Annotated in this window: 41 protein-coding genes and 1 tRNA gene (1 of these 42 cut by a window edge); 8 read left to right on the forward strand and 34 right to left on the reverse strand. The window is 69.1% G+C overall.

Annotated features, from left to right (window positions below):
- The 3 genes from ACGFU6_RS16845 to ACGFU6_RS16855 all read left to right on the forward strand — a co-directional run.
- Positions 1-36, forward strand: the final stretch of a protein-coding gene (locus tag ACGFU6_RS16845) for a sensor histidine kinase (RefSeq protein ID WP_393611514.1). The gene continues 1,161 nt to the left of window position 1, outside the view; the window shows 36 of its 1,197 coding nt (coding positions 1,162-1,197); its start codon lies off the left edge, out of view; it ends in the stop codon at positions 34-36.
- Positions 33-680, forward strand: a complete 648-nt coding sequence (locus ACGFU6_RS16850) for a response regulator (protein WP_393611516.1) — start codon at positions 33-35, stop codon at positions 678-680. Before ACGFU6_RS16845 ends, ACGFU6_RS16850 begins: the two co-directional genes overlap by 4 nt.
- 179 nt (positions 681-859) lie before the next feature.
- Positions 860-2,737 (forward strand): glycosyl hydrolase family 18 protein, encoded by a 1,878-nt coding sequence (locus tag ACGFU6_RS16855; RefSeq protein ID WP_393611518.1) that lies wholly within the window; start codon positions 860-862, stop codon positions 2,735-2,737.
- 164 nt (positions 2,738-2,901) lie between these two features.
- Here ACGFU6_RS16855 and ACGFU6_RS16860 read toward each other — a convergent pair whose 3' ends face one another.
- The 24 genes from ACGFU6_RS16860 to ACGFU6_RS16975 all read right to left on the reverse strand — a co-directional run bounded on the left by ACGFU6_RS16860 (position 2,902) and on the right by ACGFU6_RS16975 (position 27,589).
- Entirely contained in the window at positions 2,902-3,348 is a 447-nt protein-coding gene (locus ACGFU6_RS16860) for a DUF2550 domain-containing protein (RefSeq protein WP_037777657.1), read from the reverse strand.
- 140 nt (positions 3,349-3,488) lie between these two features.
- Positions 3,489-3,863 carry a F0F1 ATP synthase subunit epsilon gene (locus tag ACGFU6_RS16865; protein ID WP_123523508.1) on the reverse strand — a complete coding sequence of 125 codons (375 nt, stop codon included), beginning with the start codon at positions 3,861-3,863 and terminating at the stop codon, positions 3,489-3,491.
- A gap of 109 nt (positions 3,864-3,972) precedes the next feature.
- Positions 3,973-5,415, reverse strand: coding sequence for a F0F1 ATP synthase subunit beta (gene atpD, locus ACGFU6_RS16870; RefSeq protein WP_393611520.1), 1,443 nt, complete (start codon positions 5,413-5,415; stop codon positions 3,973-3,975).
- Entirely contained in the window at positions 5,415-6,329 is a 915-nt protein-coding gene (locus ACGFU6_RS16875) for a F0F1 ATP synthase subunit gamma (protein WP_393611522.1), read from the reverse strand. The genes atpD and ACGFU6_RS16875 overlap by 1 nt, the downstream gene beginning before the upstream one ends.
- Before the next feature lie 3 nt (positions 6,330-6,332).
- The gene (atpA, locus tag ACGFU6_RS16880; RefSeq protein WP_393611524.1) at positions 6,333-7,904 is read right to left on the reverse strand and encodes a F0F1 ATP synthase subunit alpha; all 1,572 of its coding nucleotides are present in this window, start codon (positions 7,902-7,904) and stop codon (positions 6,333-6,335) included.
- A 140-nt stretch (positions 7,905-8,044) separates the two neighbouring features.
- Positions 8,045-8,860, reverse strand: coding sequence for a F0F1 ATP synthase subunit delta (locus tag ACGFU6_RS16885; RefSeq protein WP_393611526.1), 816 nt, complete (start codon positions 8,858-8,860; stop codon positions 8,045-8,047).
- Positions 8,857-9,402 (reverse strand): F0F1 ATP synthase subunit B, encoded by a 546-nt coding sequence (locus ACGFU6_RS16890; RefSeq protein ID WP_393611528.1) that lies wholly within the window; start codon positions 9,400-9,402, stop codon positions 8,857-8,859. The genes ACGFU6_RS16885 and ACGFU6_RS16890 overlap by 4 nt, the downstream gene beginning before the upstream one ends.
- Positions 9,403-9,442: 40 nt before the next feature.
- Complete coding sequence (atpE, locus tag ACGFU6_RS16895) at positions 9,443-9,667, reverse strand: ATP synthase F0 subunit C (RefSeq protein WP_018521144.1); 225 nt, start codon at positions 9,665-9,667, stop codon at positions 9,443-9,445.
- 72 nt (positions 9,668-9,739) lie between these two features.
- Positions 9,740-10,576, reverse strand: a complete 837-nt coding sequence (gene atpB / locus ACGFU6_RS16900) for a F0F1 ATP synthase subunit A (protein WP_393611590.1) — start codon at positions 10,574-10,576, stop codon at positions 9,740-9,742.
- A 210-nt stretch (positions 10,577-10,786) separates the two neighbouring features.
- Positions 10,787-11,224 (reverse strand): hypothetical protein, encoded by a 438-nt coding sequence (locus ACGFU6_RS16905; protein WP_393611530.1) that lies wholly within the window; start codon positions 11,222-11,224, stop codon positions 10,787-10,789.
- Positions 11,225-11,484: 260 nt separating this feature from the next.
- Positions 11,485-12,870, reverse strand: a complete 1,386-nt coding sequence (locus tag ACGFU6_RS16910) for an MraY family glycosyltransferase (RefSeq protein WP_393611531.1) — start codon at positions 12,868-12,870, stop codon at positions 11,485-11,487.
- 220 nt (positions 12,871-13,090) lie between these two features.
- Entirely contained in the window at positions 13,091-13,732 is a 642-nt protein-coding gene (locus ACGFU6_RS16915) for a protein-tyrosine-phosphatase (protein ID WP_123523518.1), read from the reverse strand.
- Positions 13,729-14,376, reverse strand: coding sequence for an L-threonylcarbamoyladenylate synthase (locus tag ACGFU6_RS16920; RefSeq protein ID WP_393611533.1), 648 nt, complete (start codon positions 14,374-14,376; stop codon positions 13,729-13,731). Before ACGFU6_RS16920 ends, ACGFU6_RS16915 begins: the two co-directional genes overlap by 4 nt.
- A 64-nt stretch (positions 14,377-14,440) precedes the next feature.
- A complete protein-coding gene (gene prmC / locus ACGFU6_RS16925; RefSeq protein WP_393611535.1) occupies positions 14,441-15,286 on the reverse strand; it encodes a peptide chain release factor N(5)-glutamine methyltransferase in 846 nt (281 codons plus the stop codon).
- Positions 15,287-15,331: 45 nt separating this feature from the next.
- Complete coding sequence (gene prfA, locus ACGFU6_RS16930; RefSeq protein ID WP_123523519.1) at positions 15,332-16,408, reverse strand: peptide chain release factor 1; 1,077 nt, start codon at positions 16,406-16,408, stop codon at positions 15,332-15,334.
- A gap of 141 nt (positions 16,409-16,549) precedes the next feature.
- Positions 16,550-16,774, reverse strand: a complete 225-nt coding sequence (gene rpmE / locus ACGFU6_RS16935; RefSeq protein ID WP_073736889.1) for a 50S ribosomal protein L31 — start codon at positions 16,772-16,774, stop codon at positions 16,550-16,552.
- A 143-nt stretch (positions 16,775-16,917) separates the two neighbouring features.
- Positions 16,918-18,018 (reverse strand): LCP family protein, encoded by a 1,101-nt coding sequence (locus tag ACGFU6_RS16940; RefSeq protein WP_393611537.1) that lies wholly within the window; start codon positions 18,016-18,018, stop codon positions 16,918-16,920.
- A 343-nt stretch (positions 18,019-18,361) separates the two neighbouring features.
- The gene (gene rho / locus ACGFU6_RS16945; RefSeq protein WP_393611538.1) at positions 18,362-20,419 is read right to left on the reverse strand and encodes a transcription termination factor Rho; all 2,058 of its coding nucleotides are present in this window, start codon (positions 20,417-20,419) and stop codon (positions 18,362-18,364) included.
- A gap of 391 nt (positions 20,420-20,810) precedes the next feature.
- A complete protein-coding gene (gene thrB / locus ACGFU6_RS16950) occupies positions 20,811-21,728 on the reverse strand; it encodes a homoserine kinase (RefSeq protein ID WP_390087373.1) in 918 nt (305 codons plus the stop codon).
- A gap of 311 nt (positions 21,729-22,039) precedes the next feature.
- Positions 22,040-23,110 (reverse strand): threonine synthase, encoded by a 1,071-nt coding sequence (gene thrC, locus ACGFU6_RS16955; RefSeq protein WP_123523523.1) that lies wholly within the window; start codon positions 23,108-23,110, stop codon positions 22,040-22,042.
- A 6-nt stretch (positions 23,111-23,116) separates the two neighbouring features.
- Positions 23,117-24,472 (reverse strand): homoserine dehydrogenase, encoded by a 1,356-nt coding sequence (locus ACGFU6_RS16960; RefSeq protein ID WP_393611540.1) that lies wholly within the window; start codon positions 24,470-24,472, stop codon positions 23,117-23,119.
- Between the two features lie 122 nt (positions 24,473-24,594).
- On the reverse strand, positions 24,595-25,986 hold the full coding sequence (lysA, locus tag ACGFU6_RS16965) for a diaminopimelate decarboxylase (protein ID WP_393611541.1): 1,392 nt from the start codon (positions 25,984-25,986) through the stop codon (positions 24,595-24,597).
- 21 nt (positions 25,987-26,007) lie between these two features.
- Positions 26,008-27,099 (reverse strand): ArgS-related anticodon-binding protein NrtL, encoded by a 1,092-nt coding sequence (gene nrtL / locus ACGFU6_RS16970; protein ID WP_393611543.1) that lies wholly within the window; start codon positions 27,097-27,099, stop codon positions 26,008-26,010.
- 55 nt (positions 27,100-27,154) lie between these two features.
- Positions 27,155-27,589, reverse strand: a complete 435-nt coding sequence (locus tag ACGFU6_RS16975; protein ID WP_393611545.1) for a response regulator — start codon at positions 27,587-27,589, stop codon at positions 27,155-27,157.
- A gap of 218 nt (positions 27,590-27,807) precedes the next feature.
- Here ACGFU6_RS16975 and ACGFU6_RS16980 point away from each other — a divergent pair.
- Positions 27,808-27,879: transfer RNA gene (locus ACGFU6_RS16980), tRNA-Arg, on the forward strand.
- Positions 27,880-28,043: 164 nt separating this feature from the next.
- On the opposite strand, the gene ACGFU6_RS16985 is transcribed toward ACGFU6_RS16980, so the two are convergent.
- Complete coding sequence (locus tag ACGFU6_RS16985; protein WP_393611547.1) at positions 28,044-29,414, reverse strand: cellulase family glycosylhydrolase; 1,371 nt, start codon at positions 29,412-29,414, stop codon at positions 28,044-28,046.
- Positions 29,415-29,697: 283 nt separating this feature from the next.
- On the opposite strand from ACGFU6_RS16985, the gene ACGFU6_RS16990 reads away from it, so the two are divergent.
- Entirely contained in the window at positions 29,698-30,111 is a 414-nt protein-coding gene (locus tag ACGFU6_RS16990) for a hypothetical protein (RefSeq protein ID WP_393611548.1), read from the forward strand.
- Between the two features lie 177 nt (positions 30,112-30,288).
- Here ACGFU6_RS16990 and ACGFU6_RS16995 read toward each other — a convergent pair whose 3' ends face one another.
- From ACGFU6_RS16995 to ACGFU6_RS17005, 3 genes are all read right to left on the reverse strand, one after another.
- The gene (locus ACGFU6_RS16995) at positions 30,289-30,921 is read right to left on the reverse strand and encodes a 4'-phosphopantetheinyl transferase family protein (protein WP_393611549.1); all 633 of its coding nucleotides are present in this window, start codon (positions 30,919-30,921) and stop codon (positions 30,289-30,291) included.
- A gap of 10 nt (positions 30,922-30,931) precedes the next feature.
- On the reverse strand, positions 30,932-31,204 hold the full coding sequence (locus tag ACGFU6_RS17000; RefSeq protein WP_393611550.1) for an acyl carrier protein: 273 nt from the start codon (positions 31,202-31,204) through the stop codon (positions 30,932-30,934).
- 95 nt (positions 31,205-31,299) lie between these two features.
- Positions 31,300-32,157 (reverse strand): aminoacyl--tRNA ligase-related protein, encoded by an 858-nt coding sequence (locus tag ACGFU6_RS17005; protein WP_393611552.1) that lies wholly within the window; start codon positions 32,155-32,157, stop codon positions 31,300-31,302.
- Positions 32,158-32,692: 535 nt separating this feature from the next.
- Between ACGFU6_RS17005 and ACGFU6_RS17010 the strand changes: the two genes are divergently transcribed.
- From ACGFU6_RS17010 to ACGFU6_RS17020, 3 genes are read left to right on the forward strand one after another with little or no spacing between them, the layout of a single operon-like run.
- Positions 32,693-33,817 carry a phytanoyl-CoA dioxygenase family protein gene (locus tag ACGFU6_RS17010; RefSeq protein ID WP_393611554.1) on the forward strand — a complete coding sequence of 375 codons (1,125 nt, stop codon included), beginning with the start codon at positions 32,693-32,695 and terminating at the stop codon, positions 33,815-33,817.
- Positions 33,799-36,918: a DUF6271 family protein gene (locus ACGFU6_RS17015; RefSeq protein WP_393611555.1), complete on the forward strand. Its 3,120-nt coding sequence runs from the start codon at positions 33,799-33,801 to the stop codon at positions 36,916-36,918. Before ACGFU6_RS17010 ends, ACGFU6_RS17015 begins: the two co-directional genes overlap by 19 nt.
- A complete protein-coding gene (locus ACGFU6_RS17020) occupies positions 36,908-38,224 on the forward strand; it encodes an MFS transporter (RefSeq protein ID WP_393611556.1) in 1,317 nt (438 codons plus the stop codon). Before ACGFU6_RS17015 ends, ACGFU6_RS17020 begins: the two co-directional genes overlap by 11 nt.
- 72 nt (positions 38,225-38,296) lie before the next feature.
- On the opposite strand, the gene ACGFU6_RS17025 is transcribed toward ACGFU6_RS17020, so the two are convergent.
- From ACGFU6_RS17025 to ACGFU6_RS17050, 6 genes are all read right to left on the reverse strand, one after another.
- On the reverse strand, positions 38,297-38,767 hold the full coding sequence (locus ACGFU6_RS17025) for a HEAT repeat domain-containing protein (RefSeq protein WP_393611558.1): 471 nt from the start codon (positions 38,765-38,767) through the stop codon (positions 38,297-38,299).
- A gap of 131 nt (positions 38,768-38,898) precedes the next feature.
- On the reverse strand, positions 38,899-39,885 hold the full coding sequence (locus ACGFU6_RS17030; protein WP_393611560.1) for a linear amide C-N hydrolase: 987 nt from the start codon (positions 39,883-39,885) through the stop codon (positions 38,899-38,901).
- A gap of 872 nt (positions 39,886-40,757) precedes the next feature.
- Positions 40,758-41,087, reverse strand: coding sequence for a hypothetical protein (locus tag ACGFU6_RS17035; RefSeq protein ID WP_393611562.1), 330 nt, complete (start codon positions 41,085-41,087; stop codon positions 40,758-40,760).
- 149 nt (positions 41,088-41,236) lie between these two features.
- Complete coding sequence (locus ACGFU6_RS17040) at positions 41,237-41,635, reverse strand: hypothetical protein (RefSeq protein WP_393611563.1); 399 nt, start codon at positions 41,633-41,635, stop codon at positions 41,237-41,239.
- A gap of 360 nt (positions 41,636-41,995) precedes the next feature.
- Positions 41,996-42,595, reverse strand: a complete 600-nt coding sequence (locus ACGFU6_RS17045; RefSeq protein WP_393611565.1) for a hypothetical protein — start codon at positions 42,593-42,595, stop codon at positions 41,996-41,998.
- Positions 42,596-42,756: 161 nt separating this feature from the next.
- Positions 42,757-43,239 carry a hypothetical protein gene (locus tag ACGFU6_RS17050; RefSeq protein ID WP_393611566.1) on the reverse strand — a complete coding sequence of 161 codons (483 nt, stop codon included), beginning with the start codon at positions 43,237-43,239 and terminating at the stop codon, positions 42,757-42,759.
- Positions 43,240-43,735 lie beyond the last annotated feature (496 nt).

Genomic DNA, 43,735 nt, shown 5'->3' on the forward strand with positions numbered 1-43,735 from the left:
GAACTGCCCGTCGGGGAAGGAAGCGTGAGGACATGACGATCCGGGTTCTGGTGGCCGAGGACCAGTCGGCGGTGCGTGCGGGGCTGGTGCTCATCCTGGGCAGCGCACCGGACGTCGAGGTCGTGGGGGAGGCCGGTGACGGGGAGGCGGCGGTGCGGCTGGCCCGTGAACTGCGCCCCGACGTGGTGCTGATGGACATCCAGATGCCCAGGCTGGACGGGGTGTCGGCGACGCGGCAGGTGGTGTCGGAGGGCCTGGCGGATGTGCTGGTGCTGACCACCTTCGATCTGGACAGTTACGTCTTCGGCGCGCTGCGGGCCGGGGCGTCGGGCTTCCTGCTGAAGGACACCGAGGCGCGCGGGCTGCTCGAAGCGGTGCGCACGGTGGCGCGCGGCGAGGGGCTGATCGCCCCGGCGGTGACGCGCCGGCTGATCGCGGAGTTCGCCGGTGCCACCACCGCGCCGCCGGGCGCCGCCGACCGGGCCGTGCTGGACTCCCTCACCCGGCGCGAGCGCGAGGTGCTGGGGTGTCTCGGTGAGGGGTTGTCGAACGCCGAGGTCGCGGTGCGGCTTTCGATGGCGGAGGCGACGGTGAAGACGCACGTCAGCAGGTTGCTGGGGAAGCTGGAGCTGCGCAGCCGGGTCCAGGCGGCGGTGCTGGCCCAGGAGTTGGGCCTCTGACGTTTACTTCGGCCCGATTCCGATCTTTGGTCTGGACCTCTTGACGATTGGTCCAGACCTTCCTAATCTCACCGGACACACTGCGGTGAGTACGCCATGACAAGGCGCGCTCAGGGCGGCGCAGGGTTTGCAGTCCACGGACCATCCCCGTTTGTCTGGACCTCACCCCAGGAGCACCGTTGAGCACTGAGACCCCCCGCCGGACCCGATTCAGACTCGGGGCCGGGAAAGCCACCAGATCACGAGCCGTCGCGGGCCTCACCGCACTGCTCCTCCCGCTCGCCGCGATGGTCGGCATGGCCTCCCCGGCCGAAGCCGCGACCTCGGCGACCGCCACCTATGTGAAGAAGTCCGACTGGGGCAGCGGCTTCGAGGGCCAGTGGACGGTGAAGAACACCGGCACCACCGCCCTCAGCTCCTGGACCATCGAGTGGGACTTCCCCGCCGGCACCGGTGTCGGCTCCGCCTGGGACGCCACCGTCACCAGCTCCGGGAACCACTGGACCGCCAAGAACCTCGGCTGGAACGGCTCGGTCGCTCCGGGCGCCAGCGTCTCCTTCGGCTTCAACGGCACCGGCTCCGGTTCCGGCGCCGCCACCGGCTGCAAGCTGAACGGCGCCTCCTGCGACGGCGGCAGCGTTCCCGGCGACAACGCCCCCTCCGCCCCCGGCACCCCCACCGCGAGCGGCGTCACCAACACCTCCGCGAAGCTGAGCTGGAGCGCGGCCACCGACGACCACGGCATCAAGAACTACGACGTCCTGCGGGACGGCGCGGTCGTCGCCACGGTCACCGGCACCACGTACACCAACACCGGTCTCACCGCCGGTACCGACTACTCGTACACCGTGCAGGCCCGCGACACCGCCGACCAGACCGGTCCGGTCAGCGGCGCGGTCAAGGTGCACACGACCGGCGGCGGCGGCACCGACCCCGGCACCGGCTCCAAGGTCAACCTCGGCTACTTCACCGACTGGGGTGTCTACGGCCGCAACTACCACGTCAAGAACATGGACACGTCCGGTTCGGCGGCGAAGATCACGCACATCAACTACGCCTTCGGCAACGTCCAGGGCGGTAAGTGCACGATCGGTGACTCCTACGCCGACTACGACATGGCGTACACCGCCGACAAGTCCGTCGACGGCGTGGCCGACACCTGGGACCAGCCGCTGCGCGGCAGCTTCAACCAGCTGCGCAAGCTCAAGGCGAAGTACCCCAACATCAAGGTCCTCTGGTCCTTCGGCGGCTGGACCTGGTCCGGCGGCTTCGGCCAGGCCGCCCAGAACCCCGCCGCCTTCGCCCAGTCCTGCTACGACCTGGTGGAGGACCCCCGCTGGGCCGATGTCTTCGACGGCATCGACATCGACTGGGAGTACCCCAACGCCTGCGGTCTGACCTGTGACACCAGCGGCCCCGCCGCACTGAAGAACATCACCTCGGCACTGCGCACCAAGTTCGGCAGCAACAACCTGGTGACCGCCGCCATCACGGCCGACGGCTCCGACGGCGGCAAGATCGACGTCGCCGACTACGCGGGCGCCGCACAGTCGCTGAACTGGTACAACGTGATGACGTACGACTTCTTCGGCGCCTGGGACGCCAAGGGCCCGACGGCTCCGCACTCCCCGCTCACCCCGTACACCGGCATCCCGAAGGCCGGCTTCAGCTCCTCCGAGGCCATCGCCAAGCTGAAGGCCCAGGGGGTCCCCGCCTCCAAGCTGCTGCTCGGCATCGGCTTCTACGGCCGCGGCTGGACCGGTGTCACCCAGGACGCGCCCGGCGGCACCGCCACCGGCGCCGCGCCCGGCACCTACGAGGCGGGCATCGAGGACTACAAGGTCCTCAAGAACAGCTGCCCCACCACCGGCACCGTCGCCGGCACCGCCTACGCGCACTGCGGCACCAACTGGTGGAGCTACGACACCCCGGCCACCATCACGTCCAAGATGACCTGGGCGAAGAACCAGGGCCTGGGAGGCGCGTTCTTCTGGGAGTTCAGCGGGGACACCAGCAACGGTGAACTCGTGAGCGCGATGAACAGCGGTCTGAAGTAGTAATCCCCACCGCCGCACCACTCATCGCGTAACCCCCGAAAAGCACCGGGGAGACAGGTCCGCCCCCTGTCTCCCCGGTTTTCGTATGGGTGGCTCCCAAGCCACGTTCACCCACCCCCGGACTCTTCGTCCGGGAGGTGCCCCCTTCCAGCGGGACCGACTGTCTAAGCCACATTCACCCGCTGGCCGGGCGGCGCCGCCTCCAGCCAGGCGAGGAAACCGGTCAGCGCGTCCTCGCTCATCGCCAGCTCCAGGCGGGTCTCCCGGTGGAGACAGCCGAGCACGATGGCGTCGGAGAGCAGTGCGAGCTCCTCCTCGCCCTCCGGCATCCGGCGGGCGACCACCTCGATGGCGGACCGCTCCAGCACCCGGCGCGGACGCGGGGAGTAGCTGAAGACCCGGAACCAGTTCACCTTGTCGCCGCTGTACCGGGCGACGCCGTACACCCAGCCCTTGCCCGAGAGATCCGGCTCCACCGGCACATTCCAGCGCAGGCTGCAGTCGAAGGTCCCGCCGGAGCGCTGAATCAGCCGCCGGCGCAGACCGAAGACGAAGAGACCAACCGCGACCAGTGCGACGACCAGCCCGCCCACCCACAGCGCGAGGAACATCTCCACCGACCTCCTCGCGTCATCGAGTAAACGGATACCGCCCGAACTTCACCTGCACCTGCATCGCCTCAGCCGCGACACGGTCTGGAGAGGTCTCCAGCTCGGGCCGCGGCTGAGGGTAAAGACATTTCGCGGGGCGACTAGGGCGCCGCCACCGCACGCAGTCGCACATCGGCGCGACGCTCGGCGGCGCCGTCCGTGTCCGACTTCGCACGTTCCAGCGCACGCTCCGCGCGCTCGACATCGATCTCGTCCGCCAGCTCGGCGATCTCCGCCAGCAGCGAGAGCTTGTTGTCCGCGAACGAGATGAAACCGCCGTGCACCGCGGCGATGACAGTGGAGCCATCGCTCGTACGGATCGTCACCGGGCCCGATTCCAGCACACCCAGAAGCGGCTGGTGACCGGGCATGACGCCGATGTCGCCGGACGTGGTGCGCGCGACGACCAGGGTGGCCTCGCCGGACCAGACACTACGGTCCGCCGCGACCAGCTCGACGTGCAGCTCAGCAGCCAAGGGTGGCTCCTCGGGTCACCACCCGGCGGTCATGCCGGGTGTTGGGTCAATTCTACGGGGCGTGGTGAGGGGGACGGGACGCACCCGCCCCCCTCGGTGAGCCGGAGGCTCAGGAGACGCCGAGCTCCTTGGCGTTGGCCTTGAGGTCCTCAATGCCACCGCACATGAAGAACGCCTGCTCGGGGAAGTGGTCGTACTCACCGTCGGCGATCGAGTTGAACGCGGCGATCGACTCGTCGAGCGGAACGTCCGAACCGTCCACGCCGGTGAACTGCTTGGCGACGTGGGTGTTCTGCGACAGGAAGCGCTCGATGCGACGGGCGCGGAAGACGGTGAGCTTGTCCTCCTCGCCGAGCTCGTCCATTCCGAGAATGGCGATGATGTCCTGGAGGTCCTTGTACTTCTGAAGGATTCCCTTGACCCGCATGGCGGTGTCGTAGTGGTCCTTCGCGATGTAGCGCGGGTCCAGGATCCGGGACGTGGAGTCCAGCGGGTCCACGGCCGGGTAGATGCCCTTCTCGGAGATCGGACGGGAGAGAACCGTCGTCGCGTCGAGGTGGGCGAAGGTGGTGGCCGGAGCCGGGTCGGTCAGGTCGTCCGCGGGGACGTAGATCGCCTGCATCGAGGTGATCGAGTGACCACGGGTCGAGGTGATGCGCTCCTGGAGGAGACCCATCTCGTCGGCCAGGTTCGGCTGGTAACCCACCGCGGACGGCATACGGCCGAGCAGGGTGGACACCTCGGAGCCGGCCTGGGTGTACCGGAAGATGTTGTCGATGAAGAAGAGCACGTCCTGCTTCATCACATCGCGGAAGTACTCCGCCATGGTCAGACCGGCAAGGGCGACGCGCAGACGCGTGCCCGGCGGCTCGTCCATCTGTCCGAAGACAAGCGCCGTCTTGTCGATGACGCCGGACTCGGCCATCTCCTCGATGAGGTCGTTGCCCTCACGGGTACGCTCACCGACGCCCGCGAACACCGACACACCGTCGTGGTTGTTGGCGACGCGGTAGATCATTTCCTGGATCAGCACGGTCTTGCCGACACCGGCACCACCGAACAGACCGATCTTTCCACCCTTGACGTACGGGGTGAGAAGGTCGATGACCTTGACGCCGGTCTCGAACATCTCGGTCTTGGACTCGAGCTGGTCGAAGGCCGGGGCCTTGCGGTGGATCGGCCAGCGCTCGGTGACCTCGGCCTCGGCCTCGGGCTTGTTCAGGATCTCACCAAGGGTGTTGAACACCTTGCCCTTGGTCATCTCGCCGACCGGCACCGTGATGCCCTGGCCGGTGTTGGTCACCGGGGCCTGGCGGACCAGACCGTCGGTGGGCTGCATCGAGATGGCGCGGATCACACCGTCGCCGAGGTGCTGGGCGACCTCGAGCGTCAGCGTCTTGATCTTGCCGTCCTCGGCCGGGTCGGCCACCTCGACGGTCAGCGCGTTGTAGATCTCCGGCATCGCGTCGACGGGGAACTCCACGTCGACGACCGGGCCGATGACCCGGGCGACGCGGCCCGTGGCAACGGCCGTCTCAACTGTGGTCGTCATTACTTGTCACTCCCCGCGGTCGCGTCGGCCAGCGCACTGGCACCACCGACGATCTCGCTGATTTCCTGGGTGATTTCGGCCTGGCGGGCCGCGTTGGCAAGCCGGGAGAGGCTCTTGACGAGCTCCCCGGCGTTGTCGGTGGCCGACTTCATCGCGCGGCGGCGGGCAGCGTGCTCGGAAGCAGCGGCCTGCAGCAGCGCGTTGTAGATCCGGCTCTCGACGTACCGCGGGAGCAGGGCGTCCAGGACGTCCTCCGCCGACGGCTCGAAGTCGAACAGCGGCAGGATCTCGCCCTGGCCGTCCGCGTCCTTCGTGAGGTCGAGGCTGAGCGGCAGCATCCGGTTGTCCACCGGGTTCTGCGTCATCATCGAGACGAACTCGGTGAAGACGATGTGCAGCTCGTCCACACCGCCCTCGGCGGTCTCCTTGGTGACCGCCTCGATCATCGGGGCGGCCGCCCGCTTCGCATCCGCGTACGTCGGGCTGTCGGTGAAGCCGGTCCACGACTCCGCGACCTTGCGCTCGCGGAAGTTGTAGTAGGCGACACCCTTGCGGCCGATCACATACGTGTCGACCTCCTTGCCCTCACCGCGCAGCCGCTCGGTCAGCTGCTCCGCGGCCTTGATGGCGTTGGAGGAGTAACCGCCGGCCAGACCGCGGTCGCTCGTGACGAGCAGGATCGCGGCCCGTGCCGGAGTCTCGGCCTCGGTGGTCAGCGGGTGCTTGGTGGTGGATCCGGTCGCCACCGCGGTGACCGCACGGTTCAGCTCGGTGGCATACGGCATCGAGGCCGTCACCTTGCGCTGCGCCTTGACGATGCGCGAGGCGGCGATCATCTCCATCGCCTTGGTGATCTTCTTCGTGGCGGTGACGGAGCGGATGCGGCGCTTGTAAACGCGAAGCTGAGCGCCCATCGATCAGCCCTCGCCCAGAAGCTTGCCGTCCGAGGTCTCGAACTGCTGCTTGAAGGCGGCGATCGCGTCGGCGATCGACTGCAGCGTGTCGTCGGACATCTTGCCGCCCTCGACGATGCTGGTCAGGAGCTCCTTGCGCTCGCGGCGCAGGTACTCCAGCAGCTCGCTCTCGAAGCGGCGGATGTCCTCGACCGGGACGTCGTCCATCCGGCCCGTGGTGCCGGCCCAGACCGAGACGACCTGCTCCTCGACCGGGATCGGTGCGTACTGCGGCTGCTTCAGCAGCTCGACCATGCGCTTACCGCGCTCCAGCGAGGCCTTCGAGGCCGCGTCCAGGTCGGAACCGAAGGCGGCGAACGCCTCCAGCTCGCGGTACTGGGCGAGGTCCACGCGAAGCCGGCCGGAGACCTGCTTCATGGCCTTGTGCTGGGCGGAGCCACCGACTCGCGAGACCGAGATACCGACGTTCAGAGCCGGACGCTGGCCGGCGTTGAACAGGTCGGACTCCAGGAAGCACTGGCCGTCGGTGATGGAGATGACGTTGGTCGGAATGAACGCCGACACGTCGTTCGCCTTGGTCTCGACGATCGGGAGGCCCGTCATCGAACCGGCACCCATGTCGTCGGAGAGCTTGGCGCAGCGCTCCAGCAGACGCGAGTGGAGGTAGAAGACGTCGCCCGGGTAGGCCTCGCGGCCCGGCGGACGGCGCAGCAGAAGCGATACGGCGCGGTACGCGTCGGCCTGCTTCGAAAGGTCGTCGAAGATGATGAGGACGTGCTTGCCCGCGTACATCCAGTGCTGGCCGATGGCCGAACCGGTGTACGGCGCCAGGTACTTGAAGCCGGCCGGGTCGGACGCCGGGGCGGCGACGATGGTCGTGTACTCCAGCGCGCCGGCCTCTTCGAGGGCACCGCGCACGGAGGCGATGGTGGAGCCCTTCTGACCGATGGCGACGTAGATGCAGCGCACCTGCTTGTTCACGTCGCCCGAACGCCAGTTGTCACGCTGGTTGATGATCGTGTCGACGGCCAGCGCGGTCTTACCCGTCTGACGGTCGCCGATGATCAGCTGCCGCTGGCCTCGGCCGATCGGCACCATGGCGTCGACGGCCTTGTAGCCGGTCTGCATCGGCTCGTGCACCGACTTGCGGACCATGACGCCAGGGGCCTGCAGCTCGAGGGCGCGGCGGCCGTCGGTCGCGATCTCGCCGAGACCGTCGATCGGGTTGCCGAGCGGGTCGACGACGCGGCCGAGGTAACCCTCGCCGACGCCGACGGAGAGCACCTCACCGGTGCGCTGCACCGGCTGGCCCTCCTCGATTCCGCTGAACTCGCCGAGGACGATCGCACCGATCTCGCGCTCCTCGAGGTTGAGGGCGAGACCGAGGGTGCCGTCCTCGAACTTCAGCAGCTCGTTCGCCATGGCGGAGGGCAGGCCCTCCACCTTCGCGATGCCGTCGCCGGCAACGCTGACCGTACCGACCTCCTCGCGCGAGGCCGCGTCCGGCTTGTACGACTGGACAAAGTTCTCCAGCGCGTCCCGGATCTCCTCCGGCCGGATCGTGAGCTCCGCCATCTGGGTTCCCTGCTCTCCTTGTTGGGCCCGAAGTTTCTTAAGGGGGTCTGGGGGCCGACCCCCAGGAATCTTCTGCAATTTCTGCACGGCCCAACCGGGCCGCTGGTCTTGCTCTGTCTCTGTTACTGCGCCGGGCTGGGTCAGCCGGCCATCCGCCGGGTCGCCTCGTCGAGACGCTCGGCGATGGTGCCGTTGAGGACCTCGTCACCGACCCGCACCGTGACTCCGCCGAGGACCTCGGGGTCCACGTCGAGGTTGAGGTGCATCGACCGGCCGTAGATCTTCGCCAGGGCGGCGCCGAGGCGCTGCTTCTGCCGATCGCTCAGCGGCACTGCCGAGGTGACGATCGCGACCATGCGGTCACGGCGCTCCGCGGCGAGCTTGGAGAGGGAGTCGAGCCCCTCTTCCAGGCTACGTCCCCGGGGCTGGGTGACAAGCCGCACGATGACGCGCTCGGTCGCGGGCCGCGTCTTTCCGCCGAGCAGGCTGCGCAGCAGCTCGCCCTTGGCGGCGGAGGTCGCGGTCCGGCTGGTGAGCGCGGCGCGCAGTGCGGGGTCGGAGGCGACGATCCGGCCGAACCGGAACAGCTCGTCCTCGACGTCGTCGAGGTCTCCGCCCCGCTGGGCGGCGGCGAGGTCTGCGGTGTTCGCCAGTTCCTCGACCGAGTCGACCAGGTCACGCGACTGCGACCAGCGCGAGCGGACCATGCCGGAGATCAGGTCGACGGCTTCGCCGCCGACCTGGCCGCCCAGCAGGCGCCCGGCCAGCTCGGCCCTGGCCTCGCCGGCCTGGGCCGGGTCGGTCAGTACCCGGCGCAGCGACACCTCGCGGTGCAGCAGCGCCGTGACGCCGGCCAGGTCCTCGGCGAGCTTCGACGCGTCGACCGACGTGCTGTCGGTCAGTGCGTCGAGACGCTCACGTGCGGCAGCCAGTGCCTCGCGGCTCGCGCCGTTCATCGGACGGCCTCGGCCTTCGCCTCGAGCTCGTCGAGGAAACGGTCGACGGTGCCGCTCTGCCGGGCGTGGTCCTCAAGGGACTCCCCGACGAGCTTGCCGGCCAGGTCGGTGGCAAGCTTGCCAACGTCCTGGCGCAGCGCGGACGCCGCGGCCTTGCGGTCGGCCTCGATCTGGGCGTGGCCCGCAGCGACGATCTCCTCGCGCTGCCGCTGGCCTTCCGCCCGCATCTCCTGCAGGATCACGGCGCCCTGCTCCTGCGCCTCCTGGCGCATACGAGCGGCTTCGTGGCGGGCCTCGGCGAGCTGAGCCTTGTACTGCTCAAGCACGCTCTGGGCCTCGGTCTGGGCCGCATCGGCCTTTTCGATACCGCCTTCGATGGCCTCGCGACGCTCTTCCAGAACCTTGTTGATGTTCGGGAGGAGCTTCTTGGCGAGGAAGCCGAAGACGATGACAAAGGCGATGAGGCCAATGACGAGCTCGGGAATCGGCGGGATGAGCGGGTTTTCCGCTTCCTCCGCGGCGAGCTGAACCAACGGGTTCACGTCAGTGCCTTTCGTCGGTATGGACTAGTAGCAGCTCGTCCTAGTAGACGAACGGCATGACCAGACCGATGAGGGCGAGCGCCTCACAGAAGGCGAAGCCGAGGATCTGGTTGGCGCGGATGAGGCCGGCAGCCTCGGGCTGACGGGCAAGAGCCTGGGTTCCGTTACCGAAGATGATGCCGACGCCGACGCCGGGGCCGATCGCGGCGAGGCCATAACCGACGGAGCCGAGGTCACCGGTGACGGCAGCAAGGGTCTGGGACATGCCAGTTCTTCCTTCTCTTTCAAGAACCGATGGGGGTTGGCCACCGGACGAATCAGGGTGAGCGAGGGGGGCTCAGTGGTGCTTGGCGAGCGCACCCTGGATGTAGGTGCAGGTCAGGAGGACGAACACGTACGCCTGGACGGCCTGGATGAAGAGCTCGAAAGCGGTCATCACGATGACCATCACGAACGAGACACCGGCGTACGCGATCCCGATGCCGTTCAGCAGGTACCAGCTGGCAATGGTGAACAGAAGCAGCAGGGTGTGTCCCGCGAACATGTTGGCGAAGAGTCGCACAGCATGCGTGAACGGACGGACCAGCAGGTTCGAGAACAGCTCGATGACGGCGGCGAGGTAAGCCACCCCGCCGAGCGACTTGTCGAAGCCGGTGAAGTTCTTGAAGGCACCGACGAAACCGTGCCGCTTGAAGGTCAGCGACACCCAGGTGATGTAGACGATCGCAGCCAGCACAGCCGGGTACGCGATGATCGAAGTCACCGGGAACTGGGCGACGGGAATGATCGACCAGAGGTTCATCATCCAGATGAAGAAGAACAGCGAAACAACCAGCGGGACGTACTTCTCGCCCTCACGTCGGCCGATCGTCTCGTGAACGACGCCTCGACGGATGAAGTCGTATCCCGTCTCGGCGACCATCTGCAGCTTGCCCGGGACGACCTTCGGCTTACGGAAGGCGGCCCAGAAGAAACCGACGATGATGATCGAGCCGAGCAGGGCCAGCAGCATCGGCTTGTTGAAGTACAAGTTGCTGTCGCCGTCACCCCACAGGGGCTCGAACAGGAATGAATGCAGGCCGGGTGCCGGGAAACCACAACCGTCGAAGATGTGGCAATCGGTCTCGAAGGCGAGCACCTGTGTCGGGTCAGCACTCACCGCGGGCTCCTTCAGCGTGGCGCATAGGTACGGCAACCTCGTTGTGTCGGCGCGGCGCGCAGCCGCGGTTCGGCACTGGACTGGTGTTACGGATGTGTGAGCGGCAGTCAGGCAATGAGCCTCGCGATCGAGCAGGCGTCAGCTCACATGCCCGCGCCCGCGGTGCCGCAGTTGGAACCGGACGATAGCAGGGTCCTGAACTTGCCCTTATCCCGCCCCTACCCTTCACGACCGGGACCCAGTGTTCTTGGGCTTCTCACCCTTGTCGGACTCGGGTTCGACGTAAAGGATCTTGGCCTTCATGTACGCACGCGCCTGTGCGCCGATCCACACGAGAGTCGTCGCGACCAGTGTGATCGCGAAGGCCTTCGGGTTGAACATCGTGGTGTTCTTGAATACAGCGACAAAGATGACCAACAGGAGCAGCTGAGCCGTATACAGCATCAGCCCCATCGCCTGGAACAGATGGGGCAGGGACTTGGCGGTCCGCTGCAGGACCACCAGCCCGATACCCATGAAGAGGATGACCACGACCGTCGCAATGATCGCGCCCAGGGCTCCCTTGCCACCGGCGACGCCAGCGCTGATCGCGGCGGCAACAGCGCCGGCGACAGCGGTGGGTACGGCGGTCTGGAGGAGAGTCCGGACGTCGTTGGACGGCATGGCGGCAGCTCCGCTTGCTGGGGGTCGGCAGTGTGTCGTCAATGGACGAGCGTAGGCCCGGTCCGAGTCGATGCCTCGGGGCCAAGGGACCGCGCTACTCAGGTCCTTCGGCTCTGTCACCGGGTTCGTGAACGGTATCACAAACTATTTGATGAGGTCTTTACCAAGAAAGTGTGGTTGCTGTCACACCTGAGTGTGAACAAGCCCGTGTGAGCACGACAACACAACCACTTGTCTGGTATTGCCCGTTGATGCCCGAATCACCGATGAGTGGAGTCGGCCTTGCGCCGGTCCGAAAATCGCGAACGGGGGCCAATGGCGGTCGCTCCGTTGACGCCGGAGACTCCCGCGGCGATCGGAGCCCGGGGCGCCTGCTCGGCCCCCTCCTGTCCCATCTGATCGTCCAGCGGCCGCTGTTGCCCCTCCGGCCCGTCCGCGGGCTCCTGCGGCCCCTCGGCCCGGCGGCGCCGCCTCCGGTACCGCGGCGGCACGATGCGCTGCGCCCACAGCGGGGCACGCGGGGTGAAGCGGGGCATCAGGAGCAGGATCAGGCCCAGCGCGCTCAGGCCCACGATCACCAGGACGATCCACATCGACGCCGAGTGCACGGAGTAGCCGACCGCGCCGAACGCGATCAGGGCCGACCAGAAGTACATGATCAGCACCGACCGGCTGTGCGAGTGGCCGATCTCCAGCAGCCGGTGGTGCAGGTGCCCCCGGTCGGCGGCGAACGGCGACTGACCGTTCCAGGTGCGCCGCACGATCGCCAGCACCAGGTCGGCCGCCGGGATCGCGATGATGGTCAGCGGCAGCAGCAGCGGGATGAAGACCGGCAGCATCGCGTGGGTCGCCTGCCGCTCACTGCCCTCGAAGATCTTCATGGTGTCCGGGTCGACCTGCCCGGTCACCGAGATCGCGCCGGCGGCCAGCACCAGGCCGATCAGCATCGAGCCGGAGTCCCCCATGAAGATCCGGGCCGGGTGCATGTTGTGCGGCAGGAAGCCGAGGCACATGCCCATCAGGATCGCCGTGAAGAGCGTCGCCGGGGCGGCCGCCTCGATCATGTGTCCGTACCAGAGCCGGTACGTGTAGAGGAAGAACGCGGCCGACGCGATGAGGACCATGCCGGCGGCCAGGCCGTCGAGCCCGTCGACGAAGTTCACCGCGTTGATCGTGATGACGACCAGGGCCACCGTGAGCAGCGTGCCCTGCCACTGAGTGAGGGCGACGGTGCCGACGCCGGGGATCGGCAGCCACAGGATCGTCAGACCCTGGAGGACCATGACCGCGGCCGCGATCATCTGGCCGCCCAGCTTGATCAGCGCGTCGATCTCGAACTTGTCGTCCAGGACGCCGATCAGCCAGATCAGCGCCGCCCCGGAGAGCAGCGCGCGCGGTTCGCTGGAGAGGTCGAAGACGCCGTCGAGGTTGGCCAGGTGATCGGCGACGATCAGCCCGGCACACAGCCCGCCGAACATGGCGATACCGCCGAGCCTCGGTGTCGGTTCACGGTGGACGTCGCGCGCCCGGATCGCGGGCATCGCCCCGACCGCGATGGCGAACTTACGCACCGGGCCGGTGAGCAGGTAGGTCACCGCTGCCGTGACACAGAGCGTCAGCAGGTAATCACGCACGGGCTGCCCCACAACTATCGCCGGCCATCTCAGCCCACACCTTAGCCCGACCGGCACATTCGGGGTGGACGCAGGAGCGGGGCCGGGTGCGCACCCGGCCCCGCGGCTCGCTCCACTCCGCATGCACCGGTCGGGCTCCACCGGGTCGGCCTCACGGTTGAGGACACGTGTGTGCCCGTGCCGGTTGCACGAGCCGTCCCCGTTCGGGGCACAGGGCCCGGGTCACACCCGGTCAGCGCGGAGTCGATACCCCGGTCAGCGCCGTGACGACCGGCTCCAGGGCCTGGTTGATCTCGTCGCCGATGGACCGGAAGAACGTGATCGGTGCACCGTACGGGTCGTACACCTCATCGGCCTCGGCGGTCGGGGCCAGCAGCCAGCCGCGCAGCGCGGCGGCGGCGCGCACCAGCGCGCGGGCGCGCTCGACGACGCCCTCGTCCTCGGCGTCGGGCAGCGTCGCGTGGTCTATCGCCCGGACCAGCCGGGTGAACTCCTTGAGGGTGAAGGTCCGCAGGCCCGCCGAGTGCCCCATCGAGATGACCTGGGCCCGGTGGTCGCGGGTCGCGGTGAGCACCAGGTCGGCACGGATCACGTGCTCGTCCAGCAGCTCACGGCCGACGAAGCCGGTGGCGTCGGCGCCGAAGTCCGCGAGGACCACCTCGGCGTTGGCCTCCATCGGGGCACCTTCGTGCCCCCAGGTGCCGGCACTCTCCACGATCAGGCCGCCCTGGAGCGGGTCGCCCAGGCGGTCCACGAGGGCATGGCGGGTCAGCCGCTCGGTGATCGGTGAGCGGCAGACGTTGCCGGTGCTGACGTGGAGGATGCGGAAAGTGTCGGTCTGCCCCGCTATGCCACGCCCCTCAGGGGCGGTCAATTGGCCACCTCGAGGTCGGGTACCACCTTGCGCAGCTCCTCCGCGGAGAGCGCGCCGGCGCGCAGCAGGACCGGCACCTTGCCGGTGACATCGACGATCGAGGACGGGACGATGCCCGGCGTCGGACCGCCGTCGAGGTAGACGGAGACGGAGTCGCCCAGCATCTCCTGGGCGGCGTCGCAGTCCTCGGGCGAGGGGTGTCCGGTGAGGTTGGCGCTGGAGACGGCCATCGGGCCGGTCTCGGTGAGCAGCTCGATGGCGACCGGGTGCAGCGGCATCCGGATGGCGACGGTGCCCCGGGTGTCCCCGAGGTCCCACTGGAGGGAGGGCTGGTGCTTGGCGACGAGCGTGAGGGCGCCGGGCCAGAACGCGTCGACGAGCTCCCAGGCCTGCTCCGAGAAGTCGGTGACCAGGCCGTGCAGGGTGTTCGGGGAACCGATCAGGACGGGCGTGGGCATGTTGCGGCCGCGGCCCTTGGCGTCCAGCAGGTCCGCGACGGCCTCGGCACCGAAGGCGTCCGCACCGATCCCGTACACCGTATCGGTGGGCAGCACGACCAGTTCGCCGCGGCGGACGGCGGACGCGGCCTCACGCAGACCCGTCGTACGGTCGGTCGCGTCGTTGCAGTCGTATCGCCGTGCCATCAGCCGGCCTCCTCAAGCATGTACGGGTAGGGCTGGTACGGGTCGTGCGGGTGGTGCGCGCCGGTCACGGCATGGCCTTGCGGGCCGTGGCGAAACGGGGGCGGTTGTTCAGGTCGGGGTGATCGGCCGCATCGGCCCAGCCCCGCTCCTCGGTGAAGATCCACGGCACCTGGCCGCCCTGGGTGTCGGCGTGCTCGATGACGACGAGGCCGCCGGGGCGCAGCAGCCGGTGGGCGGTGCGCTCGATGCCCCGGATGGTGTCGAGGCCGTCCTCGCCGGAGAACAGCGCCATCTGCGGGTCGTGGTCGCGGGCCTCGGGGGCCACGTACTCCCACTCGGTGAGCGGGATGTACGGCGGGTTGGAGATGACCAGGTCGACCTGTCCGTCGAGCTCGGGAAGGGCCGTCAGGGCGTCTCCGCGGTGCACGGTGACCCTGGAGTCCTCGGCGTTCTTCCTGGTCCACTTGAGGGCGTCCTCGGACAGCTCCACGGCGTGCACGCGCGAGCGCGGCACCTCCTGGGCCATGGCGAGGGCGATGGCACCCGATCCCGTGCACAGGTCGACGATCAGCGGCTCGACCACGTCCATCGCGCGGACGGCGTCTATCGCCCAGCCGACGACCGATTCGGTCTCCGGCCGAGGCACGAAGACACCCGGCCCCACCTGGAGCTCCAGGTAGCGGAAGAAGGCGCGTCCAGTGATGTGCTGGAGCGGTTCGCGGGCCTCGCGCCGGGCGATGGTCTCCCAGTAGCGGGCGTCGAAGTCGGCGTCCGGCACGTTGTGCAGCTCGCCCCGCTTGACGCCGTGCACGTACGCGGCGAGTTCCTCCGCGTCGAATCTCGGCGAAGGCACACCGGCGTCGGCCAGCCGCTGGGTGGCCTGGGCCACCTCGGCGAGCAGCAGGTTCATCGCGGTTCTCCGTACAGGTTCACGAGCGGTGCGGGCTGGTGGAGCTTACGCGGCGGCGAGCTTGGCGGCGGAGTCGGCGTCGACACATGCCTGGATCACGGCGCTCAGCTCACCGTCGAGCACCTGGTCCAAGTTGTACGCCTTGAAGCCGACGCGGTGGTCCGAGATGCGGTTTTCCGGGAAGTTGTAGGTACGGATCTTCTCGGAACGGTCGACCGTACGGACCTGGCTGCGCCGTACGTCCGAGGCTTCCTGCTCGGCGGCCTCCTGGGCGGCGGCCAGGAGCCGCGAGCGCAGGATGCGCATGGCCTGCTCCTTGTTCTGGAGCTGGCTCTTCTCGTTCTGGCAGGAGGCGACGACACCGGTGGGCAGGTGCGTGATGCGGACGGCGGAGTCCGTGGTGTTGACGGACTGGCCGCCGGGGCCCGAGGAGCGGTAGACGTCGATCCGCAGGTCGTTGGCGTGGATCTCGACGTCGACCTCCTCCGCCTCGGGCGTGACCAGCACACCGGCAGCGGAGGTGTGGATGCGGCCCTGGGACTCGGTGGAGGGCACGCGCTGCACACGGTGCACGCCGCCCTCGTACTTCATCCGGGCCCAGACGCCCTGGCCGGGTTCGGTGGCTCCGTTGCCGCCCTTGGTCTTGACGGCGACCTGGACGTCCTTGTAGCCGCCGAGCTCGGACTCGGTGGAGTCGATGATCTCGGTCTTCCAGCCGACCCGCTCGGCGTAGCGCAGGTACATGCGCAGGAGGTCACCGGCGAACAGGGCGGACTCGTCGCCGCCCGCGCCCGCCTTGATCTCCAGGAGCACGTCCTTGTCGTCACTGGGGTCACGGGGTACGAGCAGGAGGCGGAGCTTCTCGGTGAGCTCCTCGCGCTCCTTCTCCAGGTCCTTGACCTCGGCGGCGAAGTCGGGGTCGTCGGCGGCGAACTCGCGGGCCGTCTCGATGTCCTCGCCGGTCTGCTTCCAGGAGCGGTACGTGGCGACGATCGGGGTCAGCTCGGCGTAGCGCTTGTTGAGCTTGCGCGCGTTGGCCTGGTCGGCGTGGACCGCCGGGTCCGCGAGCTTCTTCTCGAGATCGGACTGTTCGCCGATCAGTTCCTCGACCGCCTCGAACATCTTCGGGCTCCTGGTTTCTTCGCTTTTCTTCGCTGGACGTGCCTGCCTGGCGGGACGTGGGGGTGCCGTGTCCCGGCCGGAAAAAACGCCGGCCCCGACGCCCCCGGGAAGAGGGCGCCGGGAACCGGCGCAGTTGGCTCGCTACTTGCTGGCGGAGCCGGCAGCCTTGCCGAAGCGGGCCTCGAACCGGGCCACACGGCCACCGGTGTCGAGGATCTTCTGCTTGCCCGTGTAGAACGGGTGGCACTCGGAGCAGACGTCGGCACGGATGGCGCCGCTGTCCAGGGTCGAGCGGGTGGTGAACGAGGCGCCACAGGTGCAGCTGACCTGGGTCTCGAAGTACTGGGGGTGGATCTCGCTCTTCAAGGGTGTCTCCTAGTTTCGGGAGGGCGCCGGGTCGTACGCGCGGATTGCGTGTCCGTGAACCGGGGCCGACGTACCAGTCTGCCAGGACCGGCCGTATCTCCCAAAACCGGGGTCTGCCCGGAACTATTCCCAGGTGCTCCGGGTCATCCCACGATGTCGCCCGCGTCGCCCTTGTCGCCCGCCGACTTCTCGGTGGCGGACGCGGGGATCGGCAGGTCGTGCCGGAGCGCCGTCCACACCTGCTTTCCGGCCTTCTCCTGCGGTATGACGCGGTTCGGGTCGGCCGGGTCGTACTCGACCGGCATCGTCACCATGTGGACGTCGCTCGCGCCGAGCCCCTTGAGCCCGTTGGCGAAGCCCGTGAGCTTGGTGACCGAGCCCAGGTCGGAGTCGGTCGTGATGGCCTTGGTCGCCGTGTCGGCGAGACCGTACAGCTTGGTGCCGTTGAGGACGCCGACGCTCTTCGCCTGCACCATCAGCGCCTTGATGAAGGCCTGCTGGAGCTGGATGCGGCCGAGGTCGCTGCCGTCGCCGACGCTGTGGCGGGTACGGACCAGGCCGAGCGACTCCTCGCCGTTCAGGGTGTGGGGGCCCGGCTGGAGGTCCAGATGGCTCTTGGGGTCGTTGATCGCCTTCTTGGTGGTGATCTCGACCCCGCCGAGCTTGTCGATCAGCTTCTTGAAGCCGGTGAAGTCGACCTCGAGGTAGTGGTCCATCCGGATCCCGGACATCGACTCGACGGTCTTGACCGCGCAGGCCGGTCCGCCGACCTCGTACGCCGTGTTGAACATCGCGCGCTGCTCGCCCGCGACGTCCGCGCCGCTCTCGTCGCTCTTGCACTCGGGCCGGGTCACGAGGGTGTCGCGGGGGATGGAGACGACGCTGGCGCTCTTGTGGCCCTTGTTGACGTGCAGGACCATCGCGGTGTCCGAGCGGGCGCCCCCCTGGTCGGCGCCGTACTGCTTGTTCGCGCCGGAGCGGGAGTCGGAGCCCAGGACGAGGATGTCCTCGGAGCCGTTGTCGACGTTCTGCGGGCGGTTCTTGCCGAGCGCGTTGTTGATGTCGACGGCCTTCAGATTGCCGTCGAGCTGGAAGTAGGCGTAGCCGAGTCCTCCACCGCCCACGACGACCAGGCCGGCCAGACTCCACGCGGCTATGACGGTCGTCCTGCGACGGCGGGACGGCTTCCTCCGGCGTTTGCCGGTGGCCCGTATTCGGCTGTTGCTCCCGCTCTGCTCCGTCATCCGTCTCCTCGATCCCTCGGCTGCTCCCGGCTACCCCCTGCTGCGGTGTGCGGGTCCTTGCGCCGCTTCGTCGTCCTTGGATAGGACGCCACGGCGACAAGAAGGGTTGCACAGGGCGCCGGGGCCGCCGGGCGTGCGCAGGACGGCCCTACGGAGGCCGGAAGCAACCTGTGATCCGGCGTTCACCTGCGGTTTCTTGCCCGGTACAGGCAATGCGGGGAGCGTGCGGGAGCCACCGGCCGTGTGGCGAAGGTCTCGGAGCGGTCACGGCGTACGGCACAGGGCCGCCCCCGGCACCGAAGTGGCGGGGGCGGCCCTGTGTACGGCTGCCGGGCGGCTACGACTAGTCGTTGTTGCCCGGGGCCGGCGTCGTCTTCTGGATCTGGAGCAGGAACTCCGCGTTGGACTGGGTCTTCTTCATCCGGTCCAGGAGGAGCTCGATCGCCTGCTGCTGGTCGAGCGCGTGGAGCACCCGGCGGAGCTTCCAGGTAATCGCCAACTCGTCGCTGCCGAGCAGGATTTCTTCCTTACGGGTGCTGGACGCGTCGACGTCCACCGCCGGGAAGATGCGCTTGTCGGAGAGCTTGCGGTCGAGCTTGAGCTCCATGTTGCCGGTGCCCTTGAACTCCTCGAAGATCACCTCGTCCATGCGCGAGCCGGTCTCGACGAGCGCGGTGGCCAGGATGGTCAGCGAGCCGCCGTCCTCGATGTTGCGCGCCGCACCGAAGAAGCGCTTCGGCGGGTACAGCGCGGTCGAGTCGACACCACCGGACAGGATGCGGCCGGAGGCCGGGGCGGCGAGGTTGTACGCGCGTCCCAGACGGGTGATCGAGTCCAGCAGGACGACCACGTCGTGACCCAGCTCGACGAGACGCTTGGCGCGCTCGATGGCCAGCTCGGCGACGGTGGTGTGGTCCTCGGCGGGACGGTCGAAGGTCGAGGAGATGACCTCGCCCTTCACCGACCGCTGCATGTCGGTGACCTCTTCCGGACGCTCGTCGACCAGGACGACCATCAGGTGGCACTCGGGGCTGTTGACCGTGATCGCGTTGGCGATCGCCTGGAGGATCATGGTCTTACCGGTCTTCGGCGGGGCCACGATCAGGCCTCGCTGGCCCTTGCCGATGGGGGCGACCAGGTCGACGATGCGCGTCGTCAGGACGTTGGAGTCGGTCTCCAGACGGAGCCGGTCCTGCGGGTACAGCGGCGTCAGCTTCTGGAACTCCGGGCGGCCCCGGCCGGTTTCGGGCGCCATGCCGTTGACCGTGTCGAGGCGGACCAGCGCGTTGAACTTCTCGCGGCGCTCGCCGTCCTTGGGCTGGCGCACCGCACCGGTGACGTGGTCACCCTTGCGCAGGCCGTTCTTGCGGACCTGGGCGAGCGACACGTACACGTCGTTCGGGCCCGGCAGGTAGCCGGAGGTCCGGATGAACGCGTAGTTGTCGAGGATGTCCAGGATGCCCGCGACGGGGATCAGGACGTCGTCGTCGGTGACCGGCGGTGCGTCACTGGCGAAGTCGTCACGGCCACGACGGCCGCGGCGGTCGCGGTAACGGCCGCGCCGGCCACGACGGCCGCCCTCGTCGTCGAAGTCGTCCTGCGGTCCGCCGCCACCCTGCTGGCCCTGGTTCTGGCCCTGGCCCTGGTTCTGCCCCTGCCCCTGGCCCTGGCGCTGACGCTGGCCGCCCTGGCCACCGCCCTGCTCGTCGCCGCCCTTGCCCCGGCGGTCGCGCTGGCGCTCGCGACGGTCACCTCGGTCACCACGCTCGCCGCGCTGACCGCGCTCACCACGCTCGCCCCGGCGGCCCTCGGCGTTGTCCGCCGCGGCCTCGGCCTTGGAGTCGGAGCGGTCCTCGGCCGGCGTCTCGCGCTTCGGCTCGTCCTGCGTACGGTCCTTGGCCTGCGCCTTGGGCTCCGCCTTGGTCTCCGGGCTGCCCGCGGAAGCGGTCGCGCGGCGCCGGCGGCGCTCACCCGCGGGCTGCTCGTCGCTGGCCGGCTGACCGGGGATGTCGATCTGCTGCTGGGCTGCGGCCTTGTCTGCGGCCGCGGCGGCCGGCGCCTCGTCCTCGGCGCCGGTGCGCGCCTTGGAGGTGGCCCGGCGCTTCGGCTTGGTCCCGGCCTCGTCGGCGGGGGCCGCTGCGGCCTTGGCCTTGGGCGCGGAGGAGGAGCCGGCCTGGGTCTCCTTGATGACCTCGATCAGCTGGCTCTTGCGCATCCGCGCAGTGCCCTTGATACCGAGGCCGGACGCGACCTGCTGCAGCTCGGCCAGGACCATGCCGTCAAGGCCGGTGCCGGAGCGGCGGCGCCGTGCGGTGGTGCCAGTGGCAGCACCTTCGGCAGGCGCGGCGCTGTCGACGCTCTTGTCGGCAGTCACGCCCATCAGATCGGTGGTGTCGCTCACGAAGGGTCCTTCCCTGGAGCGGACGTCGGCCTTCTGGCTCGGCGACCGGTTGTGCTGTCCGACTGCGGTCTTTGGTTGTGCGGACCGTGCCGGGGCGGTGGTCCGCCGGGTAGGTACGGCGGAGAGATGAACGTGTGCATGGGCCCGGCGCGAGCATCCCCCTGCTCGGCCCACTCCTGGACGAGCGAGAGGGTGTCGTGCCGGTTCCGGAGCGTGCTCGAAACTGCTCAGGCAGGCTGCTCAGGCAGTTGGGGAGGCTCCCGGAAGAAATGGTGGTCCCGGAAAGGGACACGAAGCAACGCGCCACATAGACGTCGATTGCAGACTTGAGGTTAACACTACCGGCTCCAACAAACATTCCCCCTCTCACGCACCGGCAATCACTTCTCGGCTACGGGGCGAGCGGCAGCACACTCGCACCCGGGGCGTCGAGAGTCAGCCGGTTGGCCGCCCATCCCTCGCCCGCCAGCCGTGCGACCTTGTCGGCCGCACCGTCCTCGGCCAGTGCCAGCACGGTCGGCCCGGCACCGGAGATGACCGCGGGGACGCCGTCCGCACGCAGTCGGTTGACGAGTTCCACGCTCTGCGGCATCGCCGGGGAGCGGTATTCCTGGTGCAGCCGGTCCTCGGTCGCGGTGAGCAGCAGCTCGGGGCGCCTGGTCAGGGCCTCGACGAGCAGGGCCGCACGGCCCGCGTTGAAGGCGGCGTCGACATGCGGGACGGTGCGCGGCAGAAGTCCGCGGGCGGTCTCGGTGAGCACCGGGTTGCCGGGGACGAAAACCACCGGAACGATGGAATCCGCAGGGTCCATTCTAATGGCACGGGCAGATCCGCCGTCCATCCAGGCGAGCGTGAACCCGCCGAGAAGACAGGCCGCGACATTGTCCGGGTGCCCCTCGATCTCGGTGGCGAGCTCCAGCAGGGCGGCGTCGTCGAGCCGGGCGTCACCGCCGGTCGTGACGGCGCGGGCGGCGACGATGCCGGCGCAGATGGCGGCGGAGGAGGAGCCGAGGCCCCGGCCGTGCGGGATGCGGTTGGCGCAGACGATCTCCAGGCCGCGGGGCTGTCCGCCGAGCAGGTCGAAGGCGGTGCGCAGGGACCGTACGAGCAGGTGGTTCTCGTCGCGGGGCAGCGTGTCCGCGCCCTCACCGGCGATGTCGATGTGCAGCCCGGCGTCGGCGACGCGGACGACGACGTCGTCATAGAGCCCCAGCGACAGGCCGAGGGCGTCGAAGCCCGGACCCAGATTGGCGCTGGTGGCGGGGACGCGCACCCGTACGGCGGCGGCTCGGAAGGCGGGACCGGCCATCGCTCTGACGACTCTCCTTGTGAGGCGGCGGGGAATTCGAGGAGCTGCGGATTATGGGATTCCGGGGATTCTTCATGGGGGAACCGCAGCGGCCCGTACACCCCGGCATATACGGCGGGGCTGATTGGGTACAGCTTATCGAAGGAAGGTTCTGTGGCGACATAGGGCGCACAGGAGGCGCACGATGCGTGTCGCACCCCTCCGGTGCGCTCTCCGTCCCGGGAAGGGCGGTTGAGCTGTCTTTCTGACGATCCGTCGTCACGGTCGCGTCCCGGGGGCCGGGCCCCCGGGACGCGAGCGCGCGGTGCGTACTACGCGAGGCCCAGCTTCTCCGCGGCGGCGGCCGCGTCGACCGGGACCGTGACGGGCTGGGGGGCGCCGGCGACGGCCCAGTCCGGGTCCTTCAGGCCGTTGCCGGTGACCGTGCAGACGATCCGCTGGCCCCGGTCGACCTTGCCCTCTTCGGCGGCCTTGAGCAGACCGGCGACCGACGCGGCCGACGCGGGCTCCACGAAGACGCCCTCCTGGGAGGCCAACAGCCGGTAGGCGGACAGGATCTGCCGGTCCGTCACCTCATCGATGAAGCCGCCCGACTCGTCCCGCGCGTTGAGCGCGAACTGCCAGGAGGCCGGGTTGCCGATCCGGATGGCGGTGGCGATGGTCGACGGGTCCTTGACGATCTCGCCGCGCACGATGGGCGCGGAGCCGGAGGCCTGGAAGCCCCACATCCGCGGCTTGTGCGTGGACAGGCCGTCCCCGGCGTACTCGGTGTAGCCCTTCCAGTACGCGGTGATGTTGCCCGCGTTGCCGACCGGCAGGACGTGGATGTCCGGGGCGTCGCCGAGCGCGTCGACGATCTCGAACGCGGCGGTCTTCTGGCCCTCGATACGGACCGGGTTGACCGAATTGACCAGCGCCACCGGGTAGTTGTCCGAGAGCGAGCGGGCCAGCGTGAGGCAGTCGTCGAAGTTGCCGTCGACCTGGAGGATCTTGGCGCCGTGCACGAGCGCCTGGCCCATCTTGCCGAGCGCGATCTTGCCCTGCGGTACGAGGACGGCGCAGACCATGCCCGCGCGGACCGCGTACGCGGCGGCGGAGGCGGAGGTGTTGCCGGTGGAGGCGCAGATGACGGCCTGCGCGCCCTCCTCCTTGGCCCGGGTGATGGCCATCGTCATACCCCGGTCCTTGAAGGAACCGGTGGGGTTGGCGCCCTCGACCTTGAGGTGCACCTCGCAGCCCGTGCGCTCGGAGAGGACCTGAGCGGGTACGAGCGGCGTACCGCCCTCACGGAGCGTGACGACCGGCGTCGTGCTCGTGACCGGGAGACGGTCCCGGTACTCCTCGATGATGCCGCGCCACTGGTGGGTGCCCTTGGTGGTCATGGGTCCTTACTCCCCTTCAACACGCATGATGCTGGCGACACCGCGCACGGTGTCGAGGTTGCGCAGCGCCTCGACGGTCCCGGAGAGGGCGGCGTCGGGCGCGCGGTGGGTGACGACGACGAGCGAAGCCTCGCCGCTCTTGCCCACCCGTCGCCCGCCGCCACCCTGCTCGATACCGACTTCGTCGCCGCTGCCTGGATTTCGGCCTTTCTGGCGGACCGTATCGATGGATACGCCCTGTTCGGCGAAGACCGTCGCGACCTGGGCGAGCACGCCAGGCTTGTCGGCCACGTCGAGACTGATGTGGTACCGCGTGACGACCTCGCCCATGGCGCTGACCGGCAGACGCGTGTACGCGGACTCACCGGGGCCGGGGGCCTCGTTGAGCTTGTTGCGGCAGACCGCGACGAGGTCGCCGAGGACCGCGGAGGCGGTCGGCGCGCCACCGGCGCCGGGGCCGTAGAACATCAGCTGCCCGGCGGCCTCGGCCTCGACGAACACCGCGTTGTACGCCTCGCGGACGGAGGCCAGCGGGTGGCTGAGGGGGATCATCGCGGGGTGCACGCGGGCCGTGACCGACTGCCCGTCGGCGGCGCGCTCGCAGATCGCGAGGAGCTTGACGGTGCAGCCCATGCGGCGGGCGGAGGCGATGTCGGCGGCGGTGACCTCGGTGATGCCCTCGCGGTGCACGTCACCGATCTTCACCCGGGTGTGGAAGGCGATTCCGGCGAGGATCGCGGCCTTCGCGGCGGCGTCGAAGCCCTCGACGTCGGCCGTCGGGTCGGCCTCGGCGTATCCGAGCGCGGTGGCCTCGTCGAGCGCCTCGGAGTACCCGGCGCCGCTGGTGTCCATCTTGTCGAGGATGAAGTTCGTGGTGCCGTTGACGATGCCGAGGACCCGGTTGACCTTGTCGCCGGCGAGGGACTCGCGCAGCGGCCGCACCAGCGGGATGGCGCCTGCGACGGCGGCCTCGTAGTAGAGGTCCCGGCCGTGCTGCCCGGCGGCGGCGTGCAGGGCGGCGCCGTCCTCGGCGAGCAGCGCCTTGTTGGCCGAGACGACGCTCGCGCCGTGCTCGAAGGCGGTGGTGATGAGCGTGCGGGCGGGCTCGATGCCACCGATGACCTCGATGACGACGTCGATGTCGCCCCGTTTGACCAGGGCCGTCGCGTCGGTGGTGATCAGTGCGGGGTCGATGCCCTCGCGCACCTTGGAGGGCCGGCGCACGGCGACACCGGCGAGCTCCACCGGCGCGCCGATGCGCGCGGCGAGGTCGTCGGCGTGCGTCGTCATGATGCGCGCCACCTCTGAGCCGACCACTCCACAGCCCAGCAGCGCCACCTTCAGCGGACGCGTACGCATCATCCGACCTCGTTTCCTTTACATCTGATGTATGGACCAGTCTCACTCACCGGACGGGCGTTCCCGCCACCCGTCCGGATCCTGAGATGTTTACGTGGGACCGGGGTGCCCCGGGAAATACGGCATCAGCCGACATCCAGACGCAGAAGATCTTCCTCCGTCTCGCGGCGGACGATGACCCGCGCCTGTCCGTCGCGCACGGCGACGACCGGCGGGCGCAGGGCGTGGTTGTAGTTGCTCGCCATGGAACGGCAGTACGCGCCGGTGGCGGGCACCGCGATCAGGTCGCCGGGGGCCAGGTCGGACGGCAGGAAGGCGTCCTTGACCACGATGTCGCCGCTCTCGCAGTGCTTCCCGACGACCCGGACGAGCATCGGCTCGGCGTCCGAGGTGCGCGAGACGAGCGCGACGCTGTACTCGGCGTCGTACAGCGCGGTGCGGATGTTGTCCGACATGCCGCCGTCCACGCTGACGTACGTCCGCAGCCCCTCCAGGGGCTTGATCGTGCCGACCTCGTACAGCGTGAAGGCGGTCGGCCCGACGATGGCGCGGCCCGGCTCGACGGAGATCCGGGGGGTGGCGAGCCCGGCGGCCTCGCACTCGCGGGTCACGATGTCACCGAGCGCCTTGGCGATCTCGTGCGGCTCGCGCGGGTCGTCCTCGGAGGTGTACGCGATGCCGAGGCCGCCGCCGAGGTCGATCTCGGGCAGTTCGACGCCGTGCTCGTCGCGCACCTCGGCGAGCAGCTGCACCACGCGCCGGGCGGAGACCTCGAAGCCGGCCATGTCGAAGATCTGCGAGCCGATGTGCGAGTGGATGCCGATCAGTTCCAGCCCGTCGAGGGTGAGCGCCCGGCGCACGGCCTCGGCGGCCTGTCCCCCGGCCAGCGCGATGCCGAACTTCTGGTCCTCGTGCGCGGTGGCGATGAACTCGTGGGTGTGGGCCTCGACGCCGACGGTCACCCGGATCTGCACGGGCTGGCGACGGCCGAGCCGCTGCGCGATGTGGGAGACGCGGACGATCTCCTGGAAGGAGTCGAGGACGATCCGCCCGACGCCCGCCGTGACGGCCCGCTCGATCTCGTCGACCGTCTTGTTGTTGCCGTGGAAGGCGATGCGCTCGGCGGGCATCCCGGCGTCGAGCGCGGTGGTCAGCTCGCCGCCGGAGCAGACGTCGAGGTTGAGCCCCTCCTCCTTCAGCCAGCGCACGACAGCGCGGGAGAGGAAGGCCTTGCCGGCGTAGAAGACGTCGGCGCCGGGGCCGAAGGCGTCGGACCAGGCGCGGCAGCGGGCCCGGAAGTCCGCCTCGTCGAGGAAGTACGCCGGGGTGCCGAACTCCTCGGCCAGCCGGGCGACTTCGATCCCGCCGACGGTCAGCGCGCCGTTCTCGTCACGGGTGACGGTGCGGGACCAGACCTTGTCGTCGAGGACGTTGAGGTCCTCGGCCGGGGCGGAGTAGTGGCCCTCGGTCATGACGTCGGCGTGACGGGGACCGGCGGGGTGTGCGGATCGGCTCATCGTGTTGCTCTCTCGGGTCTCTCAGAGGTACGGGGGCGCGCTGATGCCGAGCAGGGACAGGCCGCCTGCGAGCACCGTCCCGGCGGCTTCGGCAAGGGCGAGCCGGGTGCGGTGGGCGGCCGAGGGTTTCTCGTCCCCGGCGGGGAGCGGTGACGCGGCGTCGTGGAGGTCGAGGAACGCGTGCGCGACCGTTTCGAGGTGCCGGGCGAGCCGGTCGGGTGCGCGGTGGCGCGCCGCGGCGGCGAGAACGGCGGGGTGGTCGGTGACGACGGCGAGGAGGGCGAGCGCCTCGGGCTCGTCGAACGCGGCTCGGCCGGCGTCGGAGGCCTGGTCGTCCTGACCGGGGTCGCTGGTGAACCCGAGCCGCTGGGCGCCGAGGGTGAGCGCCTGGGCGCGGGAGTGGGCGTAGCGGACCAGGAAGAGGGGGTTGCCCTCGCCCTGGACGAGGAGCTCGCCGCCGAGCCGGGCGCGGTCGTGACCGGCCGGCCGGAGCAGCCCCCAGCGGGTGGCGTCGGGCCCGAGCCGCTCCAGCAGCTCGCCGGCGGTGGCGCCGGCCGGGACCGGCCGGATCTCCGTCAGCGGTACGGGGGGCCGGCCGTGGGCGTCGACGGCGATGCCGAGGCGCGCCCAGTCCGGGTCGGAGGCCTCGTCGCAGCTGATGCGCACGGGCGCGCCCTGCGACCGTACGAGCCTGCGCACCGCGTCCGCGGTGACGGCGGCCCGGACCTCGTGGGCGTGGCTGAATTGCAGCGGCGTCCCGGCGAGCGCGTCACCGTGTCCGTAGCGCAGCCCCTGGTCCAGCACCTGGCGCACGAGTGCGGCGTCGGCGGGGGCGTCGAGCGTGAAGTTCAGGAAGCCGGGTCCGGTGATCTCGACCCGCCCGATCCCCGGTGTGCCGGCCATCCGTTCCCGAAGGATCTCGGCCACCTCGCGCGCGGGCAGTGCGGCGGGCCCGGCCAGCTGGAGGGCGACGGCGCTGGCGTAGTCGCCCCGGCCGCCCGGCCGCGTCCTCTCCACTCGCACGCGCGCGGGCACGGGCGCGTGCAAGGCGTCCTCGTCGACCGCGCGGCGCACGGCGTGCAGCACGGTCGAGGAGAGGTCGGCGGGGGTCACGGGACAAGCGTATGGGAGGGAGGGGGGCCTTTCGCGAACCGGTTTCGCCATCCGGTCAGCCTGCGGCGCGCTCCGCCCGCCCCGCGCCCTGCCTGCTGTCGAGCGCCGACGGCCGGCCGCGCTCCATCAACTCCCGCACCACCCGCACCAGCTCGCTCGGCTCGAAGGGCTTCGCGAGGAACGCGTCGACGCCCGCGGCGACACCGTTGTCCACCTCGTACGGCGTGCAGGCGCTGATGATCGCGACGGGCAGATTCCGCGTCCGTGGATCGGAGCGCAGTCTGGTGGCCGTCTGCAGACCGTCCAGCCGGGGCATGACGACATCGAGCGTGATCACATCGGGACTGACCCGATGCACCAGATCCAGACACTCGACACCATCGGCCGCGGTCACGACCTCGAAGCCCTCAAGCTCGAGATTGACCCTGATCAACTGCCGGATGACCTTGTTGTCGTCGACAACAAGCACGCGGCCGGACGCCCCTGACACCCTTCGAGAGTAGGCGGGCCGGAGTGGCTGCGTCCGGGTTTTGCCCACTTCCGTCCCCGGACGGATGGCGGCGCAGGTTGGCCGGATGTGTGTGCGACGGGGCCGGCGGGGCTCGCGGGACCTCCGCGACACCTCCGCGACGGCTCGGAAATACCTGTTCACGGGCACCGGGCGGAAGCTGGTAGTGTTTCACCCGTCGCAGAGCAACACCGCGATACGCCCCCGTAGCTCAGGGGATAGAGCATCGGCCTCCGGAGCCGGGTGCGCAGGTTCGAATCCTGCCGGGGGCACTTCATTCCGGACAGCGTGATCAACCCGCTGGCCAGGCGAAGTGCCACGTACGAAGGGCCGGACCCAGTCTCACCGGGTCCGGCCCTTCGTCGTTGCGTGTCACCGCTCACGGACGAGCGGCGAGAGGGGCTCGCGGCCTGGTCACCGCCACCCGCCGGAGGGGTCAGCCGGTGGGGAAGTGGTCCGGAGTGCTGATCCGGTCCTTGAGCAGTGCTCCGGACTCGGTCAGTACGCCGCTGGTGCTGTAGTCGGTGCCGTCGCACGTACCCGGCCGTAGCGCGGCACTGCTCTCCTGAGCGTCGGAGTAGGTCCAGTTCGCGTAGCTGATCTTCAGCTGATCGAGCAGGTCCAGCCAGGCCGCGGTGCTCGCCCGGTCCATCGCTCCGCCGCCGGTGGCGCTGACCGTGCCGAACTCGGTCACGAACAGTGGCAGTCGCGCGGCGGCCCGGCTCACTGCCGCGCGGTAGTTGTCCTTGTGGCTCGCGGCGTAGAAGTGGAACGCGTACATGATGTTGGTGGCGTTGACCGGGTTGTTGATGACCTCGCTCTCGCCGGAGCCGTCGGAGACTCCCAGCGAGGACCAGCCACGGGTACCGACCACGATCACGGCGTCCGGGTCGGCGGCCCGGATGACCGGGATGACCTGTTCGGCGTAGCTCTTGATGGCCGCCCAGCTCACGCCGTTGGGCTCGTTGGCGATCTCGTAGATCACGTTCGCCTTGTCGGCGTTGCGGGCGGCGACGGACGCGAAGAACGTCTTGGCCCGGTCGAGGTTGTAGTTCGGATCGCCCGGCGTCAGGGTGTGAAAGTCGATCAGGGCGTACATGTCCCGGGCCTCGGCCATGTCGACGAGGCCGTTCACGCGGTCCGTGAAGCCCGCCGGGTCGGTCTCGTAGCCGTCCTCCTGCACGTACATGGCGATACGCAGGAGGTCCGCCTTCCAGTCATGGGCCAACGCGTCCATCGAGGCGGCGTTGTAGCACTGGCTGAACCACTGGATGCCGTGCGTACTCATGCCCCGCAGCTGTACGGGGCGGTCGTACTGGTTGCACAGGTTCACTCCGCAGACGTGAAGCTGTCCGTTGACCCCCACGGGGGTGCCGTCGTCCACGACCGGGGGCTCTCCGGTGGAGCCCGTGCAGGTGACGCCGTTGAGCGTGAACGCCGAGGGGGCCGGGTTGGCGCCGGCGAAAGAGCCCGTGAAGCCGAGGTCGGCCGCCGCGCCGGTGGCCAGCGCGGCGTTCCAGTCCGGGGCTGTGGCGGTGACGGCGGAGCCGGTCTGCGACCAGGTGGCGTTCCAGCCCTGCGCGACCCGCTGCCCCGTGTCCGGCATGGCGAATCCGAGCTTCCAGCCGGCGACGGGGGCGCCCAGGTTGGTGACCTTCACCGCGGCCTGGAAGCCGCCCTGCCATGTCTGGGTGACGGTGTAGTCGACCTGACAGCCGGTCGCGGCCACCGCCGCCTGAGGGGTGGCCAGTGCCGTGAGGCCCAGGACCGTCGCGCAGGTCGCCAGTAAGGCGAGTAGACGCTTCAAGGTGTTCCTCCTCGTTCGAAGCGGACAACCGATATGGGAGCGCTCCCACTCCCCCGTTGGCCCGAGACCGTACACCGGAACGCCGATGCGCAGAAGGCATTCGACCGCCGCGGATTCCGGCGTTCGGTGACCGGCGGGGCGAATCCGACGGCGGCGGGCCACGGGCCGGTCGCGTCTGGTATCAAGATGATCAACGACAAGGGCAAGGCCCTGCCGGTCGGACCGGAACGCTTCAGGTACTCCGACGGAGAGCCGGGGCGCGATGAGTGAGGTGATGGTGGGCGTGACAGATTTCCGCCGGGAGGGGCGGCTCTTCAGGGTCAGCGGGTTCAATCCCTCGCACCGGCAGCTCTTTCTCACCAGTGAGGCCACTTTGGTGGACCGGACCACGACGAGGGTCGAGGTGTACTTCGGCCATGTCACGCTGATGTTCCTCAAGCCCCTCTACAGGAACGGGCTTTACGTCCGGGCGGCGAACGAGGCCGAGTTCGGCGTGCTGAGCGAGCGGCACGGCATTCCGGAGGAGGACGCCCCCCGCACCTGGGTGCTGGAGCAGGACGGCGGCAGCTTCGTTCGCAGCGGCAGGCCTTCCTGGCGGGAGGCGGAGTACGAGCTGATGGGCGAGCGGCAGTCGTTGTACGACCCACAAGCGCCCTGGCCGCCGGACTTCCCAGCGGCATGGGGGCAGATCGGCTGACCGTCGGCCGGCCGACGCCCCGGTGGCCGGACCGAGCGGGCGGAACGCTCAACGCAAAGGCGGCCCGCACAGCCCCAACAGGGTTCGTGCGGGCCGCCGTAGCGTACGTAGCCGATGGGCCGAGGGCGTCCTGAGCGGTTGAGGCCCACCGGTGGCCGGGCCCAGATCAGGCGCCGCTCACCGACAGCCGGGCGCCGTGATCCCGGGCAGGACGTCGACCGGTGCGGCGCTCGCCACCGCGGCCGTGGCACCGCGGCCGGGGTCCTCCCATTCCAGCAGCGGGAGAACGGCGCCGCCCGCCTTCAGCAGGGCCTCCCGGCGCACCCAGGCCCGGAGCAGCTCGGGTCCCGGGTCCTGCGCGGCGGCCGCCGCCCTCAGCTCGGCCTCGGGCAGCACCCGCCGCAGCACCGCCATCGGGCCGGGCCGGCGGGTGGCGGGCTCCACGTCGATGCCCACGGCGCCGGGGCCGGCCGCCGCCGCGACCAGGCCGTGGGCATGGCTCATGCTGACGCCGGTGCGGGGGCTGTCCCGGAGCGAGGGGCGGCCGTGCTCGTCCTGCCGGCACTCGGGGCAGAACTGGACGAGCTCGTGGGCGTCCGGGGCGCGGCCGGTGAAGCGCGAGGCGCACAGGCGCAGCAGGAGTCGCGCCGCCACCACGTCGTCGCGGCGGGCCGGCACCCGTATCCGGGTCAGGCGCCGTTGCTCCCAGGGGGCGAGCATGTCCGCGTCCAGCTCCGGGTGGGCCAGGACCTCCGCCGTGGTGGCCACCGCGGCCACCACGTGACCGGGGACCGGCTGGGGGCTGCTCAACGGCGGGCGCTCATCCGGACGCCGCGCCTGCGGCTGCCCCGGAGGCCGCCGAGGGGACGGGCGGGGCCAGGAAGGTCCGCTGTATGCGGTCGAGGGTGCGGAAGTCGTCGATGGTGACTTCCTGGAGGTCGATGCTGTTGCCGGACAGCTCCTCCAGCAGGTCGATGAACTCCAGGAAGTCCATGGAGTCGATGAGGCGCGCCTCGATCAGGTCCTCGTCCGGGGCGACGGTGCCGGTGAGGCCGGGGTTCTTCTCGTGGAGCCACGCGGTGATGCTGTCCATGGTGGGGAACCGTTCCTTGTCGTACGGGTGTTGTCGGAGCCGGGGCGGCCCGGAGCCGGGCCGGCCCGAAGCCGAGGGGGCGAAGCGGAAGGCGCTCAGTCGCCGGCGCGGCGGAGCCGGTCGAGGGCCAGCTCGGGGGTTCCGTGGGCGAGGACCATCGCGTGGACCCAGCGCTCGACGCCGAAGGCCACGCAGGAGCTGTAGACGGGTTCCTGGGAGCCCGCGCGGATGCCGAGCCGCTCACCGAAGAAGTTGCGGTGCCGGTTGACCGAGGCGATCGCGGTGCCGTCCGGGGCGCTGAACTCGTGCTTGACCGGGTCCAGCATCATCAGCCGGGCGCGGGATCCGCCCTTGTCGTAGAACGGGTCGTCGGCTGCGGCCCGGGTCAGCTCCAGGCCGAGCAGGGCGGCGGCCTCACGGATGAACTCCGCTCCCCGGTCCAGGTGTTCGGATGCCCCGTCCTGGGTGCCGAGGTAGAGCACCTCGCGCATGTGGAAGCCCCAGAGCCGTCGCAGCCCGTCGTAGTGGGTCTCGTTGCGGTAGCAGCGGCCGGTCGCCGAGAGCCTCAGCCCGTCCGCGCCGATGTCCTGCCCCTCCAGGGAGAGGAGAAGCCCGTAGCAGGTGGCGGAGGGCAGGAGGTGGCCGGTGGGCTCCAGCGGCAGGCCGCCCGGCTGCTGACCGCCGGCCAGCCCGTCGAAGGCGTCCGGGGCGAAGCGGCCTGCGGCGACACCGAGATGGGGGAAGTTGCGGAAGTAGTCCAGCCGGGACAGGCCCTCCGCCGAGAGCAGGGGCGGGCCCACCACCTCCGGTGCCGAGAGCCTGGCCGCCAGGCCTGTCAGCAGGGCGTCCAGTCCGTGCAGCAGGGCGGTGTGGACCGGGTCCAGCGGGACCAGTCCGGGTCCCGGGCTCTTCAGGGTGATACCCGACGGCTTCGTGGTGTCGGTTGTGCTCATGCAGACCGCTCCCTCTGAGCGTGGCGAAGAGAGCCGAGGAGATGGTCCATCGGCGGGGCGGAACGTTCCAAACCGCTGATCGTGGCGGAGTGAAGTTCCTTGTGAAGGTGGCCATTTCGACGGACCGCACGGGATGCGCCGACGGAGGCTCCGTCAGGAGCCATGCCACGTAGGGACCTTAGGGCGGGACGCCGTAATTTGTCTAGACCAAAGATGACGAAACACCTGGCCGACCCGGCACGTTGCCCGTGGCGTCGACAACGACCCGCGCACCCGTACCGGCGCGTCGCTTGACAGGGGTAATGGTCTGGACCACTGTGCTGATCGCGGGATCTCCACCGATCCGCCGGAGTGACCGCCCCCGATCCTGCCGTTCGCACTCTCCGCGGACAGCGGCGCGCTGCCCCCCGGCCGAGAAGGAGTCCGTGTCCGCCATGCCCTTCTCACGCCTCCCGCGCGCCCTTCCTCCGGCGCCTGCCAACCGGACCCCGGGCGACCGCCGGGCCGCCCGAGTCCCCCTGCCCAGAAGGTCAGAGTGATACCCAACACCCCGCAAGGCTCCCGCCGTCCCCGGTTGCACCGGGCGGCTTCCGACCGTCCCTACTTCAGCGCCGACGGCGAGTCCTACCTCGCCCAGACCACCCTTCGGGAACTGAGCAAGTCGCGGCCGCTGCGGGTGCTGTCCGAGGAGGACTTCGCCCACTGGCAGACCTATGGCTACGTCGTCGTCCGCGAGGCGGTCCCCGCTGAGACGGCCCGTCAACTGCTCGACTTCACGTGGGACTTCCAGGGCCTCGACCCGGACCGCCCGGACAGCTGGTACGAGGACCGCCCGTTCCGTTCCCAACTGGACCGCCAGCTGCACGTCTACGGCTTCGTCGAGGCGTACCACCACCAGTTGCTGTGGGACAACCGCCAGGCCCAGCGGGTGTACGACGCCTTCGTCGACGTGTGGGACTGCGAGGAGCTGTGGGTCACCCTGGACCGGCTCAACCTCAACCCGCCCAACGTCGGGAACCGGGACCGCGCTCTCATCGACGCCACCGACCGGGGCTTCGACATCGAGCTGCACTGGGACATCGACACCACGCTGGGCGTCCCGCCGCAGCGGGTGCAGGGCATCATCGCGCTCAACGACACCAGCCCGGAGACGGGCGGCTTCCAGTGCGGCCCCGAGCTGTTCCGGCGGTTCGAGGACTGGAAGATCGGCCAGCCCGCGGACCGGGACCCCATCCGCCCTTCGGTGGACCGCTCCGAGTTCCCGGTCGTGCGGCCCGACCTGCACCCCGGTGACCTGTTGATCTGGAACGGCCTGCTCGCCCACGGCGTGGCCCGCAACACCTCGCGCGACGGCGTCCGGGCGGTCCAGTACCTGTCCATGATGCCCGCGCTGGAGGAGCACGAGAGGCTGCGGCGCTCACGCGTCGAGTCCTGGCGGCACCTGCGCACCCCGCGCTGGAACCGCACCCTGGTCGGCGATCTCACCCAGCACGAGTCCAAGCGCTACCCCACCGCCACGCTCGACGGGCTCGGCAGCCGGCTGCTCGGCCTCACCTCGTGGAACGACGCGGACCAGGAGCAGGGCCACGGCCAGGGCCAGAACCAGGAGCAGCCCGCCGGCGGACGGAGCGAGGAGCCGTCGTGCGCCGCGTCTGCCTGACCCTCCCGACCAACCGGCCCTGCGCCGAGACGATCGCCGCGGTCGCCGCGGAGGCGGCCCACGGCGCCCGGCACTTCGGCGTCGAGGTGCACCTGCTGATCCTGGACTCGTCCGACGCCCCGGCACTCACCGGGCACCGGGCGGCCGTCTCGGCCCTGCCCCGGGAACCCGGCGTGGTCGTCCACCACCTCGACGAGGCCCGGCAGCGGGCCTTCCTGCGGGAGGTGGCCACCGCGTCCGGCGTCGCCGACCCGGACCGGGTGCTCGACCTGATGCTGCCCGACCGCGTGTCGTACGGCGCCTGCACCAACCGGGCCTTCCTGATCGCGGAGGCGCTCGGCTGCGAATCGGTGCACCGCCGGGACTCCGACAGCCGGTACCAGAGCCTGGACGGCGAGCCGGTCTTCCCCCTCCACCAGGAACTGACCTCCCTGGGGCGGCGGGCCGCCGACGTCACGGACCTGGTGTCGCGCAGCCGGCTCGACCCCGCTCACGCGCACCGGCCGGTGGCCATGGTGGGGGGCTCCTTCATCGGCGAGATGTCCGTGGACGTCGAGGAGATCCGCCGGCTCGACCCGGCCGTGCACCACGAGCTGGTCGGGCTGTCGGTGCCGGAGGGATATCCGGAGATCTGGCGGCGGAACCTGATCGAGGAGTCCTTCCGCGGTGCCGGGACGACCCCGTTCGCCGCCGACCTCACCACTCTCACCAGGGTCGCGCCGACCCGCGTCGACATGTGCAACATCGGCTTCGACAGCCGGGTCTACGGGGCGGTTCCGCTGCCGCCCGCCACCGACACCATCGGCAGCGACTACTTCCTCATCCACCTGGTCCACGACGCCCGCCTCCCCGGCGTGCTGCACAACCGGCACATCGTCAACTACCACACCGGTGAACGCCGTTCGGATGCCGGCTTCGTCGCCTACCAGGTGCGGCTGGCGAAGTTCCTGCTGTCGACGCCGTACTTCAACGCCGTGTACGCGGCAGCGGCGGCGGCCGGCGACACACTGCTGGACCAGGCGGGCCGGGTCCGTCCCGACGCCGTCGCCGCGCTGGTCCGGGACAGCACACGGCTCGACCCGGCGGGGAACGCCGAACGGTTCGACGTCATCGAGCGCTCCTACCGTGCGCTGGGCGGCCGGTACACGGCGGTCGCGGAGGCCCTCGCCGCGCGCCGCGAGCCGCTCCTGGACGCGGCCAGGGCGGACATGGAGGACTTCGCCCTGCTGATCGACGCCTGGGAACCCCTGGTACGGGCCGCCGGACGCGCCGGCCTCGGCAGCGGCACCGGCACCGGCACCGGCGCCCGGAGCGGTACGCCTCGGCCGGGGCAGGAACGTACGGTCACCGTCGCCTACGCGGGCGGCGAGAGGCGCCGGGGCCCCGTCACGATGGGGCAGGCGAACATGATCCGCTGCATCCTGCGGGACGAGCCCCTGCACATCAACAACCACGACGTCTGGCCGGTGCCCGTGGGCACCGCACCGGAGCAGGTGCTCGACGCGCTGCGCGAACTGGTGGTACGCCACGAAGCGCTGCGCACCACCTTCCCCGAGCCGGCCGCCGGTACGTCCCGAACGCAAGTCGTCGCCGAGGAAGGCGATTTCACCGTACGCGTCCTGGACCACGAGGAGTTGGGCGCGGACCCCGCGCACTACGCCGAGACGGTCGCCCGGCAGGCCCGTGCCGGGCGGTTCCGGCTGGACCGGGACTTCCCGCTCCGCATCACCCTGCTCAGCCTGCGCGGAGCACCGGCCTTCGTCACCCTGTCCTCCAGCCACGCGGTGACCGACGGCAGCGCCCTCGCCGTACTGCGCGAGGAGTGGCTCGCGCTGCTGGACGGCGCCGGGCTGCCGCCGGTGGAGGCGCTCACCCCGCTCGATCTCGCCGCCGAGGAGGCGACACCGGCCGGACTCCGCAGGTCGGAGGCGTCACTTCGGTACTGGAAGCAGATCATCGGCACCGGGCCGCAGGAGATGTTCGCCGAACCGAGGGCCGTCCGCACCGACGGGCAGCAGCCGCAGCTCACCCTGCGCTCGCTGCGGGGCGCACGGGCACTCGCGCAGGCGGCCAAGCGCACCGGCAGTCCCTCCCCCACCGTGCTGCTGACGGCGTGGTGCACGCTCGTCGCGCACCGCTCCGGCCAGTCCACGTGCGTCGCCGCCGCCCCACTGTCCAACCGGTCGCGCCCGGGGCTCGCCCGCTCGGTGAACACCCTGTCGCAGGACGCGCTGCTCTCCCTCGACGTGCGGGGACCCTCCTTCGACGCGGTGCTGCGCAAGGCGTGGGGAGCGGCGCTCGGGGCCTACCGCCACAGCCAGTTCGACTCGGTCCGCCTGTGGGAGGCGATCGAGGAGACCACCTTCGAACGGGGCAGCCACTTCGCGCGCGACGTGGTCTTCAACGACGTGAGCGTCCTCACCGACACCCGCGCTCCCGCCACCGACCGGGACACCCGTCACGCCCGGGACGCGCGGGACGCCGAACTCGACCTGCACTGGGGCCCGGTGCAGGTGCTCCCGACCCGTCTGCTGTGCTTCGCCTACCGGACGGAACCACTGCTGCACCTCGGGATGTGGGCCGACCCCGCACTGTTCTCCCCGGAGGAGGCGGAGACCTTCCTCACCGGTCTGGTGAAGCTGCTGGAGGTGGTCGCGTACGAGGACGTACCGCTGGCCGCACTGACGGAGGTCACCGGGATACGGCCGGCCGTGCGCGCAGGCGACTGGCTGCGGGTGGACGGCTGCTGGACATCACCGACCGCGGTGGCGGGCGCCCTGAGCGAGGCACTGGGCGGCCTGCCCGTACACGTCACGACGGACGACGTCTCCGGACCCGAGCCGGTCGGCGATTCCCCCGGAGGCGGCCTGACCGCCTTCATCGCGTCCGGCGGCGCGCCACTCACCCCGGACGGGGCCCACACCGCGCTGATGGACGTGATCTCCGCGCCCGGCCCCGGCCATTCGGGACTCCTGGCGCCCGCGCGATACGTCATCGTTCACGATTCGCCGGCCACTCCGGGCGAAAGCACCGCATGGCTCCGGCAACGGATCCTCATGGAAGGGAACGGCCGTCACCGGCCGACGCGAGATGACCACTGACGAAGTGCTGGACCGGCCGGAGTCCCCGGATTCCGCTCCGCTCCCCAGCCCCTGGAAGTCGGGTTCCTTCCGGCTGTTCTTCACCGCCCGCAGCGCCTCGCTGCTCGCCGACGGCATGCTGATGGTCTCGCTGACCACGGCCGTGCTGGGGGCCGGATACGGCGCCGGCGGTGTGGGATACGCGCTGGCCGCGTGGATGGCACCGATCGCCCTGCTCGTGCTGTTCGGCGGCGTGCTCGCGGACCGGTTCACCCCGCAGGTGATGATGGTCGGCGCCGACCTGGTGCGGATGCTGGCCATGCTCACCCTCGCGGCGCTGCTCCTCACGACCGAGGTGCGCCTGTGGCAGATCATGGCCCTGATGGCGCTCAGCGGCGCCGCGACCGCCATGTTCCAGCCCGGTGTGGCCAGCATGGTTCCGCAGGTCGCGCCGGACATCCAGCGGGCCAACGCGCTGCTGCGGATATCCGAGGCGATGAGCGCGCTGGTCGGCCCCGGCCTGGCCGGTCTGCTGGTCGGCTACTGGCAGGTGGCGGGCTCCTACTTCGTGATCGCGGCGGCCTACGGTCTCAGCGCGCTGGTCCTCCTGCCGCTGCGCAGGCTCAGCGTCGTCCGGGAGGAGGGCGACGACCCGGTGCTGCACCGCCTGAAGGCGGGCTGGCAGGAGTTCCGCTCCCGCTCCTGGCTGTGGGGCGTGATCGTCGTCTGGGCGATCTACGGCCTGTTCGTCTTCGGGCCGGCCCTGCCGCTGGGCGCCGCCCTGCTCACCGAGCAGCACGGGGCGGACGGCTACGGCTGGATCGCCTCCGCCGACGGCGCCGGAACGATCGTCGGCGGCCTGCTCGGCATGCGGGTACGGCCCACCCGCCCACTCGTCGCGGGAGCCTGCGCGATGTTCTGCTTCGCCCTCAACCCCCTGGCCCCGGCCCTGGGCTGGTCCTTCACCGCCACCATGCTCACCGGGGTCCTGGCCGGTTGCGGGTTCGCCTTCTGGGGGGTGATGTGGGCGACCAGTGTGCAGTCCCACATCCCGCTCGCCGTGCTGAGCCGGGTGTACGCCTACGACGTCGCCGGGTCCATCATGGCCATCCCGCTGGGCAGGGCCCTGGCCGGCCCCGCGTCCGAGGCCTTCGGCGCGGACCGCGTACTGCTCTTCTCCTCGGCCGTCTCGGTGGTGTGCCTGGCCGCCATGCTGAGCGTGCCCGCCATCCGCCGCCTGGGCCGGGAGCCGGGGAAGGCCGAGGCGCTGGAGTCGCCGATCACGGCGGAGGAGGTGCCGGCGGTCGGGCCTGCCGGGCCTGTGTGAGGGCGGCGGGGCGCTGCGGAGGCCGGGAGCCCTCGACAGCCAATGCAGTTGCCTCACGACCGAGCCCCGGAGCTACTGGGCCGTCCCGGTTGGTTCCTGGCCCTGACCCTGACTCCAGCGCAGTTCGTTCACCGCCTCTCTGCGGACCGCGGGGTGGGGGTGGTGAAGGAACCGCTCGACGATCGGCAGTGCCGCCCGGTCGTGAGTCGAACCGAGGATTGCCAGGACGTAGTCCAGGAGCAGAGGTTCGAAGCCATCCGCACCGACCGCGAGCGGCTCCACCGCCCGGTAGGGAAGTTCGTAGTGCGTGGAGGCGGTGCAGGCTGCGTGCAGGGCGGACTCCCGCACCGGGTAGCCCTCATCAGAAAGCGCGACAGTGACGAGGCGTTCGACGACCCGCTCGGCGTCATCCGGCGTCAGGCGGCCCGTCTCCAGCACGTCGCCGACGCCATCAAGGCAGAGGTCCCGCCGGCCCGCATCCGAGCCGTTCAGCTCCTCCCAGGCCGATTCGACCAATGCCGTCAGACGCTGGTATCCGTCCACGGTCAGAGCATAGGAGACGGTGGCCGCCTGGGCTCAGGGATAAGTAACGGGGTCAGGGCGGTGAAGCCCGTCCTCCTCCACCCGGGCGGGTGGCCAGGAGCAGACACCGGGGCCCGTTCGGACAGCCGGTCCTACCGCGCCGGCAGGAAGGACATCGGCGGTGCCTGGGTGAAGCTGCCGGTGACATCTCCGACGAGTCCGCCTTCGAGGCCGGTGTCGCCGGCCAGATCGAGCTTCAGCGCGGGCGCACCCTCCGAGAGATCGAGTCCGGACATACGGACCCAGACGATGTTGGGCCGTGACGTCGACTCATAGACATAGATGCCGTTGGTCAGGTCCACGAGGGTGCGCCAAATGGTCTGCGAGGCGTAGGGCTTGTCGGGGTCGGCCACACGGAAGGGCTGAGCGGCGTTGCGCATCACGCTCAGCAGTGACGCGACGGCCTCGGTGGTGCCTGCGGGCTGCGGGAGCCTGGACAAGTAGTACGCCGCGCGCGCAAAGCGGTCCGAGGGATCAGTCCCACCCGGCAGAGGATCACTTCCGCCCAAGCCCTCGACCGTGCGCAGGCGAGCAAGCTGCTCCTCGAACGGAGGCGAGTTGGTGACCACCGTGTAGGCCCGGTCATGATGCACCCGCGGCGTCCCGTCCAGGTACTCGACGATCGCCGAGTCGCCCGACCGGTCATCCAGCGCCATGTGCAGCGTCACCGCCTTCCCGCTCGACGGGTCGGTCTGCGCGACCACTTGCAGCTGAGAGCTCTCGATCCAGGCGGCCGCCTCGGCGACGGTCGCGAAGTTGTCCAGTACGTACTGCATCCAGACCGCCACACTCAACGCCGGCCTGCTCTCATCCCGCTCGCCGTAGTCAGACTCCGGAAGGAACAGCTGATGCGCCGCGAGACCGGCTTCGTTCACCCCGTCCACGGTCATCAGATCATGTGCACCGGCGACCACACTGCCGTACACAGAGGCCCAGGTAAGCGTCCCGTCGAGACCGTCTTCACGGGACATGCCACGCGGAAACGCCCAGAGGTTCGTCGCCATCCCCTCCATCCAGTCCATGTTGCGCCCGGCAAGAACCGCCCCGCCCGCATCAGCCCAGAGTGCCCGCGTACACATACGTTCTCGCTTTCCGGCCGTCAGAGATCCGAACCGACCCGTAGTGGGCAGAAGCCATAACCGTTCACGTGCCATTATGGCGAATTGCATGCAAATCGTCCTGCCGATTCCGGTTGCGCCAGGGGCTTCACCACGTTGTCGGCCCAACGGTCAAGCTCGCGGCACGCGCCGGACAGCCCACCTGCGAAGTCCTGCGGCACCAAGAGGGCCATCCTGCTGACTCCGTACTCTGGCCAGTCCTGGTCGAGCTGGATAGCGGGGTACGGGTACAGGTCGACGGCGAAGCCGCCGAGCGGGCCCTGGAACCGGCCGCAACCTCGCCGGATCCGGGCTTGTTCGGGTATCAACCTGACGCCTATGAGCCCCACGGTATGCGTGCGGATGCCGTCCGGGCCGAGACACCCGCGCAGGCCAGAGATATCCCCCTATTCGAGATGAGTTCGCCGCGCCAGGACGGCCTCAATGAAGTTCCGAGGTGGTCGATATTTGTGATCCTCAACGTAATGATAAGTGAGATCCGGCGCAATCAACAATTCTCCACCTACAGCATAGACGCGCACTTCCGCAGATCCCAGCGAAACCCTGACTCCATCAATTTCCGTTCGGCAGGGATACGGGGGCTGACCACTACTGTGAGGCAAAGAGCAGGCGTGAAAACCACGCATCCTTGCAGAAGAATGGTCTCGGGCGAGCAGAATGAAGGCTCCGAGAAATTCATCCGGAACGTCTCCCTTCGGGAACGCAACGCCTCCCCCGAGCCACCCTATATTCAGTGGCCTCGCGCCACGAGGAATGCTTTCATTGGTGTAAACATAAGGAGATAGGTCGTTATACGTAATCATGTCACCCATCTGGTCAGGAACGGCGTACTACTACTCCGCAGTACGCCGGGTGAACTCCTCCATGTACTCGCGATGTTCCACCCGAATCGAAGATTCCGGGATTTCCCTCAGGGGTGCGAGATCGACGCCATCGAGCTTCCCGCATCCGTCGAGATCACTCAGTGCGTGCAGGAGGGCCTCCAGAGTCACTCGAGACTTCTCGTGCGGGACCAGCATGGCAACCAAGTCCCCTACCAACCTGGCCTGGGTGACGGAAAGAAGATCCGCAAAGTCTTGAACACGGTCGCTCGCTTCGACACGAGCCGCTTCGTCAGCACTCAGAAGGTCTCGGAGAAACTCGACGAAATACTTGGTTTCCATGCGCCTTGCGCTCCATTTTGGCGTGGGTACGGACGCGGGCACGCGACCTGCCTGGCTTTTGTGCTCCGTATACACCCCACCTACCACCCACAGCGCACTCACACCCCACGCCGGCGGAGGAGCGAAGAATGCCCTTGACTGGACGAGCGTCAGGACAGTAACGATGTTTCAGCGATAGAAACCTCTGGGAATACTTGCAATCTGAACTCCCCTACAGTGTCTCCGGTTTCAAATTTCACAACGAGTTGAGTCCTGCCGTTCCACTCCTCGACACGGAGCAGTCTCGCCCCTTCTCTGAAAAGATTCAGAATCACTTTTCCGGACGGCGCACACCAGCGCACAGCCACCGACTGTCCGACCGCGTCGTACGAAAAGATCAAGTCTTCGCCCGTGACATCGGCGAGGTTTATGATTCTCTGAGTCTCTCCAGTGGCTTCCGGCTCAACTCCGAGCGCATTGACGATCTCCTGAGGGTCGGGCGTGACGAACTCTGCCGAAAAGTACTTGCCACGTGGATTTCGTGCCACAACACCCCTGCCCTCGGACATGCATCGCAGGCTGCCACGGCAGGCTTCCTGAGAGCAACGTCAAATAATGGCCAGTGGGTCAGCCATGATCTCTTTCCAGCCTGGCGGGTCCGGCGTGCAAGCTGGTCAGTTGTGCAACCTGAGGAAGGCCCTGCCGAGCCAGCCGCGGAGACAAGGCAGCCCGCCTCCACTGTGGGCGGGCAGGTACAACCAGCGCACCCTTGTGGGACGAGTGGCCAAAGAACCGCCCCAGGGCGGGCAAGATGACGGCAGCACGTCGCGAAGCCGGTTGATCATCCGCAGGCGGCCAGAGACCGGACCCGCACGTTGCGCGGCGAGCAGGGCACAGGGCTCGCAGGGTTCCAGGGACGTCCGCTTTGATCACGTGATGCCGTGAGCCCGCCCCGCTGAGCCGGGGCCCGTCCGGGGCGTGGTTGGCAACTCGCTATCCAGTGCCCGCCGGGCCACGGCAACGAACCCCGCGCTGCCGGAGACCCGGGCACGTATCGCCGCTGAGCGGGCTGAAGGTTCGAGTTCGGCGGCACTGTCACCCGCGTCCGGGCTGTCGTTCACGATGCGCGCGTGCAGTCGGAACTCGTCACCTATGCCCCGGAGAACTTCGGCTCCCCGCTCCGCGACATCGTCCGGCCCCACCAGCCGAACCCGGATGTGCGCCTCATCCAGAGCCCTGCGCGCAGCGAATCCCGCTTCCCAGCGGCGCGACTCCGGGAGCGGAAGCGCGAACCATCCCTCGTCCAGGACGCGGTAGGCCGCGTCAGCCTGGGACAGGAACTTCTCGTACGCCTCCCGGCGCATCTCCCGATGGTCGATCGCTCGCCGCTCGGCCCGCTCCTCGCGGGCCAGGACACTCTGGTGACGTAACTGCCGGCCGGTCACCCAGGCCGAAGCGGCACCTGCGAGCCCCGCGGCGCTCAACGTGGACAGGGACGTGATCAGGGCGACCGCCACAGTGTCATTCACGGCACTCATCTTTCCTTGTCCGCAGACTCCGCACCGAGGGTGCGGAGTATCCCGGTTCGGAGGGCGGTCGATCCTCGAGCAGGTGGGGGCGTACTCGCGGACCTGCGGCAGGCAGCAAACCGGCTGCATCAGGGCAGGGCAAGGGACCAACAGGGTTCCGTTCAGCCTAGGCTGACGCCCCATACGTCTCCATGCCCAAGGCATTCGTCGCGTTGCTCATGATCATTATTGACCAGAACGGATACCTTCGATGCAGGCGCGCGGTACTCGAGGAAATCACCTTGATCGATAACCTTAAGGACGGGAGGCTTCGGCAGTCGCCAAAGCTCGTCACGCAATTCATCCCACGTAAGATATTGGGGAAACTCGTCGCACGTAGCAGCGCGCCACCGAACCACCAAGTCACTGCGGGCTGCCAGCCTGTGAAGCTCGATTCCACCCCCCGACACAACCCAATCCTGACCGGAATTAAAATAGAATTCAATGAAACCGTAGTCACGTCTCATTGAATCGCCCGCCCCAGCGAAAACATCCACGAAGCTACAGTCAATCTCCCGCTGAAGGTTCATGAGTGTAGAGCCGATGCCAACCCCATAGAGTCGCCCAGTTGCAATAAATGAGGCGATAAGCTCGGTGGCGTTCATGACTGCCCCTCAACTTCTCAATGAATGCCTTCATCTCGTCAGCACCTGCGGGTCAGGCAGAGGTCTCCAGTCAAAGCCAGCACCGACGCTACCTGAAAAGTGGCAGCGGCTCGATCCGCTCCCACAAGTCGTCCAGCACGGCCCACTACAAGGCTCCAATGCCACCGACAACGCCGAACTCCTGACAGGCTGGTGACAGTGAAGCCACGGACTCCGGCCTACCAGGGATAGCTACGAGGCTTGCGCAGCCAGAATCCGTGGGGCTCTTCACCCGAGGAAGGGGTCATCCACGGGCGGAGCTCGCTAGCATCGTCCGGTACCGACGCATGCACAAAGCGTGTATCCAATGCTGCCAGCAGAGTGGACAGCTCCGCTTGGGCATCCTCGGTAAGTGTCCCTATGAGCTCGTAACACGATCATGGTCGGGTCTTCTTGAGGCGGCGGTAGCAGATGAGGCTGCAGGCGATTGAGACGAAGGCGTCATGGAGTTCGGTGC

Origin of the sequence: Streptomyces sp. NPDC048462, assembly GCF_043200175.1 — a bacterium.
Lineage (GTDB): Bacteria > Actinomycetota > Actinomycetes > Streptomycetales > Streptomycetaceae > Streptomyces.

Excerpts from the sequence above, each read along its gene's own strand:
- prmC (WP_393611535.1), bottom strand. The coding sequence starts at position 15,286 with ATGAACCTGCTGCTCGCCGAGGTGGCCCAGGCCACCCAGCGGCTGGCC.
- prfA (WP_123523519.1), bottom strand. The coding sequence starts at position 16,408 with ATGTTCGAGGCGGTCGAGGAACTGATCGGCGAACAGTCCGATCTCGAG.
- atpD (WP_393611520.1), bottom strand. The coding sequence starts at position 5,415 with ATGACGACCACAGTTGAGACGGCCGTTGCCACGGGCCGCGTCGCCCGG.
- ACGFU6_RS17030 (WP_393611560.1), bottom strand. The coding sequence starts at position 39,885 with ATGTGTACGCGGGCACTCTGGGCTGATGCGGGCGGGGCGGTTCTTGCC.
- ACGFU6_RS16940 (WP_393611537.1), bottom strand. The coding sequence starts at position 18,018 with ATGACGGAGCAGAGCGGGAGCAACAGCCGAATACGGGCCACCGGCAAA.
- thrB (WP_390087373.1), bottom strand. The coding sequence starts at position 21,728 with ATGGCCGGTCCCGCCTTCCGAGCCGCCGCCGTACGGGTGCGCGTCCCC.
- ACGFU6_RS17035 (WP_393611562.1), bottom strand. The coding sequence starts at position 41,087 with ATGGAAACCAAGTATTTCGTCGAGTTTCTCCGAGACCTTCTGAGTGCT.
- ACGFU6_RS17000 (WP_393611550.1), bottom strand. The coding sequence starts at position 31,204 with ATGGACAGCATCACCGCGTGGCTCCACGAGAAGAACCCCGGCCTCACC.
- atpE (WP_018521144.1), bottom strand. The coding sequence starts at position 9,667 with ATGTCCCAGACCCTTGCTGCCGTCACCGGTGACCTCGGCTCCGTCGGT.
- lysA (WP_393611541.1), bottom strand. The coding sequence starts at position 25,986 with ATGAGCCGATCCGCACACCCCGCCGGTCCCCGTCACGCCGACGTCATG.
- ACGFU6_RS16920 (WP_393611533.1), bottom strand. The coding sequence starts at position 14,376 with ATGGCACGGCGATACGACTGCAACGACGCGACCGACCGTACGACGGGT.
- atpA (WP_393611524.1), bottom strand. The coding sequence starts at position 7,904 with ATGGCGGAGCTCACGATCCGGCCGGAGGAGATCCGGGACGCGCTGGAG.
- ACGFU6_RS16860 (WP_037777657.1), bottom strand. The coding sequence starts at position 3,348 with ATGTTCCTCGCGCTGTGGGTGGGCGGGCTGGTCGTCGCACTGGTCGCG.
- ACGFU6_RS17005 (WP_393611552.1), bottom strand. The coding sequence starts at position 32,157 with ATGAGCACAACCGACACCACGAAGCCGTCGGGTATCACCCTGAAGAGC.
- thrC (WP_123523523.1), bottom strand. The coding sequence starts at position 23,110 with ATGACCACCAAGGGCACCCACCAGTGGCGCGGCATCATCGAGGAGTAC.
- ACGFU6_RS16850 (WP_393611516.1), top strand. The coding sequence starts at position 33 with ATGACGATCCGGGTTCTGGTGGCCGAGGACCAGTCGGCGGTGCGTGCG.
- ACGFU6_RS16905 (WP_393611530.1), bottom strand. The coding sequence starts at position 11,224 with ATGCCGTCCAACGACGTCCGGACTCTCCTCCAGACCGCCGTACCCACC.
- ACGFU6_RS16875 (WP_393611522.1), bottom strand. The coding sequence starts at position 6,329 with ATGGGCGCTCAGCTTCGCGTTTACAAGCGCCGCATCCGCTCCGTCACC.
- ACGFU6_RS17020 (WP_393611556.1), top strand. The coding sequence starts at position 36,908 with ATGACCACTGACGAAGTGCTGGACCGGCCGGAGTCCCCGGATTCCGCT.
- ACGFU6_RS16960 (WP_393611540.1), bottom strand. The coding sequence starts at position 24,472 with ATGATGCGTACGCGTCCGCTGAAGGTGGCGCTGCTGGGCTGTGGAGTG.
- ACGFU6_RS17040 (WP_393611563.1), bottom strand. The coding sequence starts at position 41,635 with ATGTCCGAGGGCAGGGGTGTTGTGGCACGAAATCCACGTGGCAAGTAC.
- ACGFU6_RS17050 (WP_393611566.1), bottom strand. The coding sequence starts at position 43,239 with ATGAACGCCACCGAGCTTATCGCCTCATTTATTGCAACTGGGCGACTC.
- ACGFU6_RS16885 (WP_393611526.1), bottom strand. The coding sequence starts at position 8,860 with ATGAACGGCGCGAGCCGCGAGGCACTGGCTGCCGCACGTGAGCGTCTC.